Raw genomic sequence first — 57,671 nt, forward strand, 5'->3', positions numbered from 1 at the left:
AAGGTGTTGCAGGAATAAAGCAAGGTAAATTGCGCATCATTCTGCCCAAATTCACCGGATGAAAACCATCAACATCTTTACGGTAATCAATGGTTTCGGTCACTTTTTCTGGATCGATATGTTTAGGTAAAGGCAATTGAACGATTAAACCGTGTACATCTTCATCTTTATTAATTTCTTCAATTTTAGCTAACAATTCTGGTTCAGTAACCGAGTTATCATATCTAAACAATGAAGATTTAAAACCAACTTTCTCGCAATTCTTCATCTTACTAGCCACATAGGTTTCGCTACCACCATCGTTGCCAACTAATATAGCAACCAAATGAGGTTTACGTCCAGTTTGTGCTAAAAAAGCAGCTGCTTCTGCCGCGATTTCTGTTTTTATCTTTTCTGATGCGAATTTGCCGTCAAGTAGCTGCATTGATTTAACTATTAATCTAATTTTAAAACTGCCATAAATGCGGATTGTGGAATTTCTACGTTTCCAACTTGACGCATACGTTTTTTACCTTTTTTCTGTTTCTCCAACAACTTACGTTTTCGCGAAATATCACCACCATAACATTTTGCAGTAACGTCTTTACGTAAGGCGCTTAAAGTTTCACGAGCAATAACTTTTGCACCGATTGAAGCTTGAATTTTAATCTCAAATTGTTGACGAGGAATTAATTCTCTCAACTTTTCGCAGATTTTTTTTCCAAAGTCATAAGCATTACTACGGTGAATTAAAGATGATAACGCATCAACAGGCTCATCATTTATTAACATATCTAAACGGACCAAATCAGATTTTCGATAACCAACTTGATGATAATCGAAAGATGCGTAACCCTTTGAAATGGTTTTCAATTTATCGTAAAAATCAAATACAATTTCACCCATTGGCATTTCAAAAACCAATTCTACTCTATCAGATGTTAAATAGGATTGGTTGATGATTGTTCCTCTTTTCTGAATACAAAGTGACATTACTGGCCCAACAAAATCAGCTTTGGTAATGATATTTGCTTTTATAAATGGTTCTTCTACAGAATCTAATTTACTTGGGTCAGGCAAATCGGATGGATTATTTACGAAAATTTCATCGCCTTTGGTAGTGTGCGCAATGTAAGATACGTTAGGAACCGTAGTAATTACCGTCATATCGAACTCACGCTCCAGGCGCTCTTGAATAATTTCCATGTGTAGCATTCCTAAGAAACCACAACGGAAGCCAAAGCCAAGTGCAGCAGAACTTTCTGGCTCAAAAACGATAGAAGCATCATTTAGTTGCAACTTGTGCATTGCTTCACGTAATTCTTCAAATTCATCTGTGTCAACCGGATAAATACCAGCGAATACCATTGGTTTTACTTCCTCAAAACCTTGAATTGCCTCTAATGATGGCCTTGCTACATTAGTAATCGTATCGCCCACTTTAACCTCACGAGCTTCCTTAATTCCAGAAATAATATAACCAACATCTCCAGTTTTTACAGAATTTCTTGGCGACATATCTAGTTTCAAAATACCAACCTCATCAGCTAAGTATTCCTTACCTGTATTTATGAATTTTACTTTATCACCTTTTTTAATTTCGCCATTTACAACTTTATAGTAAGCAATAATACCTCTAAATGAGTTAAATACACTATCGAAAATTAAAGCTTGTAATGGTGCTTCAGGATCGCCAACTGGTGCAGGAACTCTGTCTACAATAGCTTGTAAAATTTCTGGAATTCCCATTCCTGTTTTACCAGATGCAGGAATAATTTCTTCTCTTTTACAACCAATTAAATCAATAATTTGGTCTTTTACTTCTTCAGGCATCGCTCCAGGCAAATCCATTTTATTTAATATCGGAATGATTTCTAAATCATGTTCCAATGCTAAATAAAGATTAGAAATTGTTTGGGCCTGTATACCTTGTGATGCATCTACAATTAATAGTGCGCCTTCGCAGGCCGCAATAGAACGAGATACTTCATAAGAAAAATCGACGTGTCCAGGAGTATCAATTAAATTAAAATTGTACTCTTGACCTTCAATTTTGAAATTCATTTGTATTGCGTGACTTTTGATCGTGATTCCTCGTTCACGCTCCAAATCCATATTATCAAGCAATTGCGCTTGAGATTCTCGTTGAGAAATCGTCGCTGTATATTCTAATAATCTATCGGCTAAAGTGCTTTTGCCGTGATCAATATGTGCAATTATGCAAAAATTACGTATGTGCTTCATCTTTGCTGCAAAGATAGTTTTTTTAGGCAAAGATTTGAAAAGCAATTTCTGTGGTTTTGTTGCTCATTCATTATGCCTTTATGTAATACATTTTTTGCTTCGACAAGCTCACTATAACAAAAAAGTATACTACATCAATTCAATTTTAGAAAATGAAAATTGTAGTATTATTTCACAGTTATTTCATCAAAAAATGTATGTGCTTTACCACCAACACCTTCATGCCAAGAAGGAAGTACTCCATAGTTTTTAGCAATAATTTTAATGTAGCGGCATTGTGCATCCACTTTAGCAGTTAATTCTTTAATCTGGATAGTATAATCTTTTGCATCAGTGGGAGCTTTTACCGAACCAATTAATTTAAAATTCATATCATTTCCAGCTATGTAAAACTCTGTTACTGATGGAAAAATAATCCATGCTTGTGTATCTTGTAAAGCACCAACACTTACTGAATTTACATGTTGCTCTTTGCCTAAATCTAAAATCCCTTCAAAATCTATACCCCAGAAGCCTTGCCAACGATTACCAACCCGCCAGTTTATTCCACCTCTAATACCATCTATAAGTGCATCATTACCACCTCCAGTGAAACTTTTATTAATTTCACTGTTAATTTTTATAGTATAGTTAGTTGTAATTTTTTTATAAATAGCTGTACTTAAGTAACTTGTTTTAAAGCCCTTTTTATAAGCGATTGCCTTTATAATTACATCTTTATCAATGCTAAAAGGAGAAACATATTTGGTCGAATATTTATTAGGTGTTGAACCATCAATTGTGTAATATATTTCTGCATTTGTTAGGGCAGAAGTAATAGTGATTTGAGCTTTATCTTTAAAAGTTTCTTGTGGGCCTTCAATAATTGGATTAGGAACAATCAGATTTTGTATAATCTTCATTACAGGCTTTTCTAAGCTATTCAAATAGTTCATATCCGGCGTAGCAGATAAAGTAAAATTTAAATTAGCACCATTTGATACATCATTAAAGTTTAAAAATAATTTGCTGTAAGCTTTTCCATTTAAAGAAATTCCTTTGATATAATAATTTGCATCAGTTTTAGCTGGAGCAGAGATGATGATTTTTTTACCATTCTCTAAACTAATTGTCATTTTTTTAAACCATGGTGTTCCAATGTTATACATATTATTTCCTGGAGAAACCGGATAAATTCCCATTGCACTCATCACCAACCACGCACTCATTTGACCACAATCCTCATTTCCAGCTAAGCCATCAGGCTGATCATGGTATTGTTCATTCATTATTTTATTAATGTAATACTGTGTTTTTTCTGGATGAGAAGTGAAATTAAACAAATAAGCCATGTGGTGACTTGGCTCATTTCCATGTGCATATTGACCAATTAAACCAGTAATATCGCTTTGATCGCGACCTGTTAACCCTTGTTTTGTGGTAAATAATTCATCCAATTTTTCTTGATAAATTTTTTCTCCACCCATCAAATCCATATGTCCATTTACATCTTGCTGAGTGCTAAAACTATAATGCCAAGAGTTTCCCTCGGTATAGTTGTTGTTTACTTCTGTCGGATTAAAAGGTTTCCACCAACCTCCATTGTTTCTTGCTCTAATGTGTCCAGTTGATGGATCGTACACATTTTTCCAGTTCTGAGCTCTAGTAATGTAAGTTTGGTAATCTGCATCCGCTCCAATCATTTTTGCAAATTGTGCTACACACCAATCATCATATGCATATTCTACAGTTTTTGATGCGCTTTCATGTTCAATATCAGCTAATACGGCTCCATTGTTTGCGTACACATCAATTCCAAACTGTTTACGATTGACAGCATGTTTCATCGCTTCTAATGCCAATTTAGCATCAAAACCCCTAATTCCTTTAGCATATGCATCAGTTATCACAGGAATAGCATGATTTCCTATCATACAAAAGGTTTCATCATTTGCTAAAGGCCAAATTGGTAATAATCCGCCTTGTTTATGCATTTCCAAAAACGTTTTAATAAAATCAAGCGTTCGTTTTCTATCAACTAAGGTTAATAAAGGGTTTTCTGTTCTATAGGTATCCCATAAAGAAAAAACACTATAATATTCGAAATCTTTTGCAACGTGTTTTTTTTTATCTAAACCACGATATCGGCCGTCTATATCCATGTATAGATTTGGATTAAGTAAACTATGGTATAATGCTGTATAAAAAGTAGTTAATTTCTTTTTATTAGTGCTTTCTGCATTAATTTTTGAAAGCTCCTTATTCCAAACTAATTTCGCTTTAGCTAACGTTTTTGAAAAATCAAAACCATCTTTTTCACTGTTTAAATTTTTTAATGCACCTGCGTCATCAACAGCAGAAATTGCTACTTGAGACAATACACTTTCTTGATCACCCGTTTCAAATTGAATATATACTTTTAGATTTGTGCCTTTAGCTTTCTTTAATCCATGTTTTACTTCATCATTAATAGCAATTCCATATGATTTGAATGGTTTATTGTATCGAACATGAAAATACAATTCTTGTCCTTTTGCCCATGAACTTGATTTTCTATAGCCTTTAATTTCTCTATTATTTACAATTTCTACCCAACTATCTAAAACCTTATCGCGATGCTTTAAATCAATGATTATATTAGATTCTGTTGATTTTGGATATGTAAATTTATATAGACCGGCTCTTCTAGTAGTGGTAATTTCAGCTTTAATCTGGTATTTATCTAAAAAAGTGCTATAATATCCTGGGCTTGCTTTTTCATTTTTCTTTTGAAATGGAGAGGCATACTGCTTATTTATAAATTCTGGTTTACCAACTGTAGGCATGAATAAAAAATCGCAATAATCTTCAATTCCTGTTCCGCTTAAATGAGTTTGAGAAAATCCATAAATGATATTATCCGTGTAATGATAACCAGAACAGCCATCCCAACCTTCTAATCTTGTATCAGGACCAGGTTGAATCATGCCAAAGGGAAGTGCAGGTCCAGGATAAGTATGGCCATGTCCACCAGTTCCAATAAATGGATTAACATATTGATTAAAGTCTTTTTTTGTTTGTGCAGATGTAAAATTTGCTAAAAATAAAAGAGTTAGAAATAGCTTCGAAAATTTCATTTAGATTAATTTGTAGTTGACTTTGATTCAAGTTTTTTCATGCGAGAGAATGGGTAGCCATTACATCCTTTTTTCGGATTTCGCCTATCGACGTAAGCAGTTTGTTCAGCTATGCTATCCGTTTCGGCATCGTAAACAGTTAAACAGAAGCCCCATTTCCAAGGTTCCATGCCTGTAAAAGTCATGTAATCTATTCGTGTATATTTATTAGCATCTGTTTTGTTTGCAGCATCGTTTTTAGCAACTAAATATTGTTTCTCAGGATTCCATTTAATAATGTGATATTTTGAAGTTGGATTCTGAACCCAAACTGTATCATTTATTGTGTACGTAATTCCATAATCGTCTATAAAATTGCCTAAAGCAAATTCTGGAGCTTTTGTTTTGGTAGTTTGAGCTTGAATTGATAGCACTAAAAGCAAAAAGAATAAGGTTATTTTTATTGTTTTCATTAATTTGATTTTAGTTTTTCTACCATCTGTTTTACTAAAACAGAAGATGTCTGCTCATAGTGATATTCGTCACCTTCAGCGCTCATTTTACTGGTTTGGTTTTTATATTCCATTTTGCTAGCTATTTTAATTCTGGCTGAAGAATGGAAAGCTGTTGCACCAGTTTTTTCTTTTATTTCTAAGATATTTTGTGGGTTTATTCCTGATCCAGGCATGATTTCTATCCTTCCATTTGCTTTATTTACTAATTTAGCTAAGGTTTCAATGCCTTTATATGAATTTTCTTTTCCTCCAGATGATAGAACTCGAACGAAACCTAAATCAATTAAGTCTTCTAAAGCTTTTTCTAAATCATTAGCCATATCGAAAGCACGATGAAAAGCTATTGGCATTGGCTGAGCTAGTTTAATCAATTCGGCACAACGCTTTTTATCAATATTGCCATTAGATAAAAGGATGCCAGTTACTACGCCATTACAATTTAAAGTTTTACAGATTTTTATATCTTCTTTCATTACCTCAAATTCATCATCACTGTACAAAAAATCTCCACCGCGAGGACGTATAATTGGCCAAACTTGAATATTTAGTTTTTCTCTACACAATTTGATTTGAGCATAACTAGGCGTGGTACCACCTTCTGCCATATTTTCGCATAGTTCAACTCGGATTGCGCCGCCAGTTTCAGCAGCTAAAGCCGATGTAAAAGAGTTAGCGCAGACTTCTAATCCTAGATTTTTCATTTACTAGTAATAGCTTTTCCCTTTGATCACTAAATCTTGTTTTTTGCTATCACAAACTGCATAACTAAATCCTTTTTGAATAGCATAGGCTCCATATTCACCTTTTTTATTCATAGCTAAAAAGCCAACTTGTATGTTTTTTGCAGTTTCTGGTTTCTTTTTAATGATACGCATTACCGCTTCTTTACAGGCTTCTTCTGGATTATAACCTTGACGCATTAATTCTACCACTAAAAAAGAACCTACATTTCTTACTACCTCTTCGCCAACACCAGTTGATGTTGCACCACCAATTTCATTATCAATGTATAAACCCGCTCCAATAATTGGACTATCACCAATGCGACCATGTAATTTATAAGCCATTCCACTTGTTGTACAAGCGCCAGAAAGATTTCCAGTAGCGTCCATGGCAATCATACCAATAGTATCGTGATTGTATTGATTTCCTGGTAGTTTCTGTGGTGCTGCTTTATCATATAGCTTATTTTCTACATTGATAACAGGTTCATATTTAGCAGTTTTTAACCACTCTTTCCATGCTTTTTCACTTGCAGGTGTTAGCAAATTTTCTTTCTTAAAACCTTGCTCTAATGCAAATTGTAAAGCTCCATCTCCAGCTAACATTACGTGAGGTGTTTTTTCCATCACTTTTCGCGCAACAGATATAGGATGTTTAATATGTTCTAAAGCTAAAACAGCACCACAATTTCCTAATTCATCCATTATACAAGCATCCAATGTCACTTTTCCATCACGATCTGGTAAACCTCCATAACCAACAGATTGATTAGATTCATCAGCTTCTGGCACCCAAACGCCTTGTTCAACCGCATCCAAAGATCTTCCATTTTTACTCAACACTTTCCATGCATCAGCGTTTGCTGCCACACCAAAATCCCATGTAGAAATTACAATTGGTTTATTTACAGCATTTTGTGTATTATTTGGTAAAACTTCAGCAATGCTATTTTTGCTTACTGCAAGCAAACCTGCTGATAAAGCAGACGTTTTTATAAATCTTCTTCTATTAAACATAATTTATGCTAAATTTTAACTTATAGTAAAGTTATCTGCGTCTTTTAAAAATGGAAATTGTCGGCGTATTTTTTCCAAATCTGGATAATTGATACTAAATGTATATAAATCTTCATCTTCTGGTTTGTAATAAATAGTGTTTCCATAAGGATCTATACACATTGAGTGGCCGCTATGGTAAACTTGATTACCGTCGTGACCAACTCGATTTACCGCAATTACATAACTTTGGTTTTCTACAGCACGAGCATGAATTAAGGTGCGCCAATGCGCAGATCTTTTATCTGGCCAACTAGCTACAAGCAATAAAATATCATATTCTGCATTTTTGTTGCGCAACCATACTGGAAAGCGTAAATCATAGCAAATGGCTAATCTGATTTTCCAGCCTTTAAGTTCAACAATTAATTGTTTCTTTCCAGCAGTATAATTTTCATCTTCATCTCCTAAACCAAATAAATGATGTTTATCGTAAAATTGATATTCGCCAGTTGGCAGCATCCAAATCATTCGATTATAAAACTTTCCCTTTTCTTTAATAATTAGACTTCCAGTAATGACACAATCATAGTTTTCAGCTGTTTTTTGAAGCCATTGCATTGTTTTACCATCCATTTCTTCAGCCATTTCTTCGGCTTTCATGGTAAAACCAGTGTTAAACATTTCTGGTAAAACAATTAGATCTGTTTTCTCACGAACTCCACCTGATAATCGCAAAGATATATTCTGTAAATTTTTATCAATGTTCTCCCAAAACAAATACGCCTGAAAAACTGTGACTTTTAGGTTCTGTATGTTTAAGTATTGTGGACTTTCCATTTTATAATTCTTTAGGATCAGAAAATTATATTTTTAATAGTCTTTCAACGGCTTTTTCTAAGGTATCTTGTTCTTTTGCAAAACAAAAGCGTATGATCTTATCATCTGTAGCTTTAGTGTAAAATGCAGAAACAGGTATTCCGGCTACACCAAAATCTGTGACTAATCGTTTAGCCATATCACTATCTTTTTCATCGCTTATTGCACTATAGCTTACACATTGAAAATAAGAACCTTTACAAGGTAATAATTTAAATCTAGTCTCACTTAAAAGCAATCTAAATAAATCTCTTTTTTGCTGAAAAAATGACGGTAAACTTTCATATACATTCTCACTTTTAAGGTAGTTAGCAACACCAAGTTGCATGGGTGTATTTACACTAAAAACATTAAATTGATGAACTTTTCTGAACTCAGTCATTAGTTTAGCAGGAGCAAGACAATAGCCTAATTTCCAGCCTGTAGTGTGTAATAATTTGCCAAAAGAAGCAACAACAAAGCTACGCTCTTGTAATTCTGGATATAAAGCAACACTTTGATGTTGTTCTCCATCATAAATGATATGCTCGTAAACTTCATCACTTATGATTAAGATATCGGTGTTTTTTGTTAATTTAATTAAAGCTTCGATATCAGCTTTGCTTAAAATACTGCCAGAAGGATTGTGTGGACTATTTAAAATAATCATTCGGGTATTTGCGGTAAAAAGTTTTTTTACCATTTCCCAATCTATCGAATAATTGGGGGCATGTAGCTCGAATGGTTTAACTAAACCGCCTAATAATTTTACTGTTGGCGAATAACAATCGTAAGCGGGTTCAAAGATTATTACCTCATCTCCAGGATTAATTATTGCTGCTAACGCAGTAAAAATAGCTTGAGTACCACCAGCTGTAATAGTTACTTCGGTTTCTGGATGATAATTAGTACCATAAAGTGTAGCCATTTTTTTGGCAACCAATTCACGTAATACTTGTAAACCTTGCATTGGTGCATACTGGTTATGACCATCTTTCATAGCATCGGCTACAAAATTTATTAATTTAGGGTTGGCGGCATAATCTGGAAAACCTTGAGAAAGATTAATCGCATTGTGTTGCTGAGCTAATTTAGACATTACCGAAAATATGGTAGTGCCCACTGTTGGGAGTTTAGAATTAAGGAGTATCATGCATTACGAAATTAGCAATAATCCAATAAAATTATAGCTATTCCCTCTAAATGATATCGATTTATTGATTTGTAGAAACTGTACGAATTTTATTTCTTCCTATAAGTAAGCAAAACAAAGCAATTAAAGCTGCTATTGTCATTGCAGCCGGCATTGGCCAAACCACATTGGCAGCAAATAAGCTAATTATTGCAGATGCTAATGCTCCCAACCCCATTTGTAATGCTCCCATTAATGCAGATGCACTTCCTGCATTTTTACTAAAAGGAGCTAGGGCAAGTGCCGAAGCATTTGGATTGATAAAACCTAAACAACCTAAGAACAAGGCAATAAAACCAATAGTTGTGTATAGATTTAACAAGTTATTCAGCGCTGCTGATAAAAATAATATACTAAAAATGCACTGCGCTATTAATGCCCAAAAGACAATATTTTTACTCGTAAACCATTTTAAGATTATGCTATTAACTTGACTAAATCCAATGAATGAAACTGATAAAAGTGCGAAAATCCAACCGTAACCTGTCTCACTTACTTGGTATAAATCCATAAAAATAACAGGTGAAGAAGATACGTAAGCAAATAATCCACTAAAAGTGATAGCACTTACTAAAGCATAGGTATAAAAACCTGGTTCTTTAAGTACCAATAAAAAATTTCCTAAAATAGGTTTAGGTTTTAAAGAATAACTTGGGTCTGGTTTATAGCTTTCTGGCAACCACCAAATAGAAGTTAGTAACATTAATAGCGCCATAAAACCTAAAAACACAAATACAGATTGCCAACCTAAAGCTGCAATAAGATAACCACCTGCTGTTGGCGCCAACATTGGCGATACAGCGATAACTAACATTAATGAAGCGAAGACTTTTGGACTTTCTCTAACTGTAAATAAATCTCTAACCATGGCTACAGATGCAACTGCTGTTGCACAACTTCCAATAGCTTGAACAAATCTTAAGACAATTAATTGATCTATTGAAGTAACTAACAAACAGCCTAATGAAGATATTATATAAAGAATCAATCCAAAATATAAAGGTTTTTTTCTTCCAAATTTATCCAATAATGGACCATACAATAATTGGCCTGCAGAAATACCGATAAAAAAAGCAGACAACGATAATGAGACATTTGGTACATCAGTATTTAAATCTTTTGCGATTGCTTTAAAACCAGGTAAATACATATCTATAGAAAATGGGCCTAAAGCTGCAAGTGACCCTAGGATTAGTATAAGAAAAAATGATTTTGATTTAGCCATAGTGAAATTTAAGAGGCGCAAAGATGTAAATTTGAAAGTTTTTAGTCGTCTAAAGTTTGTCAAAAGAGTAGTTAATTTTGTTAATTTAATATGAAAATCCTAAAATTTCGTTTCTATCAAAATAGTCGTATTTTAGCTACATGACTTTTAAAACCAAAGAAAGCCGATTGCTACTTGTTCTAGGTGCATTTTTCGTGGCCAATGCCATTTTATCAGAATTTATTGGAGTTAAAATTTTCTCAGTTGAAGGCACTTTAGGGATTTAAAAATTTGATATTAATTTATTTGGTGTAAAAAATCTTTCCTTTAATATGTCTGCAGGTGTATTGACCTGGCCAATTATTTTTATCATGACAGATATTATAAATGAATATTTTGGCGTAAAACAAGTCCGTTTTTTATCTATCCTTACCTGTATTTTAATTGCTTTTGCATTTATAGTTGTTGGATTGGCAATGAAATTACAACCATCAGATTTTTGGTTGATGCAAAAAATAGATGGTCAGCAAATTAATATGTTAGTTGCTTTTGATGCAATTTTTGGGCAAGGTATGTGGATTATTGTAGGTTCCATTACTGCTTTTTTAATTGGTCAGATGGTAGATGTTTTGATTTTTCATCGAATTAAAAAGTTTACGGGCGAAAAAGCTTTATGGTTAAGAGCAACTGGTTCTACAGTAATTTCTCAATTGATAGATAGTTTTGTGGTGATATTTATCGCTTTCTATTTAAATCCAACTTATCATTGGAGCTGGCAAATGGTAGCTGCTATTGGTTTAGTTGGCTATACTTATAAATTTATCATCGCACTAGCAATGACTCCAATTTTGTACTTGGTACATGGAATTATAGATAGTTATTTAGGGAAAGATTTAGCCCATAGAATGATAAAATTAGCAGGAAGAGGCTAATATTTAAAATAGCAATAAACCTAACATTAATTACAGCTTTGCAAACAATGAACAAAAGAAATTGTTTAAGAGAGTGAAAACTATTTAAATGTACTATTACTTACTTTATTTTGGTGTTGCCAAAAAAGAATTTACAGAACAAGATTTTAACTTATTGCTAGAACAAGCCAGATCTAGAAATCACTACTTAGGTATAACTGGTAAATTATTGCATTGCGAAGGTGCTTTTATTCAACTATTAGAAGGAGTAGAGGTTGCAGTTAAAGAAGTTTATTATTCCATTTGTAATGATGAACGTTTAATTGCCGTCAAAAAAATTACCGAAGGCAATTGCGAAGAACGATATTACGCAGATTGGACCATGGACTTTAAAAATGTAAGTATTGAAGAGATAAATAAAATGGAGAACTGTAGCCATCCTAACGTTACAGAATATGTTAAAACTGCATCCGCTGTAAAACTTTTAAAGCTTTTGGCAAAAAGCTAAAAAAAATATTCTTTTTAACACAAAATTTAAGTATTTGTGTTATTCTAATTGATAATATATTAACCAAAATAATAATTGCAATTGGATTGAAAAACAATCGTTTATAAATAAGTTTTACTGACACTTAGATAGCAAAATGCCCATAATTTTTTGTATCTTTGTGCAAATTTTTAAACATTAATGAAGATATTTATTACAGGCCTTCCTTTAGAAGTAGGGGAAGATGAATTAACAGCCGTATTTGGTGATTTCGGTCAAGTAAAATCACTTAGAATTATTAAAGACCGCGAAACTAATCAGAGCCGTGGCTTTGGTTTTGTAGAGATGCCTAATGATGAAGAAGCTAAGGAAGCTATCAAAAGAATGAACGGCGGAGATTACAATGGTAACAGAATTAAAGTTGCTGAAGCGCAAGAAAAACCAAACACTGGTGGCGGTAACGCAGGTGGTGGTTTCAAACGTAACAACAGTAGAGAGCGTAGTTACTAAATGTAAATTCTTTTGGCTGTTAAATTTAATTGGCTAAAAGGGTTTTTACGGATTAATATTTCTTATCTGAAACTTAATTTTATAGGTTTCAATCTTATAAAAGTATTGCGGATTTTGTCCGCAATTTTTTTATATCTGAATTTCAGTAATTTATATCGATTTCGTTTCTTATCTGCATTAAGATGGAAATAAACTATTATTTATTATAAATTAGTAGTATGAAAGTTGATTATATCGCTCTATCAATACCAATATTTTTTATTCTTATAGGGATTGAATTGGGCTATGATTTTTATAAAAAATTAAAATATTATCGCTTTAATGATAGTATCTCTAATTTAAGTCAAGGAATTGGTTCTCAAATAACGGGTTTGTTTATGAAAACCGCTTTGTTTTTTGGATATAAATATATTTTTGAAAATTGGAGATTTTTTGATTTACCCGATACCATTTGGACATGGATAATTCTATTTATTGGTGTAGATTTTTTCTATTATTGGTTTCATAGAATGAGTCATCAAATTAATGCATTATGGGCAGCACATATTGTTCATCATCAATCTGAAGAATATAATTTAACAGTTGCTTTACGCCAATCTTGGTTTCAGAGTTGGTTTTCTTGGCTATTTTATCTTCCGTTGGCGTTAGTTGGTTTTGACCCATTGATGTTTGTAACATTAAGTGCTTTTAATACACTATATCAGTTTTGGATACATACACGAACCATTAAAAGTATGGGTTTCTTAGAACACATTATAAATACACCATCACATCATAGAGTTCACCATGGTACAAATCCAAAATATATTGATAAAAACCACGCAGGTTCTTTAATTATTTGGGATAAAATGTTCGGTACTTTTCAAAAAGAAGAGGAGGAAGTGTATTATGGAATTACAACGCCTTTGGCAAGTTGGAATCCCGTTTGGGCAAACATACATTATTGGGCAGAACTTTGGAATACAGCGGCAAAATCAGATACTATAGCTGATAAAATTAAAGTTTTCATAAAACCTCCCGGATGGTTTCCATCAAAATTGGGTGGATTTAAACCAGCACCAGAAATCGATATCTTTAATTATAAAAAATTCGACCCTAACTATAGCAAAGGATTGATCTTATATGTTTTATTTCAATTCATTATTGCATTAGCAGCTGGCTCAGCATTACTGTTTTTATATCCTAAACTAGAAATGACTCCAATTATTTGTGCTGCAACATTTACAATCTTAACGTTATTAACGTGTGGCGCTCTTTTAGAAAATAAGACGTGGGTAAAGCACTTTGAATTTGCTAGACTGATTTTAAGTTTTTTTGCCTTATATCTATTTAAGGATATCACCATTTTTAATACTCTTACTATAAGCGTACTTATTATCCAAATTAGCTCCTTAATTTGGTTTTTTTATTTACAAAATTCTCTCCTTCATGTTCAAAAAACACCTTCAGTTTAGCTTTGCATTTTTCGTAATTTTCTTTTTCCAATTATTAGTTGAGACAGATCCAAAAAGCGCAAAGCTGATTTTAGCCAATTTCCATTTTGCCATTAAACCATTAATTACTATTTCTTTGATGATTTTCTTGGGTTATCATACACAGTTGAGAGGAAGGTTTGCAAAGAGGATATTTATTGGTTTAGTATTTGGCTTATTTGGAGATTGTTTCTTAATGTTCCTTGAAGTAGATCCTTCATTTTTTATGTTAGGCCTAGCATCATTTTTAATTGGTCATTTAGCATATATAAGTGCCTTTTATTTAGATTACAAATGGCATCCTTCTATAGAAAAGAAATATACAAGAATAGCCTTTGTTGTATTTGGACTTTTTTGCTTAGGCTTTTGCTTGTATTTAATGCCTCACTTAAATGAAATGAAAATCCCGGTTATGATTTATGCTTTTGTAATTTCATGTATGGGGGTTATGGCTGTAAATAGAATGGGCAGAGTAAATACATTAAGTTTTAATCTGATTTTTTGGGGCGCTATATTATTTATAGTTTCGGATTCAATTTTAGCTTTTAATAAATTTGTCTTCCCTTTTGAATTTGCTGGGATACCAATTATGATTACCTATATGGCTGCTCAATATTTCATTACAGTTGGAGCAGTAGAGAGAAAATTAAAAAAGCATTCAGTAATAGAAGCAGAGACTAATTAGCAGATTTCTTTTTATCCTTATCTAAAACGGTAAAAACTTGGACTAAACGTTCTCCATTTTCATCAACTAAAGTTAAGGTGTGTTTTCCGGGTAATGGGCTTATCGCTAATTGATGAAATGATGATGTACTACCAACAAATTCTGCGTCAATGTGCCAATAGATTTTTGTTTCAGAATTTCGGTGTGCAGCATTTAAGACTACTTTTCCTCGTGTTCCATCCAATTCAACTGGGATATAAATGACGGCATTATTTTTTGGGTAAATCATATCCATCACTACATTTCCACCCGCATCATTACAACCCGATTTAAAAGGCGGCAATACTTTATAATCACTGTTTTTTATTTTATAATAATATTCCATAGCTGGGGGAAGAACAAACCAATTTATATGTTGCATTAAAGCTGTGCTTTCACACTTATCAGTTACCCTAAAAGTACCTGCTGCATTTAGATGTACCAGTTTATGATAAGGACAAACAGTTGTTTTTTCGCCAGAAACAGGCACAAGTTCAATAATTTTATCTGTGCAATATTCTCCAGCCTTAAATCCGGTTTGTTTACACACGAATATTTTTTTAAGCTTAGTTTTTGGAGTTTCAAACCATTTTGATGAAGGCAATTGCTTAAAAATATCAAACAATACAGGTGCAGCGACTTCAATACCCATTAAGCCTGGTCTACCTTCTCCATCAGCATTACCAACCCATACACAAACCACATAATTTGGCGTTAAACCAATTGCCCAAGCATCTCTAAAACCAAAACTGGTTCCTGTTTTCCAAGCTACACGTTGCGATGAAGAGAATTGCTCCCATAAACCTTCATCTCCTGGCCTCATTACTTCTTCCATTGCATTAAAAGTTGCCCATATTGCACCATGATCTAGTATAGAATTCAACTCCGTTTCTCCTTTTTTTACAGATGATTGAACTGATTTATTGTAAATAGGAGTATCATAATCATGTGGATTATACTTTCCCTGATAATCGTTAAAATGATTTAAGGTTCTGGCCATACCCAGATAACTTTTAGCCAAATCCCACATTGTCACTTCGCTACCACCCAAAATTAAAGACAATCCATAGTGATCTGCTGGTTGGTTTAAAGTAGTAAAACCTAGCTTTTTTAACTTGTCGTAAAATCGTTCGTATTTATATTGCTGCAGCATTTTAACTGCTGGAATATTTAAGGATCTGCTCAATGCTTTATCTGCTGAAATAGCTCCATCATAACCTAAATCGTAATTTTGAGGTGAATAGCCACCAATTTGTGTCGGAACATCTGGAACTAATGTGTGTGGCAATAACATGCCGTCGCTTAGCATACTTGCATACAATAAGGGTTTCAGCGTACTTCCAGGACTTCTAGGAGCTTTAATCATATCTACATGACTTTCAAACTCCTTATTTTCAGGTTGATAGCAATTTCCAACATAACTTTTTACTGTTCCATTTTTTACATCAAGTACCAAAGCAGCAATGTTGTTAATATCATTTGCTTTATAACGATTATTATATCTTTTTAATAAATCGTTAATTTTTAGCTGTAAGTCATAATCTATAGTTGTTGTTAAACTTGTGGATTTTACTTGTAATGCACTTTTTTCTTCTTTAAAACGATTAAGAAGGTGAGGTGCATGTTGTGGAAGCGCTAAAGGTTTACCTGGGATTGGCTCTGCTTTAGATAATTCCGCTGTCGCTTTGTCGATGATATTTAGCTTTGCTAATTTATCCAATAAGTCGTTTCTTTTTTTAATTAAACGTGTAGAATTCTTACCAGGATGTACAAGTGACGGGCTATTTGGTAACACTGCTAATGTTGCCATTTCACCCCAAGATAAATTTTCAGCTTTGCGACCAAAATATCGCCAGCTTGCAGCGTCTAAACCAACTACATTACTCCCAAATGGTGCATTAGATGCATATAAACTTATAATCTCTTGTTTAGAATATCGAAATTCTAGTCGCATTGCCAACCACATTTCTGTTAATTTTTGCCAAATACTCCGATTTTGTCGACGGGATAAACGAATAACTTGCATGGTTAATGTGCTACCGCCACTTACCACGCCATGAGCTTTAATATTTTGTTTCATCGCTCTGCTCATTGCAATTGGATCAACCCCAAAATGCAGGAAAAAACGTTGATCTTCAAAAGCTGTAATACATTTCACAAATTTATCAGGAATGGTATCTGCAATAGGGAAGCGCCACTGACCATCGCTGGCAATAGCTGCACTTAATAACTCTCCATTACTTGCTTCTATCACATAAGATGTAGGTGATTTAAACAACTGTTTTGGCAGTGAAAATAGAAAAACCAAACAAAACAAAAAGCAAATGCTATCAGAAATTAGTACAGCTTTTTGTTTTTTATTCATTATTTGGTTTTATAGGGGTAACATTTCTAAGATAATTTTGATTTACATCAAAACATATCGTTATGGAAAAATTAACTACTTTTTTGAGATTAACTTTTGGCTTTGTTCGTTTCTTAATGATAAATATTTGGCCAAGGTTATAAAACGTCATTGCAAGTTTAAAGAAAGTTAGACTTACAATGACGTTATTTCTAATCATCTATTTTACAACTTGCACCCATTTACCTGCTTGTGTGGCGCTAATGTTATTATTGTACATTGCTTCACATTGTACGGCAGATAAATAATATTTACCCAAATAAGATGCATTTAACAATACTTTATAGGTTAATGTTTCATTTTCACGAATATTGAAATACGTAAATACTCTATCGTCTCTTACATCACGATACGTATAAGCTGCTGAAGCCAATGCACTTTCATTATCATTAAGTCTTGTATTAATAATTTCCCAGCCTGAGGGGAAGATTTGTGTTAAAGCCATTTGTTCATAATAACCCATCCTTCCAGGATTTTTTATCGTTACTTCTGCATAAAAATCAGTTCCTTGTTTTAAAATGGTCGGATTGATAAATTGCCCTTTTAATGATTTATAGCTCACTTTCATATCCAATACTTCTGGATTATTTGGCAAGAAATTATTTTGTCCAGCAACTGGTTGACCTTGTAAAATTAGACGCACAAACAGGACATTATTACCAATGTTGGTAATACTTGCCGTATTATTTTTGAAATTAAGGGCAGTGCTATTAAAGTATTGTTCACTATTAATATTTCCTTTTTGTCCATCCAAAACATAGTTGTATTGTAGTTTATTTGAAGCACTATTTTGACCGCAAAATTTAGCAATTGCCAATAAACTATAAGCAGTAGTTTGCGTGCTATACCATGTGTTTTGACCTAAACGAGCAGCAACTGTTTGCAATAATTGTGCGGCTTTGCCTTTTTGACCCATTAAGGTTAACGTTTCCATAATCATGGCTTCATCTCTTAAGTCAGAACCATAAGTACCGCCTAATTGTGTATAAGGCTCAACAGTTTGTGCTAAACCTTTAATTAAACCGTTTGCTGCTGCAGATTGTCCAGCTAATTGATAAGCTGCTGCTAATCGCCATTTTGCACTAACTGAAAGGTACTCAAAAGCTCGTAATCTATTCATTGCAGCCATTTCTGGTTTTTTCGCTAAAGCCAAAACGTATAATCGATAAGCTTGACTTAAATCTCCACCATAAAAATTAGTGCTATTTGGTATCCAATTAGTAGCTTTTGTTTTTTGAAAACGAATTAATTCATCTAAAAGTCCAACTGGTAAAGTATAACCTGCACTTTGTGCCTCCACTAAGAAATGCCCAGCATAGTTTGTTCCCCACTCATCAGATGAACCTTCTCCTGGCCAGTAACTTAATCCGCCATCTATACTTTGGAAACCTTTTAATCTGTTAATTCCAGATTTAATATTTCGTTCAACTTCAGTCTTTTTCTGTGTACTAAGCGGAATTAATTTATCTAATAGTAATTGAGGGAAAATGCTTGAAGTAGTTTGTTCTACACAACCATGAGGATATTGAATTAAATAACTCAACCGTTTATTCAAATCAATAGGAGGGATTGAAGAAACTTCTAGTGTTCCAGCATTTGTACCAACCATTCCGATTGGACCGTAGCTGGTTTTCCAAGTTTGTTTAGGCTGTATAGTAGCAGAAATTACATTAGTTATGTATGGGTTTGGATTGCGAATATCCATTTCTACATCATAAACAGTTTTCTCATTTCCACTTTGCGCAATAATTTTAACCTTAGCTACACCAACGGTATTTGGTGCAACCACATTAAAATAAGTCATTTGCTCTCCCGACTGTTTAAAGTTCAATTGCTGTGTTTTTGGACCTTCAATTAGCAAATTAGTGCTTTGTACAACTACACTTACATTTTTCAAATTATTATTAGTCGCGAAAATATTTACTGGTAAGGTAAAGCTTTCTCCTGGCCCAATTACTCTTGGCAAAGTAGCCAAAACCATTAACGGTTTTTTAACCTCAACAGCTTTTTCTGCATAACCATAAGCACCATTATCACCTGCAATAACCATTGCTCTAATCGATCCTATATATTGTGGTAAAGTAAATTTATGTGTTTTGTTTTCGCCTTTGGCTAAAGAAAATGGGCCCATAAATTTAACAACGGCTTTAAAACGATTTGCCTTAGCAGGATTTAAGTTTTTGTTGATAGAACCGTCACCACCAATACTTAAAATACGTTCTAAATTTCCACCCCATGCACCTAAAACCTGATCGAATAAATCCCATGTTTTAACACCCAAACCTTCTCTTGCATAAAATATACTATGCGGATCCGGGGTTTTAAAACGCGTTAAATCCAATAAACCCTCATCAACCAAGGCAATCGTATACGTCATCGGTTTACCATTTGCTTCACCTACGGTAATACTACTTTCAACCTCTGGTTTGAGTGTATTTGACATTTTAATAACTGGTTTTAAGATGGTTTCAGGATCTTCAATGGTTAACGGAATAGCTCCATACATTCTAATTGGTAAATCGTTAAGTGTTTGAGCATGTGGTTGCAACAATGTGATGTTTGCAAATACATTTGGCGCCATATTTTTTTCCGCTTTAAACTTAAACTGTGTTTGACCTTTTTTTGTATCAATCCAATAGGTTTTTAATACACGACTTCCATTTTCAATTGAAATTAAAGCTCGTCCATTTTCTCCAGTAGGGATAGTTAAGGTAATATCTTCGCCAACATTAAATTTCTCTTTATTTGCGGTAAATGATAACATTGATGCATCGGTAGGATTATTCGCTTGCTCACGTTGTGCCCATCCTGGCCAGTCCACATAAACAGATTTTCCAGTAGTATGGCCACCATTTTCATCACGAATTAAAATTAAATAACGACCCCAATCGGGTTCATTAATTCTAAAACTCCATGAACCTTTCCCATTAGTTAAGGATATACTTTCTTTTTTAATGAGCTTATTATATTCATTTTGAGTAAAATTCGCATAGCTATCTTGGTTATCTTGTTCCCACCACCAACGCCACTGCACTTTATACAACTCAACTTGAACAGTTTTGGTTCCACCTAATAATCGCCCGTCTCTATTTACATTTACAACATCAATTTTATGATCTTGCCCAGTTAATAATAAACCACTTAAACGATCTCCTTTCGGAGTTTTAATACCTAAATAACTGGTGTAAACATGATAAGGAATGCTAAAATTGTCAATGCTAAAATTGCCGCCTGGTTCAAAAACTTTAGTAGTGAAATTAGCCCTCAACACTCCTGGTGCGATATTACTTTCACTTAGATTTGTGTTTACTACTGCAGTTCCAGCCGCATTTAATGTGCCTTCGAAAATGGTTTTGAGTTGTGATTGAAACTGAACCGTTGGATTATCAAATGTATAGTCATCAAATCCTTTAAACTTAGTTTCGGTTGTGTTTAAGTTGACATCAACTTTAGCTTTTAAATTTTGTGCAGGACTACCAAATAACCACTTTGCAGATAGGGTAGTGGCAGAAGCTGTACCATTGCCTAAATATGTTTTTCCGCGTAAATCGAAATTGATTTTTAAGCGATTTGGCATAATAGTTTCTACTTTAATAGTTTTAGAAAAAGATGCGCCACCAACTTTTACTTTTGCCAACCAATTACCCGTTGGTGCTGTATTTTCAGTCGCAGTTTTAAACGTATAAAATCCATTTAAAGCTTGTCCGCTCACCATTCTTTTTGCCAATTGACCTTTAGGATTATAAAATTCGAATGTAACTGGATAATTCTCAGGAAACTTTTTCAATTTATCCTCTAAAATAAAAGATAAATATACACTGTCTCCAGGCCGCCAAACGCCACGTTCACCATATATAAATCCTTTTATTCCATTCTGAACAACATCTCCACTTACATCAAACCGACTTAAAGGCAACGAATTTCCATCATCTAGTTTTAAATAACCACGCTCATTTCCTTTTTTAGCTATTAGTAAAAATGGTTTTCTCTTTAAATCGAAAGTAGCTAAACCATCTCCATCGGTTTTTACTGTGGTCAATAGTTGACGCTGATAATCCAATAACTCTAAACTTACACCGCTTAAAGGTTTTGCAGTTAATAAATCTGTAGCAACAATAAGCATACTGTTATCGTTTCCTCTTTTGGCTACTAAGCCGATATTTGAGGCTAATAAATTACGGCTTGCCCAACGTTCATTGGTATAGTAGGATGGAGTACAAGGATTATCTTTATCGCTCCAACGATAATGATTTGGATAATAACTATTGTATTGTTCCCAAAACTCATCATCTTCGTCTATTTTATCGCCATAACTTTCATCGTAATCTTCTCTATCACCATCTTCAACTGTTTCAGTATTTTCTTTGCAATCGTATACATTATAGGCTTGTCTAAATCCAATTGTAACACGATACATTGCACCAGGTTCAGTTCTAATTAATTTATCTAAATCTAAAGTGAAGCGAGTTTTTTTATGCAGATTAATGCTTTTGTCTTCATCTAAACGAATTGTTTTTTGAACAACTGGTTTAGCAACTCTTCTTAACTCATTTCCTTCTTTGTAATTGTTTACTTGAAAGAACTGAGGGATATTATTCTCATAAATTTTGATTACCGTTATATCAACTGCTTTTAAATTTACAGCTTCGAAAGGCAAAACTAACTTGCCTGAATTAGGTAAAATAGTACCTGAACCAGCAATTGTTACAAATGGTAATTTATCTTCGAAAATGATATTTGCAGATTTAGCACTTTGTAAGGTTTTACCTTCAATATCTGTAATCGCAGCATTTACAGTGACAGCATAATTTCCTTGTAATTGATCTGGAGCATACACTTTAATTTGGCTCGCATCTATAGTAAAACGAAGATCTTGTAAATTACCTAAAGAAATTAAGCCATTTAAATCTTGAGCCACATTTACAGGGTTTGAACATTGAATTAAAGCATAATCTTCAGCACCTTGAACAGCTTTAATATCAAGAACTTTAAAAACACCTTGTGCAGGAACAACTACCTTTTCTTCTCCTTTAGTATCGTCAGCATTTATAGCCTCACCATTCCATTTTAAAATAAGAGTTTCTTCCTTATTTATTTTTTTAATGCTATCAATTACAAAAGTAGAACGATGTTTTTCAGGATCATGATTCCATTTTATTTTCAACTTTTGTGAGAAATCTAAGGTTAATGTTTTCTCAATACTTGGTTGTTCTTCATAATCCGCAGTATTAATTTCTCCACTTAATTTCATATAAGTTAAAGAAGTATTGTTTTGAGAAACTAAGCCATTTTGAACTAAGTTTAATCCAGGTTTAATTACTTTAAAATCGAATTCAAATTCTTCTAAACCTTTATCTGTAGTTGTAATAGTTGATAAATTTAATGTAGCATCATATTTTTGATCTGGTTTAAGTTGTTCGTCAGGTCTAAACTCAAGAGTTTGCGCATCTATCCAATAGGTTTTACCCTTAATGTTAGGAGAAAAGTCAAATAATTCTCTTTCATCAGGTTTACCCAAATCGTTTAAACTTTTAACTGCACTTGCGAGATGAATTCGGATAAAGCTTTTTTTGGAAATAGTTCCAGAAGTATATGATTTTATATATTTTGCAAAAGCCTGATTGTCTTGTTTCTTTTTATTTTTTAAAAGAAATATGATGCCGATACCTAAAATAATGGCTATAATGCCAAATAGAACGAATTTCTTATTTTTAGAAGAAATTGAATTAGATGTATTTTCCATATTGTGTTACATTGGTAAATGTGTATGAAAAATAGGGAAAAAATAAATCAGAAATGGAAATACTTATCAACTAATAAATACAATTGTTAGTAAATCAATTGTACGTTTCGATATAGATAATCAACTTAACTAATAAGTAAATGTTTTGATTTACGAAGATTATTTAATCATTACACCTGGCTTATTCAGTACAGGAATTCGAATTAAATTATTTTCAATTATACTTTCTGGAAGGAAAATGAATTTCTTATCATAAATTTCTTTTCCGAGATAATAGCTTAACCAATATTCATTCGTTAAACCAAATACAGCCGGATCAATAGCTTCTACTCCTGCAAAAGAATTTGCATTTAAATCGCCTATAAAATGCCTTAATAAAGAGGTTTTAACTTGTTTACCGTCTTTTTCTCCATACCCCTTAGATGTAATTAAAACGTTAGTAATTGGTTCATTCTTAAAGTTCACCACATAAACAGTCCAACTTCCAACTTCAGGAGTTTCGCCAACTAAAGCAACTGCAATAGCTACATCTTCAACGATATTTTCTGGTAAATCTGCTTTCATAACTTCTATTCCTTTCTTCAACCTGAATTTATTACAAGGTCTTTCACAACAAGAAAAGATGCTGTAATAAATTCAGAAAGACGAATATTCTATTATTTCTTCTTCGCTACAACTTTCTTTTTAGCAGGTGCTTTTTTCTTAGTGTCAAATGCTTTTGGAACTTGTTCAATGATTAGTTTTTTTACATCTTCTAAAGAAATTTCAGCCAATTCTTCTGGAGTATATTTTGCTTTTGTTTTAGTATTGTTCCTTAATTTCAACATCTCTTTACCGAAACGGATGAAAGGTCCCCAGCGTCCATTTTCTATTGCAATTTTCTCATTTTCCCATTGCTGGATATAACGATTATTTTCTTTTTCTATTTTTTTCTCAATCAATTCCTTGATATCATTTGCAGACAATGCATCGAAATTGTATGCTTTTGGAACATTGATAAACAAACCATTCCACTTAATAAAAGGACCGAAACGACCAGTTCCTTTAGTTACAGGTAAACCTTCATATTCTGCAACTGGTGCATCAGCAGTAACTTTTTCGCCAATAATTTCTATTGCCCTAGCTTGATCAATAGTTAGAGGGTCTTCATTTTTAGGAATAGAGATAAATGCTTCACCCCATTTTACGTATGGACCGAAACGACCCACACCAACAGAAACTTCTTTTCCTTCATAGTCCTCTAATTGGAAAGGTAATTTGAACTGATCTAGTGCTTCTTCTAGGGTAACTGTACCAACGGATTGCGATTTTCCTAAGCTTGCATAACGAGGTTTATCATCCTCATCATCAGATAATTCTCCTATTTGAACTAAAGGGCCATAACGTCCAACTTTAGCGTAAACATTTTTACCTGTAGTTGGGTCAACACCTAATAAACGTTCGCCATTTGCACGGTCTGCATTCTCTAATGTATTTTCTACTTCACTATGAAAAGGCGTATAGAAAGAGTGGAGCATTTTTGTCCATTCTTGTAAACCTTGCGCAATCTCATCGAACTGTTTTTCTACTTTAGCTGTAAAATTAAAATCTACAATTCCCTTAAAATGTTCTACCAAAAAGTCGTTCACAACTTCTCCAATATCAGTTGGAAAGAGTTTGGATTTTTCAGCACCTGTTATTTCTGATTTGGTTACTTTGCTGATGTTTCCATTAGCTAAAACCATACTCATAAACTCTCTTTTTTTACCATCTCTATCTTCCTTCACCACATAGCCGCGATTTTGAACTGTAGAAATTGTTGGTGCGTAAGTAGATGGCCGCCCAATGCCAAGTTCTTCTAATTTCTTAACTAAACTTGCTTCTGTATATCTTGCCGGTGGACGTGAAAAACGTTCAGTTGCTGCTAATTCCTTTAATATTAATGATTGTCCTTTGGTTAATGGAGGTAGTAAATTATTGTCTTCATTTTCTTCATCTTCATCATCAGTAGATTCTAGATAAACTTTCAAGAAACCATCAAATTTCAAAACCTCGCCTTCAGCTAATAATTCTTCTTTTCTAGTAGAAATATTAATGTTAACGTTAGTTTTTTCAAAAATAGCTTCGCTCATTTGCGAGGCGATAGCACGTTTCCAAATTAAATCGTATAAGCGTTTTTCAGAATTGTCTCCATCCACGCTGTGCTGATTAAAATAGGTAGGGCGGATAGCTTCGTGAGCTTCTTGTGCGCCTGCAGATTTTGTTTTATACACTCTTGGTTGGTGATATTTTTCTCCCCAAGCAGATCTAATTTCAGCAGATGCAGCATCAATTGCTGTTTGAGATAAATTTACCGAATCCGTTCTCATGTAAGTGATTTTACCGCTCTCATACAAACGTTGTGCAATTTGCATTGTTCTAGCAACTGAAAAACCGAGCTTACGAGATGCTTCTTGCTGTAGAGTAGATGTGGTAAATGGTGCTGCCGGATTCCGCTTTGCGGGTTTAACTTCTAAATTACTTACTGCAAAATTTGCATTAATGCAATCTTGTAAAAATTTTTCCGCATCTGCTGCTTTTTCAAATCGTTGAGGCAATTCTGCTTTAACAAGCTCTTTACCTTTTCCTGTAGCAAATTGAGCTGTAATTTTAAATGCGGCAATAGCATTAAATTTGTTTACTTCACGTTCACGATCAACAATTAATCGCACTGCAACAGATTGTACACGACCAGCTGATAGAGAAGGTTTTACTTTCTTCCATAATACAGGTGAAAGTTCAAAACCCACTAATCTATCTAAAACTCGACGTGCTTGTTGAGCGAATACCAAATTATAATCAATGGTACGTGGCGTCTCAATTGCTTTTAAAATGGCAGGTTTGGTAATTTCGTGAAAAACGATGCGTTTTGTATTACTTTCTTTTAAACCTAAAGTTTCATATAAATGCCAGGAAATAGCTTCTCCCTCGCGGTCTTCATCGGATGCTAGCCATACCATTTCAGCCTCTTTGGCTAACTTCTTTAATTCGGCAACGACTTGTTTTTTATCGGCAGGAACTTCATACGTTTGGGAAAAATTATTATCCGTATCTATTCCCATATCTCCTTTTACTAAATCACGGATATGACCATAACTAGACTTAACCAAGAAATCTTTTCCTAAATAACCTTCTATGGTTTTAGCTTTTGCAGGTGATTCGACTATTAGTAAATTTTTTGCCATTCAGAACGTTTTTCTGCAAATAAAACTATAAATAAGTCTAAAATCAAAATTGGTTTAGCTTTTATTTTCAAATATATAGTGCAAGGTAGTGGCTAAATCGCTCTTATACATTGCTTAACAGTATTCAAATCACTTTTAACTATTTTTTCAAAATATAAATTTATTTACGCTATAATTATTTTATCAATCCAATTTCTAACTATCTTCGTTAGTATATTTTAAAAAATAAACATCATGATCAATACCTTATTAATACTATTGAGTTTATGGACTGCACCAACGCCTCCTAAAACTGTTTATGACTTTTCTTTTAAAAGCATTGATGGAAAAATCGTAAAACTTTCAAAATTTAAAGGAAAGAAAATTTTAATTGTAAATACCGCTTCGAAATGTGGGTATACACCACAATATGAAGATTTAGAAAAACTACACCAAAAATATGGTAAGAATGTAGTTTTGATTGGATTCCCTGAAGGTAATTTTGGCGGACAAGAATTAGGTACAAATGCTGAAATCAAAGAATTTTGTACGGGTAAATATAATGTTAGTTTCCTCTTAGCCGAAAAAAGTAGCGTTAAAGGCGATGATATTACACCACTTTTCAAGTTTTTAACTACTCAAGAAAATCCAGATTTTAAAGGCGATATTAAATGGAACTTCGAAAAGTTCTTGATAAATGAAAAAGGAGAGTTGGTGCACCGTTATCGTTCGGCTGTAAAACCATTAGATCCAACTATTATTAGCAATCTGTAAATTTTTATTGTTTATAAGGAATCCCAAAGCATAATTGTTTTGGGATTTTTTATTTATAATTGATTATGAACTACACTCCCTACCTTATTTTAGCTGCCGTTCTTTTTGTTGCCCTATATTTTATTTTTAAAAAGAAAAAAAATGTGGCTATTCAAATAAGTAAAGTAGATCAATCACTATTAGCTAATCATGTAGTATTTTATCAAAATTTAACTAGCAAAAGGAAACAATTATTTGAACAAAAGGTAGCAAACTTTTTAGGGGCTACTATTATAAGTGGTGTTGGTGTAGAAATAAATCAGCTGGATAAATTATTAGTTGCTGCAAGTGCTGTTATTCCAATATTTGGTTTTGAAGATTGGCAGTATAAAAATTTAACTAATGTTTTGCTTTATCCTGATACATTTAACACAAATTTTCAGTTTGAAGGTGCTGAAAGAAACATAATGGGTATGGTTGGAACTGGGTATTTAAATGGACAAATGGTTTTGTCTTTATCTGCCTTACATCACGGTTTTTCTAAGAGTGCTGGCAAAGAGAATACTGGTATTCATGAATTTGTCCATCTTTTAGATAAATCAGATGGTGCAACAGATGGGATTCCGGAAAATTTAATGTCTCATGAGTATACATTGCCCTGGGTAAAAATGATGCATGAAGAAATTGAAAAAATTGAAGATAATAAATCTGATATTAATCCCTATGCAATAACAAATCAAGCAGAATTTTTTGCAGTAGTGTCTGAGTATTTTTTTGAACAACCAGAGATATTAAAAGATAAACATCCAGATCTATATGATGTGTTGAGTAAAGTTTTTGGACAAAATCTGGTGCGTTAATATTACACTGTTCAATTGCAAATTATATAAAAGCCATCTATCTTCGCAACACTAAAACTAATTTATGTCCATTAAAAAACAGATTTACATACTTGCCATTTCTTTAATTTTTTTAAGCTCCTGCACAGCTAAATATGCGGTTGTAAAGTCCAATAGAGAGGATTATAAAATTAGCAATGATGTTCAAGTAGATAGTGCTATTATTAAAACGTATATGCCTTATAAAGTAAAGGTTGATTCAGAAATGAATACAGTGATTGGGTATACAGATGTTGTTTTAACAAAAAGCTCTACAGTGCCAGAATCTGTTTTAGGTGATTTTTTTGCTGATGCAGTTTTAAATCAAGCTAAAAAGATGGAGCCAGCAATAGATTTTGTATTTCCAACCACAAAAGGAGGTTTACGTAATGATATTGCTAAAGGACCAATAACAATTTCGAATATATTTGAATTGATGCCATTTGAAAACCAGTTGGTTTTATTCAATCTAAAAGGAGAAGATGTGCTAAAAGTGATTACTTATATAGCCGCTTCCAATGGCCAACCGGTTAGCGGGTTAACATTTACTATAAAAGATAAATCTCCCGAAGGGATTTTTATTAATGGAAAGCCATTTAATATAAGTAAAAATTATTGGGTGTTAACTTCAGATTATATTGCAAGTGGTGGTGATGATGCGGTAGGTTTTGCAACACCTATATCTAGAAAGGACATTGGATTATTAGTTCGCGATGCATTATTAAGAGAAGTTAGACAAGTTCAAGCTGAAGGAAAGAGAATAAACGCAAAATTAGATGGAAGAATTACAAAAAATTAATCGCCGCAATTTTATTAAGGTAGGCGGAATTGCAAGTGCTGCCGTTGCATTGAGCTTAAATTCTTTAGATGCTTTTGCAAATGGTCGACTACAAAAATTAACCATTTTACATACGAACGATGTTCACAGTAGGATAGAGCCATTCCCTATGGATGGTTCTAGAAATGCAGGTTTGGGTGGCACGGCAAGAAGATCTACACTGATTAAGAAAATAAGAGCAGAACAAGAAAATGTATTATTACTAGATGCTGGAGATATTTTTCAAGGAACACCTTATTTCAATAAATTTGGTGGAGAGCTGGAAATAAAATTGATGAGCCAGATGCAATATGATGCCACAACGTTGGGAAATCATGATTTTGATAATGGGGTAGAAGGTTTTTACAAACAATTACCTCATGCTAATTTTCCAGTATTAATTGCTAATTACGATCTGTCTAATACTGCGCTTTCAAAATCTACACAACCTTTTAAAATTTTTAAAAAAGCAGGGCTGAAGATCGGTGTTTTTGGATTGGGTATTCAACTAAAAGGATTGGTAGATCCGAAAAATTATGGAGAAACACAGTATTTAGATCCAATTGCTAAGGCGAATGAAACCGCAGCCATTTTAAAAAATGATTATAAATGTGATTTAGTGATTTGTTTATCGCACCTAGGTTATTCGTATCGTAATAATTCAGTTTCTGATAAAGTATTAGCATCAAGCACAAGAAATATCGATTTAATTATTGGCGGTCATACCCACACCTTTATGGATGTCCCTGAGGACGTTAAAAATTTAGACGGTCAAATTACGACTATAAACCAAGTAGGTTTTGCAGGAATTAATCTAGGTAGAATAGATTATTATTTTGAACCTTACAAAGACAAAAAAATGAAAGTTGGTACACCTTATTTAATTAATAATAAGTTAGATGCATAAACATTAAAACCGCAGATTTGCATATTAGTATTCAATTTGCAAATCTGCGGCTTCCCTTATCTTAGTAGAGTTAAATCAAAAATCCACCACCCAATAAATCATTTCCTTCGTAAAAAACAGCAGATTGACCAGGTGCAATTGCAGAAACATTATGGTCGAAAACGACACGCATTTGATCTTTTTCTTGAACAATAGTACTTAACATTCCAGCATCTTTGTAACGGATTTTAGTAATTACATTATCCATCGGTTCGTTAATGTTTTCGTATTTAATTAGGTTAATGTTTCTAACCATCGCTTCTTTACGTTCCAATTCATCAGCTCTACCCAACACAACGGTATTGCTCTCTGGCAAAATTTGAGTAACAAACATGGGTTCGCCAAAAGCTACACCTAAGCCTTTACGCTGTCCGATAGTATAAAAAGGATATCCTTTATGTTGCCCAATTATCATTCCGTTACTGTTTACGAAATTTCCGCCTGCAACTCTATCTTCTAAATCTTCTACTTTATGTTTTAAGAATGCTCTGTAATCGTTATCAGGAACAAAGCAAATCTCATAACTCTCAGATTTTTTAGCTAATTCTTCTTGTCCCATATCCATCGCCATTTGGCGGATTTCTGCTTTTGCAAAACTGCCTAACGGGAATTTAGTACGAGATAGATTTTCTTGAGAAACACCCCAAAGAACGTAAGATTGGTCTTTATTTTCGTCTTTACCTTTAGAAATTACATATCTGCCGCTATCTTGTTGACGGATATTCGCATAATGTCCTGTCGCAATAAATTCGCAATCTAGTTTATTAGCACGTTTTAATAAGGCTTCCCATTTGATGTGAGTATTACACAACACACAAGGATTTGGTGTGCGTCCAGCTAAATATTCATCTACAAAATTGTCGATAACAAAATCACCAAATTCATCACGAATATCTAAAATATAATGAGGGAAACCATAGTTTACAGCAAGTGTACGAGCATCATTAATACTGTCTAAACTGCAACACCCGGTTTCTTTGCTACTTCCACCAGATGTGGCGTAATCCCAGGTTTTCATAGTAAGGCCAATTACTTCATAACCTTGCTCGTGCAACATCACTGCTGCAACTGAACTATCAACCCCGCCACTCATGGCCACTAAAATTCTACCGTGTTTACTCATTATTAAAAATCTGGATGCAAAAATACAGGTTTTTGACGAAATAAATTATTCGAGGTGGTCTTAGCAATGTAAAAAGGCTAGTTAGTTTTTTGACTCGATACTCTAGCTTGAATAGTTGTATCTAAAAGTACCGTGTCGTACGATTTACTTTCTTTGTTATCAATCAATGCTAATAATTGTTTTGTAGCCAAATTGCCAATTTCAAAAGCAGGTTGATGAATTGTGCTTAATGAAGGATGTAAGGCATCGGCTAAATCTGTATTGCTAAAACCAATTAAAGCAACATCAGTTGGTATTTGATAACCTAATTGATTAATTAACGATAAACATTTTGTAGTTAACTGATCAGTAGCGGTAAAAATACCAGTTGGCTTTTTTGCTAACGCCATTAATTCTTGTATCGCTTTTTCTAAGTTTTGATGTAAAGAAATTGCATTGGGCGTATCACAAAATTTAACTAATTCTTCTCGATAAACCAACCCTGAATCTTTTAATGCTTTTTTGTATCCTTCAAAACGATCAGTAGCCATGCTTAATTTGGTGTTACTACTAATGTGAGCAATACTAGTATACCCATTGTTAATGAGATGCATAGTAGCATCATAAGCGCCCTTAAAATTATCCGATGCAACTTTGTGTGTATTCATATGATCACTCAATCTATCAAATAATACAATTGGCAAACCAGCTTTTTGTAAAGCAATTAAGTAATCGAAATCCGTCGTTTGGTAAGCAGGGGAGATGAGTAGTCCATCAATTCCTCCAGCATATAATAAATTTACGCAAGCCTTTTCTTGTTCAAAGGATTCCTTGCTTTGCATAATAATTAATTGATAATTGTGATCTGTACAATACTGATCAATACCATCTAGCATTTGTGCCACAAAATTGTTATCAATAGAACAAACAACCACACCAATAGATCTACTTTTACCTTCTTTTAAGCTTTTAGCCATCCGGTTAGGGATATAATGATGCTCCTTAGCATAGGCAACAACCTTTTGCTTAGTTTCATCTCCAATTTGATAACTATCTGTTAATGCCCTAGATACAGTAGAAATAGATAGATTTAACGCCTTGGCAATATCTCGTAAAGTGATATTAGTGTTCATCAATTAATTTAATTGTATTAATTGCTAAGATACGATTTTTTGATGTTTTAAGAGAACTTGATTGTAGGAGTTGAAAGGTTTTACTAAAACCTTTTAGTAATAGTTTTTTAATGCTAGAATAGTTTTCAGCTAAAATTAATACCTTAGATTTTCTATTTATTATTCTGCTATAAAAATTATGAAACAGACTTTATTTTATTGCTTATTTCTCAGTTCAATCGTTGCTAATGCACAACAAAATCTAGTTAAATATGTAAAACCACTAATTGGTACCGAAAAAATGGGACATACTTATCCTGGTGCTACAGTTCCTTTTGGTGCAGTGCAATTAAGTCCAGAAACGGATACAATTCCGTATGAAATGAATGGTAAATACAATGGGGATGTATATAAGTATTGCGCAGGATATAAATATGAGGATAAAACAATAGTAGGATTTAGTCATACACATTTTAGTGGAACAGGTCATTCTGATTTGGGAGACTTTTTAATTATGCCTACACAAGGTAAATTACAACTAAACCCAGGTGTTGCAAGTGATACCAAAACAGGTTTCCGTTCGGCGTTTTCTCATGCAAATGAAGTTGCAAAAGCTGGTTATTACAAAGTGAAATTAGATGATGACAACATTACTGCAGAAATGACGGCTACAACTCGAGTAGGTATGCACCAATATACTTTTCTGAAATCTAATCAAAGTCACATCATTTTAGATCTAATGGCTGGAATTTATAATTACGATGAAAAAACAGTTTGGACTTATGTACGTGTGGTTAACGATACCTTGATTACAGGTTATCGCCAAACCTATGGATGGGCTCGTACACGTACAGTATATTTTTCAATGAGTTTTTCTAAACCATTTAAAAGTTACGGCCAAAAGAATTACGATGCGAAACAAGCTTACCGTGGTTTTTGGGGTAAATTTGATCAAACCAAAAACTTCCCTGAAATAGCAGGTAAAAAGGTCAGGATGTACTTCGATTTTGACACCAATGAAGGTGAGAAAATTAAAATCAAATTTGCTTTATCTCCAGTAAGTCAAGAAAATGCAGTGCAAAATATGCGCTCAGAAATTACCGGCTGGGATTTTGAAAAGGTAAAAGCACAAGCTCAAGCTACTTGGAATAAAGAACTAAATAAAATCAATATTTCAGCTTCTGATGATGATAAAACTAATTTTTACACGGCAATGTATCATGCTTTTATCAATCCAACAACGTACACAGATATTAATGGACAATATAAAGGATTAGATCAAGGCGTACATACTGCAAACGGTTTTACCAATTATACTACTTTTTCTTTGTGGGATACCTATAGAGCTTTGCATCCATTTTTTAACATTATCCAGCCAACTCGAAATAATGATATGGTGAAATCTATGTTGGCACATTACGATCAAAGTAGTTTGCAAATGTTGCCAATTTGGTCGCATTATGCAAATGATAATTGGTGCATGAGTGGATATCACAGTGTTTCTGTAATTGCAGATGCTGTGATAAAAGGAGTTTACAATGGTGATGCAAATAAAGCTTTAGATGCTTGCGTTATGACCGCAAAACACCGTAATTACGAAGGAATAGGCTATTACATGGATTTGGGATATATCCCTGCAGAACGAAGTGGTGTTTCTGTTTCTAACACTTTAGAATATGCATACGATGATTGGGCAATCGCCCAGATGGCTAAAAAGCTAAACCGAATGGATGTGTATAATGAATTTATTAAACGTTCTGGAAATTGGAAAAACAATTACGATGCTTCAATTGGCTTTATGCGTCCAAAAATGGCAGATGGAACATTTAAACAAAAATTTGATAGTAAAGATACTGAAGGCCAAGGTTTTATTGAAGGCAACAGTTGGAATTATAGCTTTTTTGTACCACAAGATCCGGCAGGATTAATTGAAGTAATGGGTGGTAAAAAGAAATTCGCATTGCGATTAGATACCTTATTTACAATGCATTTACCGGATGAGTTTTTTGCGCATACCGAAGACATTACTCGTGAAGGGATAATTGGAGGTTATGTACACGGAAATGAACCAGCACATCATATTGCTTATTTATACAATTGGGCAGATCAGGCGTATAAAACTCAAGCTCAAGTTCGTCATATCTTAAAAATGCAATATAAACCTACACCAGATGGTTTGGGCGGAAACGATGATTGTGGTCAAATGAGTGCATGGTACATGTTTTCATCGTTAGGGTTTTATCCTGTTTCGCCAGGTGGCGATGAATATGCATTAGGTTCACCAGCTGTAAATAATGCGAGTTTAAGTTTAGAAAACGGAAAAACATTTGCAGTTGAAGCGATTAATCAAAGCGATAAAAATGTGTATGTACAAAAAGTTCTATTAAATGGAAAAGAATTAACTAAGCCATTTATTAAACATAGCGATATCACATCTGGTGGAAAATTGACTTTTTATATGGGAGCAAAACCTAAGAAATCTTAAAATTAAAAGCTGTTCACATCCAATTACATACTAACAATCGGTAAAATTTGACTGCCTTGTCCAATAATTTTTTAGATATTTAGGGTTCTAAAAAGGATATCAAGGAATGAAAATCGTTATTGCCGAAAAGCCATCTGTTGGTCGTGAGTTAGCTAAAGTATTTGGTGCTACTACCAGAAAAGATGGATATATTGAAGGCAAAGGATATTCATTCACATGGGCTTTTGGACATTTACTACAATTAGCTCCTCCACAAGATTACGGTTTTATAGGTTGGCGTAAACAGCATTTACCTATGTTACCAGCTAAGTTTAAACTAGCCATACGCAAGATTAAAACGAAGGATGGTTTTGTAGAAGATCCGGGTGTTCGAAAACAATTAGATATCATCAAAAAGCTTTTCGATGAAGCGACAGAAATTATTGTAGCAACGGATGCTGGACGTGAAGGAGAACTGATTTTCAGGTATATCTATTATTTCTTAAAATGTAAAAAACCATTTAAACGCTTATGGATTTCTTCGCAAACTGATGAAGCCATAAAAGATGGATTTAGAAATTTGAAACCTGGTTCAGATTACGATACCTTGTTTAATTCTGCACATTGCCGTTCCGAATCAGATTGGTTAGTGGGAATGAATGCCACACAAGCATTAAGTATTTCTGCTGGCTCTAAAAGTGTGCTTTCTTTAGGTCGAGTACAAACGCCAACACTAGCTATGATTTGCGCTCGTTATATAGAAAGTAAAAATTTCGTACCCCAAACATTTTATCAAATTGCTATTCAATTAGATAAAGAGGGCCAATTGTTCAAAGCAATTTCTATAGCAAATTTCAAAACCCAACCAGAAGCACAAGAAATATTTGACAAGGTAGAAGATGTAGCTTCAGGTTTTGCAACTGGGGGGAATATTATCGCAGTAGAAGCCAAGCCAAGAAAAGAACCGCCACCATTGTTGCATGATTTGAGTAGTTTGCAACAAGAGGCCAATAAGAAAAACGGTTTTACAGCAGATCAAACCTTAAATTTATTGCAGAATTTATACGAAAGTAAGTTGGTCTCTTATCCACGTACGGGTAGTCGCTATATAGGAGATGATGTGTTCGCAAATGTTCCTAAACTGATTTCAACGCTAACTGATCATCCAAATTTTGCTAACCAAGCTAATTTTTTACAGACAGCTACATTAAACAAAAGAAGTGTAAATGCGAAAAAAGTAACCGATCACCATGCTATTTTGCCAACTGGTGAAAAACCTTATAATTTAAGTAAAGATCATCAAGCGGTTTACGACATGGTTGCTGGACGCATGTTAGAAGCATTTCATCAAGAATGTATAAAAGAAATTACTAAAATTACCATCGAATCTGGTTCTGTTTTTATCGCAAATGGTACCGTTATTCGCTCTGCGGGATGGCGTTCGGTATTTGACGAAACTGAAGATGAAAAAAAGGACGAGGAAAATCCGGCTTTGCCCAAATTAAAAGTTGGAGAATTATTGCCGATTGTAAACAAAGCGTTGTTAGAAAAACAAACCAAACCAAAACCTTTATACAATGAAGCCTCCTTATTAAAAGCACTGGAAACCTCTGGTAAAGAGATTGAAGATGAGGAATTGCGTTATGCAATGAAAGACAGTGGTTTAGGTACGCCAGCAACTCGTGCTGCAATTATAGAAACATTATTGACGAGAGAATATATTGTTCGAGATAAACGAAATTTAATACCAACCACTAAAGGCTTGGCAGTTTATGAAGTGGTAAAGGATAAAAAAATCGCACAAGCAGAGTTAACTGGTCAGTGGGAAAAGCGATTGGAAGAGATTCGTTCAGGTGCATCTGTAACCGAATTTAAAACAGAAATTGCAGATTATACCAAAACCATTACACAAGAACTTTTAGTAGCAGGAGTGGGGCTTTCTACGCAATTAGCGGAAGTTCCTACGGCTGTATTTTAAGTTTTAACCATATAAGAAATGTAAGTTCATTGAAGCTAGGACTTATATTTACTTAAATGTCTTAATGGTTAAAAAAATCACAATGATATTTTTTATCTTGCTTCATCATGAATCGTAAATATTTTCTTTCTTCAATTATTCCGGCTTCACTTCTTTTAAGTTCATTAAACAGTAAAGCTGATGTAATTTCTACTATAATTGATGAGCCTAAACGCATAAAAATACCACCCTACCTTTTACCTGGAGATACCATTGGGATTACTTGTCCAGCAGGCTATATAACTCAGGCAGAGATTGACCCATCAATTATTCAAATGAAAAGCTGGGGATTTAATGTTGTAGTCGGGAAAACAGTTGGTGCTAAAGATTTCACTTTTGGAGGTACAGATCAAGAACGTTTAACAGATCTACAGCAAATGTTAGATAATCCAACTATAAAAGCAATTATGTGTGCAAGAGGGGGGTATGGAGCAATCAGGATTGTCGATCAACTTGATTTTAGTGCATATAAATCATCACCAAAGTGGTTAATAGGTTTTAGTGATATCACGATTTTACATAGCCATATTAATACTAATTATCACATTGCTACTATCCATTCTAAAATGTGTAATAGTTTTCCATCCGATTGGGCTTTAGCAGAGCCAATTCAGGTTGAAACGATAAATTCCATCCAGCAGTCACTAAAAGGAGAAAAAATGAAATATGTTGCTCCCTACACTACCAGTAATAGAATGGGAATAGCAAAAGGTGAACTAGTTGGCGGTAATTTACGTTGCATTGAAAACTTGGCAGGAAGTAAATCAGAGATTGAAACAGATCATAAAATCCTTTTTGTAGAAGATACAGGGGAGTATTTATATAGTATAGATAGAATGTTTTATAATCTTAAACGCAGTGGAAAATTAGAGAAATTACGTGGGTTAATTGTTGGTGGTTTTAAAATAAAACCCGATGATGTTGGAGAAGAATTTGGTAAAACCTTAGCAGAAATTGTATTAGATAAAGTAAAGGAATACGATTATCCAGTATGTTTTGATTTTCCTGTAGGTCACCAGAGAGCTAATTTTGCTTTAAAATGTGGAGTTAAACATGTATTAGATGTGCGTGCTGAAGGAACTAAACTTGAAGAGGTTTAATTAAGAATGACCAATATCATATTAAGCGCTAATATAATATACGGCAGTTTCTTGCAGTCTAGAAGCCACAATAATCTCCGTGCCGTTAGCATGCTGCCGAAATAAATCATGAACCAAGTTTGGACAATTGTTATCCTTACTTAAATGAGAAAGAAAAAGATGACTCATGTAAGTAGGTTTGTGTTCCACAAATAAAGCTAAAGCCTGTTTGTTTGATAAATGCCCATGACCGCTACGAATTCTATTCTTTAAGAAATAAGGGTATCGACCTTTATCTAACATTTCTTCATCATAATTAGCTTCTAAAAATGCAGCGTGACATTCCTTAAAATTATGAATTACGTTCTCGCAATGCGCACCTATATCTGTAAAAACACCAACTCTTACTCCATTACAACTAATGGTGAAACTATGTGGTTCTGCAGCATCGTGAAGTTTTGGAAATGCAGTAATCTGTAATTTACCTACATGAATAGGAGCGTACGCTATAAATGAGTTTAGTAAATTTTGTTGAATTTGCTGCTTACCACTTAGTAAAGTATGGTGTGTAATATAAACAGGTAATTGATACTTTTTTGCAAGTACAGGTAATCCTCTAATATGATCGCTATGCTCATGAGAAATAAAAATAGCTTTTACTTTGCTCATACTCAATGCTAGTCTCTCCATACGAATTTCAGTTTCCTTACAACTCAGTCCAGCATCCACTAAAATCGCTTCTTCGTCGTTACCGATATAAAAACAATTTCCGTTACTGCCTGTGTTAAGTGAGCTGATAAATAAAGCCATATGAATTACAAAGAAAGTGATTTTATTAATTTTTAATTTGCATTTTTATAAACATTTACGAATGCTGAAACAACTTTAGTTTATTGCTGTTTTTACTTAAACTGAAATAAAATGGAAGAGAAACACAACAATGCCACTCCACAAAGACCAGAAGGAGCCAGACCTTTAGATGCAGGTATTATTCCGATAAATATTCCTAAATATATTGATCAAATTAAAGGAGAAGAAGCCTATGGGAAAAATGGAAAAAATGCAATTACCGTTTTTAAATCTGAACAAGTAACAATCACACTAATTGCCTTAAAAGAAGGGGAAATAGTTAGACCAGGAAGCGAAGAAGGCGAGGCTATTATGAGTTTACAGTTAATTGATGGTAATTTATTATTCGAAAGTATGGGAAATGCTGTTGAATTAAAAAAGGGCGAATTACTCACTTTACACCAGTTGTTGTCGTTTAAAGCAAAAGCAATAAATGACTGTATTTGCCTTTTAACTATGGTTAAATAGCTATTTAGTGTTCTCTTGCTAAATATTTTTTAATAAATACGATAAAGCTAACAAATTGCGATTCAGGTATTTTTAACCGAAAAGTGGCTTGACATACTCATAAACCAATTATAAATATTTCAACTCATACTTGTTTATTGTGTTTAAATGATATATTTGAAATCAAATTAAAACTTAAAAAATGGAAAAATTCTCAAAAGTAAAAGAAGTAATCGCTGCGATTGAAGCAGATGCAGAAAAATTTTATAATGGTGGTAACGCAGCAGCAGGAACTAGAGTACGTAAAGCAATGCAAGATCTTAAAGGTTTAGCTCAAGAAATTCGTACTGAAGTGACTGAGAAAAAAAACAGCGCTAAATAAGCTTTTGAGCTTAATCATTACAAAGAAAGACCTTGCTACGGCAGGGTCTTTTTGTATTATAAAGTATAGGATTGTAATTTTAAATAGTACTGGCTAAATTTGTACATTTATCATACATAAGACGATAAAATAACCCTGCTCAAAATGATTTCAGTAAAAGTAAGTTATACCGTAAAACCAGAATTCGTAGCTCAAAACAAGCAAAATATTAGTGTGTTTCTTTCGGATTTTAAAAAACTTGTTGACAAAAATTTTTTATACAATGTTTATCTCAAAGAGGATGGCTTAACTTTTTTGCATATTTCTATGTACGAGAATCAAGAAGTGCAACAACACATTTTAAACGTTCCTTCTTTTCTTCAATTTCAAAAAGAAAGAGATGAAAACGGTTTGAATGGTGCACCTAAGATTGAGGTATTAACTTCAATAGGCTCATCAATTGGTTTACTATAGTATCAACCTTAATTATTATCAAGCTCCAACGCTACCCGTTTTAACTTCTCCAGCTCGTTTGTAATTAGCCAGAATTACGCCTTTTGTCGTAACAAAACTATCAATTAGTGTAAACGCTGCTGGAATTGGACCGTTACCAAATAGATTTTTTCCTTTACCAAGTGTTAATGGATGAATTTTTAATCGGAGTTCATCTACCAAATCATTTTTAAACAATAGCTGAATAAGTTCGCTACTACCCCAAACATGAATATCGCGACCTTCTGAGTTTTTAAGATTTTTAATGTCAGCTAAATCTTTGAAAAAAACTGAATTCTTCCAATCTGATTTTTCCCTAGTAGTGGATAATACATATTTATTACCTTCATTTATACTTGGCCAAAAATCTCCATGCATTGGCCAATAATTTTCCCATATATCAAATGTTTTTCTACCTAATAGATAATCTGCAGGCTGAAGTTCTTTCTTCATGGCTTCATTATAAGCTTCATCACCATATGGTGCAGTCCAACCACCATAGTTAAAACCGCCAGTGGTATCTTCTTCAGGTCCACCAGGACCTTGGATTACACCATCTAATGTAATCATCGATAAAACAATTATTTTTCTCATTTTTTCTCTATATAATTTATGTTGCAATCTTGTTTACTTATTTTGTATAACAAATCTCAAGAACTAAATTATGTTTTTGCAGTTATGAATGCGACGATGATAGTGGTTGAAATCGACTCGTATTATTTATAAGTGGGTAATATTATCTACACTAATGTTGTTGATGGGGAATTTTTTTTCCACAAAATGTAGACAATATTACCCTATTCAAATATTGTTCCTATTTTAGCGACAAGAAATAACACACACAAGTTTACCTATTTTATGTTTAGTTTAGAACAGTTACGCTCTTGCAGTGCATACTCTTTTTGAAATATGTATTGCATAAGGATTTTAAATTTATTGAAACAATCTCTATCAACTTCACAGCTTTTACTGTGTGGCTTGACCTTTTTTCTATTATCTTTTTTGGTAGAAACAACCTTTGCAGAAGGGAGTAAAGATTTATATCCTGCTGGCGTACAGGGAAACAGAGCTTTTTTATATGCCAATGTTGATGGCACAAATTATACGGACAGATTTCCCTTTAAAACCAAAGGTGCTCATTTTGTTTATGCAAAAGCAGGTGAAAGTATTGCTGTTGCATCTAGTGCTATTGGTGTAAATAATGGACGAATTATCGTTACCTCTCCAATAGGACCTCCAATTACTTATAATTTAATTGGCTCTACTGGACTTATTCCAAATAGAGCTGCAGAATTGTTGGGACCAGGCGTAGGTTATACGCCTATCACTATCCCAGTTACTTTGGCAAGTGAAGGTGTTTGGAAAGTAGAATTTGTGGCACCTGTAGGAACCAATAATAGCAGTGACATCACTCCGCCCGATATTTCAGCAGATGCGAATTGGAATCAGGCAACAGGTAATACTGCAAATTATATCGCTGCTTGGGATGTTTCTGTAAAAAATACAGCAGGAACTGCATGGATAAGTGGTCGTGTGTACACAAACGTATTGAACCTTGGTATTAATAATAACTTTACTAGTAGTGCAAAAGGATTTCAGGTAATCAATTATGTTCTTACCGAAGACGGGAGGGCATATCGTGTAAAAACCAATGGCAACAATGGTTGGGCTTTTACTTTTTTTTCTAACAATAATGGTTTTGCGGTTAATGGAGTGCCTACTTATAAAAGCCTAAATGGGGCTTCAGCCGCAGATCTAGCTGGCCTTCACGATCCAAGAGAACTTGATGATGCTTTAAATAAAACACATAAAATTTTCTATAACAAGCCAAATGCCGACCTGCCACAAACTAGCATTGCTTTTATCAAAGCAGCAAATCAAACAACTTGGCTAAAAAAAACCGCCGTCTTACCTATCATTACAGACCTAAAATTTACCGGTATTGAAGGTACAGAAGGCAAGATTAGTTATAAAGGAGCAAAAATTTCTTTCAACGCTTCTTCTACAGGTAGTTATCAAATTACTATTCCTCTAACAAACGGTGCTAGTCGTGTTATTAATGGTTCTGCAGTTTCTGGCTATAATGAAGTATTCTGGGATGTTAAAGATAGTAATGGAAATTTTGTGCCACCAGGAGCGATTACACCGTCGGTTCAAACTTTTTTGAGGTCTGCAGAAGTACACTTTCCTTATATAGATATGGAGATCAATCCACAAGGAATTATTATTGAACTAATAGAAAATAATACAAATTATGATGTAAACCCTGCGAATCTCAATCCATCAGAATATAGTGATATTGTTTATTGGGATGATGTCAATATTAGTAATGCAGGTAACCCTGCTAGAAATAGCTCTAATCCTGTAACCAATTTAACTGGAGTAAGCAGTAACTCTAATGGACACAAGTTTGGCGCTTATTCTTCAAATAATCAATTTGGTGATGACCGTTCAATGGACACTTGGACTTATATCGAAAGTGGAAAAACCACCACATTAGTTAATATTGAAATACTAAAAGCGGATTTGAAAATTGAATCAATTAATCCAGATTTATCAAAGTATTTTTCTGATAAAACGATAACGTATACGGTAAAAGTTCAAAATGATGGTCCTTCGGCTGCCAATGGATCACGTTTAGCTATTGCCTTGCCAATGGGATTAACAATTAGTTCGGTTTCTACCGCTAATCAAACCGCAGGAGTAAGTTTAAGTAATGGAATTACAAATGCACAAGCCTATACAGCTTCACTAGATCTCCCGAATCAAGGTACAATTGATATCATAATAGAAGCAACTTTTACAGGAAGTTATACTCAAATCTTTAGTAATACCAAGGCGAGCATATTAAGACCTAATGATTTAACCGATCCAGATGCTACTGGTAATAATATTGCAGGACCTGTAGACGCAGATGAAGAATGTTTAAACGGGGCTTTATCTGGTATCGGCTTATGTAACAATATAAAATATAATACTGTTAATGGACAGGAGGTGTGTCAGGGAAGCAATATTACGGCAATTACCTATCCTTTATCTGCTGATGGAACACAATTCGAAAACTCAACACTTCCAACTGCTTTAAGTGTACTAAATGCAGCAGGAAACAGAACAGTAAGTGGCAGCTTATCGTCTTCGGGTATAGAAACCTTTTACATCAAAACATTAAATACCAAAAGAACACAAACCAACGTGATTATTAAATCTAATGCCTTACCCACAAAAGCACATATTCAATTAAAAAACAATTAATAAAATTCACTAAACAATGAAATCAAGAATTATCAAAGCATCATTAACAGTATTTATCCTCATTTTGAGTGTAGTTTCAAAAAGTAAGGCGCAAACTTACTATCCAGTTTATTTATGCGATGGCGGAACCGCCACTCTACATACCCCAGAAGAGAGTACCCTGTCAAATGGAGATAAGGTATATTGGTATTTGGAAGGTGTTCAGGTAGATGTTAAAACTTATACTGGAACAGCCAACGAAACCAATTACGTTACACCAAATAATCTTGCAAATGGAGTGCATAATTATACCAGTAGAATAGAGTCTGCTGCCGGATGTTGGGGAGATTTGTCAGACCCATTTCAGGTTTATCAACTCCCGAGTAAAACACTCGCTTTAACTGCTAATAACGCATCTTATTGTGGTGATAATGCTCTTTTAAGTTCTATAATAACTGCTACTACAACACCTGGACAAGCATTGCCTGCAGGAATAGAGTACCAATACGCTTGGTCTGCAACCAAAGATGGAACTGCTGTAAGTCCACTTTCAGGAATCGGTTCAGACGACGCTTCAAAGACGGCTATAAATAAATTTACGCTAAATACAACTGGAGCGGGCACTTATGTTTTTAGTGCAACGGTAAAGTATGTAACAACAGCTGCTAATACAGGTGTATTAAAATCTGGAGATAATAAAGGATGTGAAGTTTCAGCTACTGCAACACAGACAGTAACCGTAACGCCAAAACCTGCTAAACCTTCAATCGTTATCCAATAATTTTTGCTTTTTAACACCTTAGATTGAACATCAAACGCTATATACTACTAGCGTTCTTCTTTCTGTTGATCAATTTGACATTTGCACAAACAAATCCTACTCTTGTTAGGATCCGTTTGGGCTCTTCGGTCAAATTTGCAGTAAGAGATCAGGCTGGCCCTTACTCGTACCAATGGTATCGAGATGGGAAACCTATAGCTAATGCTACCGGAACAGTATATACTGCTAGTGTTGCTGGCTTATACCAAGTGATTTCGATAAGTACAGCAGGATGTAAATCTGATTTATCAGAAGGTTTTTTATTAATAATTGAATATGCTGATCTAGAAGTTCGAAAAATTTCTGAAAAACGATATGTCGGGCCAGGCGAAGCTTTTGAATATCAAATTTCAGTACAGAATAATGGAAATATTGATGCAACAGGAATAGAAGTGATCGATAAACTACCAAGTAACTTAAAATATATAGGCGTTACAAGTGAACAGATCGGTATTGTTACGGTAGTTGATCAAGTGATTACTTGGAAGATTCCAGCTCTAACAAATAATCAAAAAATGGTTTTATCGCTAAAAACTATTGCGATTAAAGCAGGAACTGTGGTGAATACTGCCAATGTATCTGCTGTTGAGCCAGACCCAAATTTGACGAATAACGTATCCACAGATCTAAAGGAAATTATTGGCGATGTGATGGTGCCAAATGTTATTACGCCAAATGGTGATGGAAAAAATGATGTTTTCAGAATAGATGGGTTGGAACTTCGCCCGAACAATACCTTGTCCATTTTTAACAGATGGGGCAATGAAGTATATAGGAGCAATGGCTCTTACAAAAATGATTGGAATGGAAATGGTCTTAATGAAGGTACGTATTACTATTTATTAAAGATTAAAGAAAAAGATGGGAGTGAAAGAAGCACTACAGGTTGGATTACATTAATTAAAGATTAACATGTGGAAATTAACTAAGTTTATTTTGGTGTTTTGTGTGGCAAGCCCATGCTTTGCTCAGCAGGATGCACAGTATAGCCAATATATTTTCAATGGTATTTATATCAATCCAGCTTATGCTGGATATCGAGAACGCGTAAATATAAATGCAACCTACAGAAACCAATGGACTGGCGTTGAAGGTGCACCGAAAAGTTTTTCTTTGGCAGCAGATGCCATAATGCCAAATGAACGTGTTGGATTATCATTGATAATGAGTGCAGAACAGTTAGGTGCACAAAAAAACATATCTGCTTTTGCTAACTATGCTTATCGCTTTTCAATTAACGAAGAAGGGACTTCTAAACTAGCTTTTGGTCTAGGTGTTGGTATTATGCAGTCAAGCTTAGATGGTGACATGCTAAACCCAAGAGATTTGGGAGATAACTATATTCCAAGTGGCACGGTAAAACAAATGCTTCCAGATATGCATGCTGGTGTGTTTTTCTCTACACCCAAAATGTATATTGGTGCATCTGTCAATAATTTAATAGGTAAATATATATTGGACAAAAAATCTTTGGATTACAACTTTCCAACGCCAAGACCACATTTTTATTTAACAGGTGGTGTATTGATACCTGTAGAAGAATATGTGATAGACTTTAAACCCTTCTTTTTAATTAAAGATGATATTAAAGGGCCAACAGTGTTGGATGTAAATGCCTTTTTACTTTTCAAACAGACCCTATGGTTGGGTGTAGGTTATAGAACTGGAATCAAACTTTATAACAAACCCGCTCTAAAAGGAGAGATTAGTAACAACAATGCGCTTATTGGTATGAGTGAAATAATTATTAGTCAACGTTTAAGATTGGGTTATTCTTACGATTTTAGCACCAGTAAGTTAGCTGGTTATGCTGGTTCAACGCATGAAATTTCTCTAAGCTGGAATTTTTATACCATAAAGGAAAGACAGTTAAATTTCTGTTATTTCTAAGTGTTCTTTATAGAAAATTGACTGATGTTAGGTGAATACTAACACATAATCACAAAACACTCTAAAAACAGAAAACCATCCTTACGATAAGTAAAGATGGTTTTGAATTTCTGTGATCCCGCTGGGATTCGAACCCAGGACCACTACATTAAAAGTGTAATGCTCTACCAGCTGAGCTACGGAATCATTCCTTTTGTTTAAGGAGGGGCAAATATAGAAATTAAAATGTATTTGCCCAATTATTTCTGAAAATAGTTGTTGAGGTTTATTTAATGCGCTTTAATGTATTAATTATCAATAGTATTTATATTCTTTTTAACTGCTCTTTTTATACTTAAAAAAAGAAAGTGTTTGTATTTTTTTACGCAAACGCTTGATTTTCTTTCTGTTTTTTGTTAAAATGAAATTACAACTCAAATTAGTGTTTTGTAAAATAGTTAAATCTCTTTTAATAAAAATTAGTAGGTGTAAAATACACCTGATTTAAACTGAATTGGCATCTCATCTAGAATTAAAAGAGAAGGTTTTTAAATAATCAAACGTTTGCGTTATAATTAATTCCTGTTTAAGAATTAGCATGTCTATTTTAGAAGTTACCAATGCTTTTTATGCATTAAAACTAATTAACCACTAACCACACAAATGAAAAAAAACACTATTATCTTCTCTATCATGGTATTGCTTGCCTTACACACACGAGCACAGCAATTACCTGTAGAGTTACAAACCCCAGAAGTTGTCTCTCTAAACAGAATGCCAATGCGAGCATCTGCATTTGCATATGAAAATGCAGATTTAGCTGCCAAAAGAAACAAAGAAAAATCAGATTACTTTATCTCACTAAACGGAACTTGGAAATTTAATTGGGTTAAAGACCCACGTAAAAGACCACTAGATTTTTATAAAACCGATTTTAATGATGCGGCATGGGATAATTTTAAAGTACCTGCAAATTGGGAAGTAAATGGATATGGTTTGCCCATTTACGTAAATCAACCGTATGAGTTTGCGGGAAGAAAACTGACAGGAAATAGGATGAATCCACCTTTTGATATTCCTGAAGATAATAACCCAGTTGGATCGTACCGTAGAAAAATTAATATCCCAGAGAACTGGAAAAATAGACAAGTGTTTATCAGTTTAGGTGCGGTGAAGTCTGCTTTTTTTATCTGGGTAAATGGTAAAAAAGTGGGCTATAGCGAAGATAGTAAGCTTGCGGCCGAATTTGATATTACTAAATATGTACAGCCAGGAGAAAACACAATCGCTTTGCAAGTTTACCGTTGGAGCGATGGTAGCTATTTAGAATGTCAAGATATGTGGCGTATTTCGGGTATAGAACGTGATGTTTATTTGTACTCGACACCTAAATTAGATATTCGCGATTTTAAAGCAATTGGCACCTTAGACAATACCTACACCAACGGTTTGTTGAATGTAGACGTAACGGTAGAAAACTATAAAATAGATCAACGCACCAATCACAGCAGACCTGATAGCTTTTATGTAGCCTTAAATTTAGTTGATGCTAAAGGCAATCAGGTTTGGAAAGATGCAACAGGGCTTCAAAAAGTGTTGGGAAATTATAAAAACAACCTTTCCTTTAAAACACAAATCAGCAATGTAAAAAATTGGTCGGCAGAAGTGCCGTACTTATATACGTTATACATTACATTAAAAGATAAAAACGAGCATATAATTGAAGTTATTCCACAACGCATTGGTTTCCGTTCGGTAGAAATTAAAGGCAGTGATTTGTTGGTGAACGGAAAACGGATCTTTTTAAAAGGAGTTAATCGCCATGAGCACAATGCAACACAAGGACATACGCTTACGCACGAGGACATGAGAAAAGATATGGAAATGATGAAAAAGCTAAATGTAAATGCTGTTCGTCATTCGCATTATCCACCAGATCCATATTGGATGGAACTTTGTGATGAATATGGTTTGTATGTTATCGACGAAGCAAATATCGAATCGCATGGTCGTTATTACAGTTTGGAAACTTCTTTTGCTAACGATAAACAATGGCGCATTCCGCACTTAGAACGGATCACTAGAATGTACGAACGCGATAAAAATCATACGTCAGTTATTACTTGGTCTTTAGGAAATGAAGCAGGGAATGGTGTTAATTTTTATGAAGCATACGAATGGTTGAAACAAAGAGATTTCCGACCTGTACAATACGAAAGAGCTGAAAATGATTTCAATACCGACATGATTGTCCCTCAATATCCTGACCCAAATTGGTTAGTAAAATATGCAAAAAGCAAAAACGAAAGACCCTTAATCATGAGTGAATATGCACACATTATGGGCAATAGCTTAGGTAACTTTAAAGAATATTGGGATGCCATTGAAAGCAATCCAAAACTACAAGGAGGTTTTATTTGGGAATGGATAGATCAAGGAATTGATACGGTAAAGAATGGGAAAAGGATTTTAGCCTATGGGGGAGATTTTCCTTTAGAGGGGCCTGTTAATGAAGATTTTAGCGATAATAATTTCTGTGTTAAAGGTGTGGTAACGGCTTATCGTGAATTAACGCCTATGGCAATTGAAGCGAAAAAAGTATATCAATTTATAAAAACGAGTTACTTAGGCAATAATCAAATTAGCGTGAATAACAGTTATTTCTTCCGTGATATTGCTAATGTTCAGTTAAACTGGGAAGTTTTAGAAGACGGTAAAATTGTTCAAAGTGGTATAGTTGCAGATTTGAATATCAATCCACGTCAAACATCAACGCTTACTTTGCCGCTGAAGAATAACTATAAAGCCGGAAAAGAATATTTCTTAAACCTTCACTATGTGCTAAAAACACCTGAGCCATTTTTAGATAAAGGCTATGCTATTTCTTACGAGCAACTTGCATTAAACGGAATATCAAAAGGTACAGAAGTAAAATCTAATAAACTTGATAATCCTGTTAAATTGACAAAAACAACTGATAAAGCTATTTTTAGCGGTAAGAATTTTCAAGCAACCTTTGATTTGAAAAACGGAAAGTTAATAAGCTATTTGATAGATGGAAAAGAGCTATTAGTTGCTGGTCCGCAGCCAGGATTTTATCGTGCTCCAACGGATAATGATATTGGCGCTGGTTTAAACAAATCATTACGTATGTGGCGTAATGTATACGATGACAATAAAAAGCTGATTAAAGCTGAAGCAATGAACGCAAATGACTTACCTTATGGAGGAGTTGTAGAGATAGCTTCGAGTTTATTAAATGGAGATGCGACCACAAAACAAACATTTTATATTTATCAAGATGGTACCATAAAAGTAGATAATGAGCTTAAAGCAGTTGCTGGTAAATACAAAACCTTAATGCGCATTGGTAACGATTTACAATTAAACTCATCATACAACACTATTCAATGGTATGGCCGTGGTCCAGGAGAGAATTATGTAGATAGAAAAACAGCCTCGTTAATTGGTACCTATAAGTCAACAGTTGATCAGCAATATTTCCCATATGCTCGTCCGCAAGAAAGTGGTAATAAGACCGATGTGCGCTGGGTATCTTTTACCAATAAACAGGGTAAAGGTTTACGTTTTGAATATGCAGATAGCTTATTAAGTTTTAATGCATTACCGTATTCGGTAGAGGATTTAGATCCAGAAGCACAGAAAAGACAATATCATTCGGGCGAGTTAGTGAAACGCAATCAAATTTATGTACACATGGATATGCAACAACTAGGTGTACAAGGGATAGATAGCTGGGGTTCGTTGCCATTAACAGAATATCAAATTCCTTATAAAAACCAAACGTATAGTTATTGGATAAAACCAATTAAATAAATTTGTTAATTCAGTATTGATATGAAAAAATACTTCTTAACCTATTTGTTAATTTCATTAGCAATTGGATTAAAAGCTCAACAAAAGCCAAATGTAATCTTCATTTTGGCGGATGATATGGGTTATGGTGATTTAGGAAGCTATGGTCAGCAATTAATTGAAACACCAAATCTAGATAAACTGGCTAAAAGCGGTATGCGCTTTACGCAATTCTATGCCGGAACTTCTGTTTGTGCACCTTCAAGAGCATCCTTAATGACAGGTTTACATACGGGACACACGCCAATTAGAGGTAATTACGAGATTGAACCAGAAGGGCAATTACCACTACCGGATTCAACCTATACGATGCCAGAAATGTTTAAGGCTGCTGGTTATAAAACAGGTGTTTTTGGTAAATGGGGAATGGGGTATCCTGGTTCTGAAGGTGATCCAGTTAATCAAGGAGTAGATCAATTTTATGGTTACAATTGCCAACGGCAATCGCACAACTTTTTCCCTAATCATTTATGGAATAATTTAACCAAAGTAGACTTACCTAATACATTAACCAATTTACAAGAATATGCGCCGGATTTAATACAAAAGCAGGCTATGGCTTTTATGAATAACAATAAGTCTAAACCATTTTTTATGTATTTGGCGTATACCTTACCACATGCAGCTTTGCAACTTCCAGCAGGTGATAAAACATTTGAATACTATAAAAAGAAATTTAATGAACAACCCAAAAACATTAAAATGGACTGGAACGGGGAGAATTATCAACCACAAGCATATCCACACGCAGCTTATGCAGCTATGGTGACTAAGCTTGATACTTATGTAGGCGAAGTATTGAAGAAATTAAAAACACTGGGCTTAGATAAAAATACAGTAGTAGTTTTTGCAAGCGATAATGGTCCGCACAGGGAAGGAGGGAATGATCCTGAGTTTTTTAATAGTAGTGGCGGTTTTAAAGGAATTAAAAGGCAATTGACTGAAGGTGGAATTAGAGAACCTGTGATTGTGAGTTGGCCAGGTAAAATAAAACCACATGTATCAGATCAGATTGGTGCATTTTGGGATTTCATGCCCACTTTTGCAGAACTTGCTGGCGGACAAAAATTAAAAACTACGGATGGAATTTCTCTTTTACCGACCTTATTAAACAAAGGAATACAAAAACAACATGAGTTTTTATATTGGGAGTTTCATGAAGATGGGGGTAGACAAGCCGTAAGAATGGGTAAATGGAAAGCGATAAAAGAAAACATGAAGAAAAACCCAAACAGTTCAATTGCCTTGTATGATTTGGTTGCTGATCCTAAAGAATCTATAAATTTAGCTAGTAAATATCCTGAGCTAGTTAAAAAGATGGAAGCAATTTTAATAAGCTCTCATATAGAGAATAAGAATTTTCCTTTTTTTAGAAAGTAGGATAAACAAAAGTTCATTTTAAATAAACTTTAGGTCTTTGTTGATGAACACTAAGCTTTTGTTCATGAACATTTAACTTTTGTTGATGAACATTAGGCTTTTGTTGATGAACATTAAGCCTTTGTTCATGAACATTTAACTTTTGTTGATGAACATTTAGCTTTTGTTGATGAACATTTAGCTTTTGTTGATGAACATTTAGCTTTTGTTGATGAACATTGGAGCTTTGTTGATCAACATTAAACTTTTGTTCAAGAACATTTGAGTTTTGTTCATCAACATTAAACTATTGTTCATGAACATTTAACTTTTGTTCATGAACAATGACCTTTTGTTAATCAACATTTTATTATTGTTAATGAACAAAAAGGTAATGTAGTTTGCTTTTTGGTTATTTTTTATAATGAATATATTGTATGTTAACGTACTTCCATTTTAAACACCTGTTTAATTTGTTTGTACATTTACAACTATGATCATTAGACTAGCAACGTTAAAAGATGTACCAGCTGTAATGCAAATAGTAAAAGCGGTTGTACCATTAATGAATGCTGCAGGCAATATGCAATGGGATACTATTTATCCAAATGCAGCTGTTTTTGAAAAGGATATTAGTCATAATCAGCTTTGGATAGACGAAATTGATAGATCTATTGCTGGCGTCGCCGCTATTACCACAGACCAAGAACCAGAATACGCACAAGTAGGTTGGGATATTAATGAAACTGCAATTGTTACGCATCGCTTGGCGGTAAATCCTCAATTTCAAGGTAAAGGAGTTGCCGTGGCTTTATTGCAACAAGCAGAACAAAATGCAATTGCTCGTCATATTTCTCTATTGCGTATAGATACCAACACAATGAATGAAGCTACCCAAAAATTATTTCCAAAATTAGGCTATATTTTTGCTGGTGAAATAGGACTGAGCTTTAGGCCAGGTCTGCGATTTTATTGTTATGAAAAACGTTTGACTGTTGACTAGAAATTCAATTAACAATCTGTTATTTTTCAATAAAATTAGAATTAATGGTCTTTTAGCTACAAAATAATTATTTAACTTTAAGAAAATTATATAATCATGGAACAACATCAATCAACTGAAGGACTTATACTACTAATTACATTAACAGCAGTTTGTGTAATTATCTTTGCTACTACCTTTTATCTTACTTTTATTAGAAAAGCGAATACAAGCGATAAGGCGCATTAAGAATTTCCAATATGATTAACATCAAAGCAAGTATTGGAACAGAGCCTTACAAAATAGAAATTCAATCGCCTACAGGTAATGTAGTGATTGCCGATGAACCTCTTGAAAAAGGAGGGCGGGATACAGGTTTTTCTCCTAAAGAATTGCTTGCCTCATCTTTAGGAGCATGTACGTGTGCAACTGTGCGTATGTATGCAGAGCGGAAAACATGGGAACTCGAAAAGATAAATGTAAACGTTGATCTTATAGAAGAAGAAGGGCAAACGAAATTTATACGAACAATAGAATTGATAGGCAAGTTGGATGACTCACAGCGAACACGATTACTAAACGTTGCAAATTCCTGCCCAATTCATAAAATATTAACACATACTATCGTTGTAGAAACAGCGCTAGTATAGTTTTATTTACCATATAGATAACATATTCATGCGCTTTATTTTTGCATGTCAGTGTGAACTTGTCGAAGACTTTTGATCCTTCGACTGGCTCAGATTGATAACGTCGCTAACTATGTTTTTCTATATTTCTATGTAGTTAAATCCATTTAATTTTAACCTATTGTAATCATTCCGTAATACTTCTGTCAACAGTTATTCTGTTCACATCATTACCTTAATTTCGTACAAACTTAAATCAAAAAATATGATACAATCAAAAGGATATGCAGCGCAAACACCCGATACAGACTTAGCTCCATGGAATTTCGAACGCAGAGAGGTCGGCCCTCACGATGTTCAATTAGAGATTTTGTATTGTGGTGTATGTCATAGCGATCTGCATCAAATTAAAAACGATTGGTTTCCAGGAATATTCCCAATGGTGCCAGGTCATGAGATTGTGGGTAAAGTAATTAAAGTAGGTGATCACGTTAAAAACTTCAAATTAAATGAGTTAGCAGGAGTTGGTTGTATGGTTGATTCATGCCAAGTATGTGAAAATTGCGAGGCTGACCTTGAACAATATTGCTTAGAAGGAAATACACAAACATATAACTCGAAAGGAAGAGATGGTGTGCCAACCTATGGTGGCTATTCTAATACTATTGTTGTTCGTGAAGAGTTTGTATTACATATCTCTGAAAAATTATCACTAGCAGCAACTGCACCTTTGTTATGTGCTGGTATAACAACTTACTCACCATTAAGACATTGGAAAGTAGGTAAGGGGCATAAATTAGCTGTATTAGGTTTAGGCGGTTTAGGTCACATGGCAGTTAAATTTGGAGTAGCCTTTGGGGCAGAAGTAACAGTTTTAAGTACTTCGCCAAATAAAGAAGAAGCCGCAAAAGCATTAGGTGCGCACCACTTCGTAGTCACATCAGATGCTGCACAATTAAAAGCAGTTAAAGGAACTTTCGATTTCATTTTAGATACTGTTTCGGCAGATCATGATATGAACATGTATCTTTCTTTATTAAAAACAGATGGTACCCATATTGTAGTTGGCGTTCCAGCACCGTATGCAATTCATCCATTTTCAATTATTGGAGGTAGAAAAAGCTTAGCTGGTTCTAGTATTGGTGGAATTAAAGAAACTCAAGAAATGCTTGATTTCTGTGCTGAAAACAATATCGTATCTGATATCGAATTAATTGACATTAAAGATATCACAGCATCTTACGAAAGAATGGTGAAAGGTGATGTGCGTTACAGATTTGTAATTGATATGAAAACGCTTTAAGAAGTTAATACCTTTTAATTGAAGCCTCGAGAAATCGGGGCTTTTTTTTTATGCAGTTCGTCTTTGCGAGAGGAGATTGCCACGTCGCTATGCTCCTCGCAAAGACGATCGCCTAACCAGCTATCGGATAACAACTATAGAAATCAGTTTTTTGTAAAGTTCGTCTTTGCGAGAGCATTCTCCGATTTTTCATCGGTAATGATCGTGGCAATTTCCTTCAGACAAATAAAATAATACCAAATAAGAGATTGCCTAACCATTAAAAACAAAAAAGCCTTACATATTCTGTAAGGCTTCTTATTATTGCGTCAATGCAACTTCATGCCGTATGGCTTCTTGAAGTACAGCAATATTGATATCTTTCAGTTTTTTAAACTTAATGCAATACCCAGTCACACTTGCTTTGCCTAATTTTTCTGCATACGTTTTAGACAAGTAAGTCTTATCATCAATACCCAGAATATAAACAGAGATACCACTGGTGTTAGCGCTTAATCCAATTTGATAAAACTCTTTGGTTTTCCCATCTGCATAGGTTATAGTTCGAAGTCCATAACCTATATTAGGATTTGAAACAATTTTATTTTCACTGTTTTTACCATCCAAGAACCATAACTTACAGCCTGGCATTGCTTCCATAATGGTTGTATGCAACTCTTGCATTTCAACACGTTTTTGCTCTGGTTGACTAGCGATATATTCGTTAATGTGATCTTGTATGTTCATGATTACTCTAATTCTTCGCAATTAAATTTATGAATATTTAGCAAGTCTACTATTTTCAAAACTATATTTTCTTCGCAGTCAATACGTAAAATCTTGTCACAATCCTCAAGGTCGAAATTCCATTTATCACTTGAAACTATTTGGTTAATTAGCGGTTTAAGCTTTTTTACCTGCGTTTTGGTTTTGACAACAGTTTTGAAAACGTAAATCATTTTTTAGATAATGTAGCCAATAATTCGTCTAAATAATTCAGGGTCATGGTAAATCCTCCTTGGAAACCCATTTCAATCATCTTTTCCATACGTTCTAGTGAATCATTTTTAATTATAATGCTCACTTTTGTCTTTCCATCTTCTTCACTAAAAGTAAGGTCCCAATTAGAACCTGGTAACTCAGGGTTTTCATCTTTGTCTGCAAAAGAATTCAAATATTTGAAATTAGTTTTAGGACTGATGGAAGTATATTGCTGAAGTGACCAATGTTCATCGCCCTCAGGACTCACCATCGCATAAAATCTACGACCTCCAACTTCAAAGTCCATTACTTTTGTTTTAGATCCCCAAGGTTTAGGCGCCCACCATTGGTCAAGTATTTCTTGTGTAGTAAACGCATCCCATACCAATGAAAGGTCGGCTGCAAATTCTCTGTTTACAAATACCGTTTTGTTTGCCTTGTCAACGGTAAAATCAAATAGTAAATTGTTCATTATTTCTGTTTTTAAGTTGTAATAAAATTTGATTTAATGCTTTGCTAAAATAGTATCTAGGTTTTCCATAGCCATAGTAAGCCCATCTTTAAAGCCCATAGCGATGGTTTGCTCTAGCTGAGCTAGGTCAGCAAACTGCATAATCCCATGCACCAGCGTATTTTCTTTCATATCGCTGAAATTCATGGTCCATTTTGATTGTGGCATTTGCGGATTGATGTTTCCATCAGCATCACCAAAGGCATCATTCGCTAGAAACATATTTTTTGGTTCAATTTTCACATAACTAGTAATCGACCAATGTTCTTCACCATTTGGTCCAACTGCTGCATAATGCCATTTACCTCCTTCACTAAAATCCATGCTTTTTGTTCTTGATTTCCAGGGAGAGGGCATCCACCATTGATCAAGAAGTTCGGATTTCGTGTAGTAGTCCCACACAGTTGAACGGTCGGCAGCAAACTCACGCTTAATATTGATGGTCTTGTTTTCTTTATCGACAGTAAAGTCGAAGAATAATGTTGTGCTCATTTTTTCTGCTTTTTAAGGGTTGATAATACTTGGTCTAATTGGTTGAATCGGTTTTCCCAGATTTTTCGGTACTGTTCTAACCATTTATCTATTTCTTTCATTTTTTCAATTTCAAGCGTGTAGTAAATTTCTCTACCTTGATATTCTTGTTTTACAAGATCACATTCAGTGAGAATGCGCAAATGTTTTGATATTGCTTGTCGAGTAGTATGAAAGTTTTCGGCAATAGCATTAGGTGTCATCGCTTGTAATGCTATTAAAGCTATAATTGCCCGTCTTGTTGGGTCTGCAATTGCCTGAAATATATCGCGTCTCATGTGTTGAATAAATTTAATTAAGAAACTAATCGGTTGCAAATATATATGCAACTTTTTGGTTTCGCAAATTTTTTACAACTTATTTTTTCTTTGGCGGAATTTACCCCAGAAGTTGTCGTTTTAACGCAACATGATATCATTAAATCAATCACAACTTTGTAGTATCAAAACAATTCAAACTAAAATTAAATAGTGTTATGAAAAATGTAATCAAACTCTGTAGCCTTAAATTAATATTAATCGCTATTGTAATGTTAACCGCAACTCCGCAGTCTAGGGGACAAGAAATTAAACCTAACAGTAGTGGATATGCCCCTGTAAATGGTATTAAAGTTTATTATGAAGTATATGGTGAAGGCAAACCCCTTGTTTTATTACACGGTGCTTTTATGACCATTGCAACTAACTGGTCAGAACTGATTCCTGAATTATCAAAAACAAGAAAAGTAATTGCCATTGAAATGCAGGGTCATGGGCATACCCCATTTTCGGACAGAAAGCTAGATATTGCTACCTTAGCAAGTGATGTGGATGCAGTAATGAATTATTTAAAAGTTGACAGGGCTGATGTTGCAGGTTATAGCATGGGTGGTTCTGTAGCGTATCAGTTAATAGCGCAATATCCTAAACGTGTAAAAAAACTAGTCATCATTTCTTCTACCTATAAAAGCACTGGCTGGTTGCCAGCAATAAATGATGGATTTAAAGGTTTTAAACCTGAGTTTTTTAACAACACACCTATTAAAACAGCGTATGATGCAGTGGCGCCCGTCCAAGCAAATTGGATTAAGTTTGTTGAACAGATGATTGCTTTTATTGGCACTCCTTTTAATATAGGTGATGATAATATCTCTAAAATTACTTCACCAGTATTGCTGATCACTGGAGATAACGATGGCCTAGATAAAGTCGAATTAATTAAAACTTATCAATTACTTGGAGGTGGTGTATCTGCTGATTTAGCGCCAATGCCTAAATCGCAATTGGCTATTGTTCCTTCACAAAGCCATGTGAGTTTAATGATGCAAACAAAAACGATATTAAGCTACCTGGATGGTTTTTTAAAGTAAAAGAAAGTTTTCTAACAACCCAATAATAAAATAACTTGAAAACAAAAAAGCCTTACATTTCTGTAAGGCTTTTTGTGATCCCGCTGGGATTCGAACCCAGGACCACTACATTAAAAGTGTAATGCTCTACCAGCTGAGCTACGGAATCTACTTTGAATTAAGCGCCGAGGCGTTTGTTTTAAAGTGGTGCAAATATATGCTTCTCTTGTTTTTAATGCAAGGTTTTTTTTAACTGAACCCGTACATTACTGATTTATAAGTGGATTAATTACAAAGGCTAATTTAAAATGGTAAATTATATTGCTTTTTTTGATAAAAAATAACGTCATAACTTAGTTAAAGTAGACAGATTCATTTTCTTTCCCTTATTTTTAATCAATGTAAGTATGTCTTAATTAAGCTTTCAGCATAAATAGCTGGATCTGCCTCTTCTTAAAATTTAATTTAATTATCAATTTTTAAATTAATTTAAGGTTGGGTGTCCAATATCGCTTACTATTTAGACAATATGTTTGAATGATGTACTTTTTGTAATGCTTTTATTTGTGTAGCAGAGGATATTTTTTTTACTTAAATTTCTTTTGGCAAAATCAAACCAAACTAAATCTAAATTATGAACCAAATCAAGGGCAACACGTATCTTTTTCCGCTCATTTTAGTAACCAGCTTATTTTTCTTTTGGGGATTAGTACATAACCTCGATCCAATTTTAATTCCACATTTACGCAAAGCTTTTTTA

General features: G+C 34.0%; 48 protein-coding genes, 2 tRNA genes and 1 pseudogene (2 of these 51 only partly in view). 28 read left to right on the forward strand and 23 right to left on the reverse strand.

Annotated elements, in window-relative coordinates; all coding sequences use genetic code 11:
- The 9 genes from ACHMWN_RS12910 to ACHMWN_RS12950 form a co-directional block, all read right to left on the reverse strand.
- On the reverse strand, positions 1–424 hold the 5' end (the start) of the coding sequence (locus tag ACHMWN_RS12910; RefSeq protein WP_397301725.1) for a bifunctional 5,10-methylenetetrahydrofolate dehydrogenase/5,10-methenyltetrahydrofolate cyclohydrolase. It extends 458 nt beyond the left edge of the window; 424 of the gene's 882 nt are visible here — the first part of the coding sequence; its start codon is at positions 422–424; its stop codon lies beyond the left edge, outside the window.
- Positions 425–435: 11 nt separating this feature from the next.
- Positions 436–2,223 (reverse strand): translation elongation factor 4, encoded by a 1,788-nt coding sequence (gene lepA / locus ACHMWN_RS12915; RefSeq protein ID WP_397301728.1) that lies wholly within the window; start codon positions 2,221–2,223, stop codon positions 436–438.
- 167 nt (positions 2,224–2,390) lie between these two features.
- The gene (locus ACHMWN_RS12920; RefSeq protein WP_397301730.1) at positions 2,391–5,318 is read right to left on the reverse strand and encodes a GH92 family glycosyl hydrolase; all 2,928 of its coding nucleotides are present in this window, start codon (positions 5,316–5,318) and stop codon (positions 2,391–2,393) included.
- A 5-nt stretch (positions 5,319–5,323) separates the two neighbouring features.
- Complete coding sequence (locus ACHMWN_RS12925; protein WP_397301733.1) at positions 5,324–5,770, reverse strand: hypothetical protein; 447 nt, start codon at positions 5,768–5,770, stop codon at positions 5,324–5,326.
- The gene (locus ACHMWN_RS12930; RefSeq protein WP_397301735.1) at positions 5,770–6,513 is read right to left on the reverse strand and encodes a copper homeostasis protein CutC; all 744 of its coding nucleotides are present in this window, start codon (positions 6,511–6,513) and stop codon (positions 5,770–5,772) included. The genes ACHMWN_RS12925 and ACHMWN_RS12930 overlap by 1 nt, the downstream gene beginning before the upstream one ends.
- A 3-nt stretch (positions 6,514–6,516) precedes the next feature.
- Positions 6,517–7,551, reverse strand: coding sequence for a N(4)-(beta-N-acetylglucosaminyl)-L-asparaginase (locus tag ACHMWN_RS12935; RefSeq protein WP_397301737.1), 1,035 nt, complete (start codon positions 7,549–7,551; stop codon positions 6,517–6,519).
- 15 nt (positions 7,552–7,566) lie between these two features.
- A complete protein-coding gene (locus tag ACHMWN_RS12940) occupies positions 7,567–8,370 on the reverse strand; it encodes a nitrilase family protein (protein WP_397301739.1) in 804 nt (267 codons plus the stop codon).
- Between the two features lie 25 nt (positions 8,371–8,395).
- On the reverse strand, positions 8,396–9,541 hold the full coding sequence (locus ACHMWN_RS12945; RefSeq protein ID WP_397301742.1) for a methionine aminotransferase: 1,146 nt from the start codon (positions 9,539–9,541) through the stop codon (positions 8,396–8,398).
- A gap of 61 nt (positions 9,542–9,602) precedes the next feature.
- Positions 9,603–10,805: a multidrug effflux MFS transporter gene (locus ACHMWN_RS12950; protein ID WP_397301744.1), complete on the reverse strand. Its 1,203-nt coding sequence runs from the start codon at positions 10,803–10,805 to the stop codon at positions 9,603–9,605.
- A 140-nt stretch (positions 10,806–10,945) separates the two neighbouring features.
- Between ACHMWN_RS12950 and ACHMWN_RS12955 the strand changes: the two genes are divergently transcribed.
- The 6 genes from ACHMWN_RS12955 to ACHMWN_RS12980 all read left to right on the forward strand — a co-directional run bounded on the left by ACHMWN_RS12955 (position 10,946) and on the right by ACHMWN_RS12980 (position 14,849).
- Complete coding sequence (locus ACHMWN_RS12955; RefSeq protein ID WP_397301747.1) at positions 10,946–11,071, forward strand: hypothetical protein; 126 nt, start codon at positions 10,946–10,948, stop codon at positions 11,069–11,071.
- A gap of 9 nt (positions 11,072–11,080) precedes the next feature.
- Positions 11,081–11,716: a queuosine precursor transporter gene (locus ACHMWN_RS12960; protein ID WP_397303593.1), complete on the forward strand. Its 636-nt coding sequence runs from the start codon at positions 11,081–11,083 to the stop codon at positions 11,714–11,716.
- 88 nt (positions 11,717–11,804) lie between these two features.
- Entirely contained in the window at positions 11,805–12,203 is a 399-nt protein-coding gene (locus ACHMWN_RS12965) for a BLUF domain-containing protein (protein WP_397301750.1), read from the forward strand.
- Between the two features lie 180 nt (positions 12,204–12,383).
- Positions 12,384–12,692, forward strand: a complete 309-nt coding sequence (locus tag ACHMWN_RS12970) for an RNA-binding protein (RefSeq protein WP_173268933.1) — start codon at positions 12,384–12,386, stop codon at positions 12,690–12,692.
- A 218-nt stretch (positions 12,693–12,910) separates the two neighbouring features.
- Positions 12,911–14,146 carry a sterol desaturase family protein gene (locus ACHMWN_RS12975; RefSeq protein WP_397301753.1) on the forward strand — a complete coding sequence of 412 codons (1,236 nt, stop codon included), beginning with the start codon at positions 12,911–12,913 and terminating at the stop codon, positions 14,144–14,146.
- Complete coding sequence (locus tag ACHMWN_RS12980) at positions 14,121–14,849, forward strand: lysoplasmalogenase (RefSeq protein WP_397301755.1); 729 nt, start codon at positions 14,121–14,123, stop codon at positions 14,847–14,849. The genes ACHMWN_RS12975 and ACHMWN_RS12980 overlap by 26 nt, the downstream gene beginning before the upstream one ends.
- Here the strand turns inward: ACHMWN_RS12980 and pbpC are convergent.
- The 4 genes from pbpC to topA form a co-directional block, all read right to left on the reverse strand.
- Positions 14,842–17,232, reverse strand: coding sequence for a penicillin-binding protein 1C (pbpC, locus tag ACHMWN_RS12985; protein WP_397301758.1), 2,391 nt, complete (start codon positions 17,230–17,232; stop codon positions 14,842–14,844). The two genes, ACHMWN_RS12980 and pbpC, sit on opposite strands and share 8 nt — an antisense overlap.
- A 199-nt stretch (positions 17,233–17,431) precedes the next feature.
- Entirely contained in the window at positions 17,432–23,014 is a 5,583-nt protein-coding gene (locus ACHMWN_RS12990) for an alpha-2-macroglobulin family protein (RefSeq protein WP_397301761.1), read from the reverse strand.
- Between the two features lie 159 nt (positions 23,015–23,173).
- Entirely contained in the window at positions 23,174–23,578 is a 405-nt protein-coding gene (locus tag ACHMWN_RS12995) for a hypothetical protein (protein ID WP_397303594.1), read from the reverse strand.
- Between the two features lie 92 nt (positions 23,579–23,670).
- Positions 23,671–26,217: a type I DNA topoisomerase gene (topA, locus tag ACHMWN_RS13000; RefSeq protein ID WP_397301763.1), complete on the reverse strand. Its 2,547-nt coding sequence runs from the start codon at positions 26,215–26,217 to the stop codon at positions 23,671–23,673.
- 234 nt (positions 26,218–26,451) lie between these two features.
- Between topA and ACHMWN_RS13005 the strand changes: the two genes are divergently transcribed.
- The 4 genes from ACHMWN_RS13005 (at position 26,452) to ACHMWN_RS13020 (ending at position 29,551) form a co-directional block, all read left to right on the forward strand.
- Positions 26,452–26,970, forward strand: a complete 519-nt coding sequence (locus ACHMWN_RS13005; RefSeq protein ID WP_397301766.1) for a glutathione peroxidase — start codon at positions 26,452–26,454, stop codon at positions 26,968–26,970.
- A gap of 65 nt (positions 26,971–27,035) precedes the next feature.
- Complete coding sequence (locus ACHMWN_RS13010) at positions 27,036–27,809, forward strand: zinc-dependent peptidase (protein WP_397301769.1); 774 nt, start codon at positions 27,036–27,038, stop codon at positions 27,807–27,809.
- Positions 27,810–27,873: 64 nt separating this feature from the next.
- On the forward strand, positions 27,874–28,626 hold the full coding sequence (locus ACHMWN_RS13015) for a 5'-nucleotidase C-terminal domain-containing protein (RefSeq protein WP_397301772.1): 753 nt from the start codon (positions 27,874–27,876) through the stop codon (positions 28,624–28,626).
- Positions 28,604–29,551, forward strand: a complete 948-nt coding sequence (locus ACHMWN_RS13020; protein WP_397301774.1) for a metallophosphoesterase — start codon at positions 28,604–28,606, stop codon at positions 29,549–29,551. The genes ACHMWN_RS13015 and ACHMWN_RS13020 overlap by 23 nt, the downstream gene beginning before the upstream one ends.
- A 70-nt stretch (positions 29,552–29,621) precedes the next feature.
- Here the strand turns inward: ACHMWN_RS13020 and mnmA are convergent, their stop codons facing one another.
- Together mnmA and ACHMWN_RS13030 are read right to left on the reverse strand one after the other, a co-directional pair.
- Complete coding sequence (mnmA, locus tag ACHMWN_RS13025; RefSeq protein WP_397301777.1) at positions 29,622–30,713, reverse strand: tRNA 2-thiouridine(34) synthase MnmA; 1,092 nt, start codon at positions 30,711–30,713, stop codon at positions 29,622–29,624.
- Between the two features lie 77 nt (positions 30,714–30,790).
- On the reverse strand, positions 30,791–31,825 hold the full coding sequence (locus tag ACHMWN_RS13030) for a LacI family DNA-binding transcriptional regulator (RefSeq protein WP_397301778.1): 1,035 nt from the start codon (positions 31,823–31,825) through the stop codon (positions 30,791–30,793).
- A 178-nt stretch (positions 31,826–32,003) separates the two neighbouring features.
- Here ACHMWN_RS13030 and ACHMWN_RS13035 point away from each other — a divergent pair, with 178 nt between their 5' ends.
- From ACHMWN_RS13035 to ACHMWN_RS13045, 3 genes are all read left to right on the forward strand, one after another.
- On the forward strand, positions 32,004–34,289 hold the full coding sequence (locus ACHMWN_RS13035; protein WP_397301780.1) for a GH92 family glycosyl hydrolase: 2,286 nt from the start codon (positions 32,004–32,006) through the stop codon (positions 34,287–34,289).
- Positions 34,290–34,395: 106 nt separating this feature from the next.
- Complete coding sequence (locus ACHMWN_RS13040) at positions 34,396–36,246, forward strand: DNA topoisomerase (RefSeq protein ID WP_397301783.1); 1,851 nt, start codon at positions 34,396–34,398, stop codon at positions 36,244–36,246.
- 107 nt (positions 36,247–36,353) lie between these two features.
- Entirely contained in the window at positions 36,354–37,385 is a 1,032-nt protein-coding gene (locus tag ACHMWN_RS13045) for an LD-carboxypeptidase (protein ID WP_397301786.1), read from the forward strand.
- 21 nt (positions 37,386–37,406) lie between these two features.
- On the opposite strand, the gene ACHMWN_RS13050 is transcribed toward ACHMWN_RS13045, so the two are convergent.
- Positions 37,407–38,174, reverse strand: a complete 768-nt coding sequence (locus ACHMWN_RS13050; RefSeq protein ID WP_397301788.1) for an MBL fold metallo-hydrolase — start codon at positions 38,172–38,174, stop codon at positions 37,407–37,409.
- A gap of 111 nt (positions 38,175–38,285) precedes the next feature.
- Here ACHMWN_RS13050 and ACHMWN_RS13055 point away from each other — a divergent pair, with 111 nt between their 5' ends.
- The 3 genes from ACHMWN_RS13055 to ACHMWN_RS13065 all read left to right on the forward strand — a co-directional run bounded on the left by ACHMWN_RS13055 (position 38,286) and on the right by ACHMWN_RS13065 (position 39,495).
- A complete protein-coding gene (locus ACHMWN_RS13055; RefSeq protein WP_397301790.1) occupies positions 38,286–38,681 on the forward strand; it encodes a hypothetical protein in 396 nt (131 codons plus the stop codon).
- Positions 38,682–38,862: 181 nt separating this feature from the next.
- Entirely contained in the window at positions 38,863–39,042 is a 180-nt protein-coding gene (locus tag ACHMWN_RS13060; protein WP_090993090.1) for a histone H1, read from the forward strand.
- A 144-nt stretch (positions 39,043–39,186) separates the two neighbouring features.
- Complete coding sequence (locus tag ACHMWN_RS13065) at positions 39,187–39,495, forward strand: hypothetical protein (RefSeq protein ID WP_397301793.1); 309 nt, start codon at positions 39,187–39,189, stop codon at positions 39,493–39,495.
- Positions 39,496–39,513: 18 nt separating this feature from the next.
- Here ACHMWN_RS13065 and ACHMWN_RS13070 read toward each other — a convergent pair whose 3' ends face one another.
- The gene (locus ACHMWN_RS13070) at positions 39,514–40,107 is read right to left on the reverse strand and encodes a dihydrofolate reductase family protein (protein ID WP_397301796.1); all 594 of its coding nucleotides are present in this window, start codon (positions 40,105–40,107) and stop codon (positions 39,514–39,516) included.
- A 342-nt stretch (positions 40,108–40,449) separates the two neighbouring features.
- Here ACHMWN_RS13070 and ACHMWN_RS13075 point away from each other — a divergent pair, with 342 nt between their 5' ends.
- The 4 genes from ACHMWN_RS13075 (at position 40,450) to ACHMWN_RS13090 (ending at position 45,454) form a co-directional block, all read left to right on the forward strand.
- On the forward strand, positions 40,450–42,765 hold the full coding sequence (locus ACHMWN_RS13075) for a hypothetical protein (protein WP_397301799.1): 2,316 nt from the start codon (positions 40,450–40,452) through the stop codon (positions 42,763–42,765).
- Between the two features lie 16 nt (positions 42,766–42,781).
- On the forward strand, positions 42,782–43,525 hold the full coding sequence (locus ACHMWN_RS13080) for a hypothetical protein (RefSeq protein ID WP_397301801.1): 744 nt from the start codon (positions 42,782–42,784) through the stop codon (positions 43,523–43,525).
- A 74-nt stretch (positions 43,526–43,599) separates the two neighbouring features.
- Entirely contained in the window at positions 43,600–44,475 is an 876-nt protein-coding gene (locus ACHMWN_RS13085) for a gliding motility-associated C-terminal domain-containing protein (RefSeq protein ID WP_397301804.1), read from the forward strand.
- A 1-nt stretch (position 44,476) separates the two neighbouring features.
- On the forward strand, positions 44,477–45,454 hold the full coding sequence (locus ACHMWN_RS13090; RefSeq protein ID WP_397301807.1) for a type IX secretion system membrane protein PorP/SprF: 978 nt from the start codon (positions 44,477–44,479) through the stop codon (positions 45,452–45,454).
- Between the two features lie 113 nt (positions 45,455–45,567).
- Here ACHMWN_RS13090 and ACHMWN_RS13095 read toward each other — a convergent pair.
- Positions 45,568–45,640, reverse strand: a tRNA-Lys gene (locus ACHMWN_RS13095).
- Positions 45,641–46,096: 456 nt separating this feature from the next.
- Between ACHMWN_RS13095 and ACHMWN_RS13100 the strand changes: the two genes are divergently transcribed.
- From ACHMWN_RS13100 to ACHMWN_RS13125, 6 genes are all read left to right on the forward strand, one after another.
- A complete protein-coding gene (locus ACHMWN_RS13100) occupies positions 46,097–49,270 on the forward strand; it encodes a glycoside hydrolase family 2 TIM barrel-domain containing protein (protein ID WP_397301809.1) in 3,174 nt (1,057 codons plus the stop codon).
- A 21-nt stretch (positions 49,271–49,291) separates the two neighbouring features.
- Entirely contained in the window at positions 49,292–50,689 is a 1,398-nt protein-coding gene (locus ACHMWN_RS13105) for an arylsulfatase (RefSeq protein ID WP_397301812.1), read from the forward strand.
- A gap of 472 nt (positions 50,690–51,161) precedes the next feature.
- Positions 51,162–51,671, forward strand: coding sequence for a GNAT family N-acetyltransferase (locus ACHMWN_RS13110; RefSeq protein ID WP_397301815.1), 510 nt, complete (start codon positions 51,162–51,164; stop codon positions 51,669–51,671).
- Between the two features lie 96 nt (positions 51,672–51,767).
- Positions 51,768–51,899, forward strand: coding sequence for a hypothetical protein (locus ACHMWN_RS13115; RefSeq protein WP_397301817.1), 132 nt, complete (start codon positions 51,768–51,770; stop codon positions 51,897–51,899).
- Positions 51,900–51,910: 11 nt separating this feature from the next.
- Entirely contained in the window at positions 51,911–52,300 is a 390-nt protein-coding gene (locus ACHMWN_RS13120; protein ID WP_397301820.1) for an OsmC family protein, read from the forward strand.
- A 244-nt stretch (positions 52,301–52,544) separates the two neighbouring features.
- Entirely contained in the window at positions 52,545–53,582 is a 1,038-nt protein-coding gene (locus ACHMWN_RS13125) for an NAD(P)-dependent alcohol dehydrogenase (RefSeq protein ID WP_397301822.1), read from the forward strand.
- Between the two features lie 300 nt (positions 53,583–53,882).
- On the opposite strand, the gene ACHMWN_RS13130 is transcribed toward ACHMWN_RS13125, so the two are convergent.
- The 4 genes from ACHMWN_RS13130 to ACHMWN_RS13145 all read right to left on the reverse strand — a co-directional run bounded on the left by ACHMWN_RS13130 (position 53,883) and on the right by ACHMWN_RS13145 (position 55,862).
- A complete protein-coding gene (locus ACHMWN_RS13130) occupies positions 53,883–54,308 on the reverse strand; it encodes a DUF1801 domain-containing protein (protein WP_397301825.1) in 426 nt (141 codons plus the stop codon).
- A 208-nt stretch (positions 54,309–54,516) separates the two neighbouring features.
- A complete protein-coding gene (locus tag ACHMWN_RS13135; RefSeq protein WP_397301828.1) occupies positions 54,517–55,014 on the reverse strand; it encodes an SRPBCC domain-containing protein in 498 nt (165 codons plus the stop codon).
- A gap of 33 nt (positions 55,015–55,047) precedes the next feature.
- Entirely contained in the window at positions 55,048–55,545 is a 498-nt protein-coding gene (locus tag ACHMWN_RS13140; protein WP_397301830.1) for an SRPBCC domain-containing protein, read from the reverse strand.
- On the reverse strand, positions 55,542–55,862 hold the full coding sequence (locus tag ACHMWN_RS13145; protein ID WP_372820774.1) for an ArsR/SmtB family transcription factor: 321 nt from the start codon (positions 55,860–55,862) through the stop codon (positions 55,542–55,544). The genes ACHMWN_RS13140 and ACHMWN_RS13145 overlap by 4 nt, the downstream gene beginning before the upstream one ends.
- Positions 55,863–56,059: 197 nt before the next feature.
- Here ACHMWN_RS13145 and ACHMWN_RS13150 point away from each other — a divergent pair, with 197 nt between their 5' ends.
- Complete coding sequence (locus ACHMWN_RS13150) at positions 56,060–56,932, forward strand: alpha/beta fold hydrolase (RefSeq protein WP_397301833.1); 873 nt, start codon at positions 56,060–56,062, stop codon at positions 56,930–56,932.
- 75 nt (positions 56,933–57,007) lie between these two features.
- Here the strand turns inward: ACHMWN_RS13150 and ACHMWN_RS13155 are convergent.
- Positions 57,008–57,080: transfer RNA gene (locus ACHMWN_RS13155), tRNA-Lys, on the reverse strand.
- Positions 57,081–57,545: 465 nt separating this feature from the next.
- On the opposite strand from ACHMWN_RS13155, the pseudogene ACHMWN_RS13160 reads away from it, so the two are divergent.
- Positions 57,546–57,671 (forward strand): annotated as a pseudogene (locus ACHMWN_RS13160) (glucose/galactose MFS transporter); its annotated part runs 138 nt beyond the window's last position; the annotation flags it as partial.

This window comes from Pedobacter sp. UC225_61, from assembly GCF_044452285.1.
In the GTDB taxonomy this organism is placed as follows: domain Bacteria; phylum Bacteroidota; class Bacteroidia; order Sphingobacteriales; family Sphingobacteriaceae; genus Pedobacter.

Excerpts from the sequence above, each read along its gene's own strand:
- ACHMWN_RS12945 (WP_397301742.1), bottom strand. The coding sequence starts at position 9,541 with ATGATACTCCTTAATTCTAAACTCCCAACAGTGGGCACTACCATATTT.
- ACHMWN_RS12935 (WP_397301737.1), bottom strand. The coding sequence starts at position 7,551 with ATGTTTAATAGAAGAAGATTTATAAAAACGTCTGCTTTATCAGCAGGT.
- ACHMWN_RS12955 (WP_397301747.1), top strand. The coding sequence starts at position 10,946 with ATGACTTTTAAAACCAAAGAAAGCCGATTGCTACTTGTTCTAGGTGCA.
- ACHMWN_RS13140 (WP_397301830.1), bottom strand. The coding sequence starts at position 55,545 with ATGAGCACAACATTATTCTTCGACTTTACTGTCGATAAAGAAAACAAG.
- ACHMWN_RS13035 (WP_397301780.1), top strand. The coding sequence starts at position 32,004 with ATGAAACAGACTTTATTTTATTGCTTATTTCTCAGTTCAATCGTTGCT.
- ACHMWN_RS13080 (WP_397301801.1), top strand. The coding sequence starts at position 42,782 with ATGAAATCAAGAATTATCAAAGCATCATTAACAGTATTTATCCTCATT.
- ACHMWN_RS13055 (WP_397301790.1), top strand. The coding sequence starts at position 38,286 with ATGGAAGAGAAACACAACAATGCCACTCCACAAAGACCAGAAGGAGCC.
- ACHMWN_RS13125 (WP_397301822.1), top strand. The coding sequence starts at position 52,545 with ATGATACAATCAAAAGGATATGCAGCGCAAACACCCGATACAGACTTA.
- ACHMWN_RS13130 (WP_397301825.1), bottom strand. The coding sequence starts at position 54,308 with ATGAACATACAAGATCACATTAACGAATATATCGCTAGTCAACCAGAG.
- ACHMWN_RS12965 (WP_397301750.1), top strand. The coding sequence starts at position 11,805 with ATGTACTATTACTTACTTTATTTTGGTGTTGCCAAAAAAGAATTTACA.
- ACHMWN_RS12930 (WP_397301735.1), bottom strand. The coding sequence starts at position 6,513 with ATGAAAAATCTAGGATTAGAAGTCTGCGCTAACTCTTTTACATCGGCT.
- ACHMWN_RS13145 (WP_372820774.1), bottom strand. The coding sequence starts at position 55,862 with ATGAGACGCGATATATTTCAGGCAATTGCAGACCCAACAAGACGGGCA.
- ACHMWN_RS13030 (WP_397301778.1), bottom strand. The coding sequence starts at position 31,825 with ATGAACACTAATATCACTTTACGAGATATTGCCAAGGCGTTAAATCTA.
- ACHMWN_RS13070 (WP_397301796.1), bottom strand. The coding sequence starts at position 40,107 with ATGAGAAAAATAATTGTTTTATCGATGATTACATTAGATGGTGTAATC.
- ACHMWN_RS13045 (WP_397301786.1), top strand. The coding sequence starts at position 36,354 with ATGAATCGTAAATATTTTCTTTCTTCAATTATTCCGGCTTCACTTCTT.
- ACHMWN_RS13015 (WP_397301772.1), top strand. The coding sequence starts at position 27,874 with ATGTCCATTAAAAAACAGATTTACATACTTGCCATTTCTTTAATTTTT.
- ACHMWN_RS13010 (WP_397301769.1), top strand. The coding sequence starts at position 27,036 with ATGAACTACACTCCCTACCTTATTTTAGCTGCCGTTCTTTTTGTTGCC.
- ACHMWN_RS13150 (WP_397301833.1), top strand. The coding sequence starts at position 56,060 with ATGAAAAATGTAATCAAACTCTGTAGCCTTAAATTAATATTAATCGCT.
- ACHMWN_RS12970 (WP_173268933.1), top strand. The coding sequence starts at position 12,384 with ATGAAGATATTTATTACAGGCCTTCCTTTAGAAGTAGGGGAAGATGAA.
- ACHMWN_RS13005 (WP_397301766.1), top strand. The coding sequence starts at position 26,452 with ATGATCAATACCTTATTAATACTATTGAGTTTATGGACTGCACCAACG.
- ACHMWN_RS13105 (WP_397301812.1), top strand. The coding sequence starts at position 49,292 with ATGAAAAAATACTTCTTAACCTATTTGTTAATTTCATTAGCAATTGGA.
- ACHMWN_RS13060 (WP_090993090.1), top strand. The coding sequence starts at position 38,863 with ATGGAAAAATTCTCAAAAGTAAAAGAAGTAATCGCTGCGATTGAAGCA.
- ACHMWN_RS12980 (WP_397301755.1), top strand. The coding sequence starts at position 14,121 with ATGTTCAAAAAACACCTTCAGTTTAGCTTTGCATTTTTCGTAATTTTC.
- ACHMWN_RS13040 (WP_397301783.1), top strand. The coding sequence starts at position 34,396 with ATGAAAATCGTTATTGCCGAAAAGCCATCTGTTGGTCGTGAGTTAGCT.
- ACHMWN_RS13065 (WP_397301793.1), top strand. The coding sequence starts at position 39,187 with ATGATTTCAGTAAAAGTAAGTTATACCGTAAAACCAGAATTCGTAGCT.
- ACHMWN_RS13135 (WP_397301828.1), bottom strand. The coding sequence starts at position 55,014 with ATGAACAATTTACTATTTGATTTTACCGTTGACAAGGCAAACAAAACG.
- topA (WP_397301763.1), bottom strand. The coding sequence starts at position 26,217 with ATGGCAAAAAATTTACTAATAGTCGAATCACCTGCAAAAGCTAAAACC.
- ACHMWN_RS13110 (WP_397301815.1), top strand. The coding sequence starts at position 51,162 with ATGATCATTAGACTAGCAACGTTAAAAGATGTACCAGCTGTAATGCAA.
- ACHMWN_RS13090 (WP_397301807.1), top strand. The coding sequence starts at position 44,477 with ATGTGGAAATTAACTAAGTTTATTTTGGTGTTTTGTGTGGCAAGCCCA.
- ACHMWN_RS12940 (WP_397301739.1), bottom strand. The coding sequence starts at position 8,370 with ATGGAAAGTCCACAATACTTAAACATACAGAACCTAAAAGTCACAGTT.
- lepA (WP_397301728.1), bottom strand. The coding sequence starts at position 2,223 with ATGAAGCACATACGTAATTTTTGCATAATTGCACATATTGATCACGGC.
- mnmA (WP_397301777.1), bottom strand. The coding sequence starts at position 30,713 with ATGAGTAAACACGGTAGAATTTTAGTGGCCATGAGTGGCGGGGTTGAT.
- pbpC (WP_397301758.1), bottom strand. The coding sequence starts at position 17,232 with ATGAATAAAAAACAAAAAGCTGTACTAATTTCTGATAGCATTTGCTTT.
- ACHMWN_RS13115 (WP_397301817.1), top strand. The coding sequence starts at position 51,768 with ATGGAACAACATCAATCAACTGAAGGACTTATACTACTAATTACATTA.
- ACHMWN_RS13050 (WP_397301788.1), bottom strand. The coding sequence starts at position 38,174 with ATGGCTTTATTTATCAGCTCACTTAACACAGGCAGTAACGGAAATTGT.
- ACHMWN_RS12925 (WP_397301733.1), bottom strand. The coding sequence starts at position 5,770 with ATGAAAACAATAAAAATAACCTTATTCTTTTTGCTTTTAGTGCTATCA.
- ACHMWN_RS12995 (WP_397303594.1), bottom strand. The coding sequence starts at position 23,578 with ATGAAAGCAGATTTACCAGAAAATATCGTTGAAGATGTAGCTATTGCA.
- ACHMWN_RS13100 (WP_397301809.1), top strand. The coding sequence starts at position 46,097 with ATGAAAAAAAACACTATTATCTTCTCTATCATGGTATTGCTTGCCTTA.
- ACHMWN_RS12975 (WP_397301753.1), top strand. The coding sequence starts at position 12,911 with ATGAAAGTTGATTATATCGCTCTATCAATACCAATATTTTTTATTCTT.
- ACHMWN_RS13120 (WP_397301820.1), top strand. The coding sequence starts at position 51,911 with ATGATTAACATCAAAGCAAGTATTGGAACAGAGCCTTACAAAATAGAA.
- ACHMWN_RS12990 (WP_397301761.1), bottom strand. The coding sequence starts at position 23,014 with ATGGAAAATACATCTAATTCAATTTCTTCTAAAAATAAGAAATTCGTT.
- ACHMWN_RS12950 (WP_397301744.1), bottom strand. The coding sequence starts at position 10,805 with ATGGCTAAATCAAAATCATTTTTTCTTATACTAATCCTAGGGTCACTT.
- ACHMWN_RS12920 (WP_397301730.1), bottom strand. The coding sequence starts at position 5,318 with ATGAAATTTTCGAAGCTATTTCTAACTCTTTTATTTTTAGCAAATTTT.
- ACHMWN_RS13020 (WP_397301774.1), top strand. The coding sequence starts at position 28,604 with ATGGAAGAATTACAAAAAATTAATCGCCGCAATTTTATTAAGGTAGGC.